Consider the following 55,395-nt stretch of genomic DNA (forward strand, 5'->3'; position numbering starts at 1 on the left):
TGACTGCCTGACGGGTCGTCGGGAGCGGACGCCGGATCGCCCTGGCGGCGATCCGTCTTTCCCTGCCCTGCCCCGCAGGAGTCCGATTCCTCCCCTGCCCGAAGGCAGGGGTTTCCTCGGAGGTTCCCGATGAACGAGGCTGAACACCGGCGAGAAGCCCCCGCCACGCCGCAGGATGAGCACACCGCGCCGGACCGGGACAGCTGGGGGGCGTCCGGATTGCCCGGACAGGTCCTCACTACGCTGCTGTTCCACTGCGAGCAACACGGTGAGGAGCAGGTCATCGACTACTACGACCCCGAGTCACCACCACGCTGCAGCTACGGCGACCTGATGGCTCGGAAGGCTCAGTGAACACCCTTCTCGAAGTCGGCCTCGGTAGCGCCGAACGGATCCTGGGCTCCCGCTTTCTGCTCGCCGTCCTGATGCCCGTGCTCCTCGCGGCCGGAGCCTCGGGCGGCGTCGCGCTTGCTGCCACCGGCAGCACACCGGGAGACGCACTGCGGGCCTGGCAGCAATACAGCGCATCAGGACAGCTCCTTGCCGCTCTGTGGATCGTGCTCGGTCTGGTGGGCGCGGCTTATCTCCTGGCCCTCTTCCACCTGCCGTTCCTACGGCTCCTGGAGGGTTACTGGCCGGAGACCGCACTGCTGCGCGGCCTGCGCGAGCGCCGCACCGAGCGACATCGCCGCACCGCCGAGGCGCACTGGCAGCAGATCGCGGAGCTGCACACGGCAGAGCGCCACATCCGAGCCTCCGCCCTGGCCACGCAACTGTCCACGCGTTACCCGCCCCGGCCACGCCTCGCCGACGGCTGTCTGCCCACGGCCCTCGGCAACCGCCTGCGCGCCGCGGAGTTCTATCCGCTGGAACGGTACGGAATCGATGCGGTGGTCATCTGGCCCCGGCTGCTGCCGCTCCTCTCACCCGAGGCGACCGCCCGGGTCACCGCAGCCCGCACCGCCCTCGACGTCACGGTCACCCTGCTCGGCCTGGCCATGGCCTTCGGCACGGTCTGGCCCCTCGCGCTCCTCCTCGCGGGGGGCTCCGGCACCCTGGCTGCCCTCACCCTGCTCGCCTGGCCCCTGGCCTGGGGCGCCTACCGTGCATCCCTCGAGGCGGCGACGGCCTACGGCCAGGAAATCGCTGTGGTCTTCGATCTTCACCGCTACGAACTGCCCCGCCACCTCGAGCTCGCGGCGGTGACGGAGCCCGCCGAGGAACGCCGGATGTGGGACGACCTGGCCCAGTTTTATCTGCGCAATCTACCGCTCCCGAGCGAACTGGTACGCGGCGGAAGTTCCTCCAGAGGCTGAAAGTCGGCCCCGTGTGGACGTTCGCGAATTGGGTGGCAGCATCGCCTCGCTGTCACTGGCGGTGTGGAAGCCCGCGGTGTCGATGAGGTTGCCGCCGGCGTCGCACTGACGCCTTTTCGACGGGCCCGCCGGTCAGGGCGCTGACAGCGAGCGCTTCGGCTGGCCGGGCGGGTCGGCGCCGACTACGGCACTTTCGCGCAGAGCGCCGTCGGCTCCCGGTCTGCATCTACGACGCAGCCCAGACCCACCTGCACACGGTGACCGATCTTCCGCCCGCCGCGTGCCGGATGACTGCCGATGCTGTCTACGGCAGTGACGACACGGCACCGGAGCTGATCGGCGGACAGACCCCGGCCGGGGGTTGCTTTCTGGCTGCGTGGGGTCCGCGCTCAGCCCTCGTCCCGCGCCGTGTGGATGCCGAACGCGGCCCCCTGCGGATCCCGCAGTACTGCGATGCGTAGGTCGTCCTGGATGGAGGTGGGCTCCATGACGGCGGAACCGTCCGCCCGTGCCGCCACCCCGGTCGTCGCGTCTACGTCCTCCACGGCGAAGTACGGCAGCCAGTGTGGCGGCACCTCGGGAGGATACTTGTCGACCATCGCGAGCATGCCGCCGAAGTCCGCGCCGTCGATGCCCCACTGCGTGTACCAGGCCGAGGCGCGCACGGTCCAGCCGAAGACCGTGGTGTAGAAGTCCCGGGCCCGGAAAGGCCCGCGCTTGCCACATCTGGAACGCCGCTCCCGTCGGGTCGAGCGCCACAGCGAACCGACCGACGTCGAACACGTCCATCGGGCCGACGATCACTGTGCCGCCGGCGTCCTCCACCTTCCGTGCCGCCGCGTCCGCGTCCGCGACGGCGAACGATACGTTCCACGCGACCGGTTGGGACTCCTGGTAGAGCGGGGTCAGCGCAGCGACCGCCGCGTCCCCGAGGTGCGCGACCGTGTAGCCGCCGGCCTCCTGACGCGGATCTGTCTGCGGACGCCAGCCGAACAGCTCCGTGTAGAACCGCTTGGCGCCCTCCAGATCGCTGGTTCCCAGCTCGGCCCAGCAGGGGCCTCCGATCACCGGCTTGTCGATCTTCATGGTGCTCCCCAGGGCCGGATCGGTCCCCCTCACCACGCTAATCCCCACCCCGGACCGCGGCCATCCGGAAACCGTCAGGTCGTCATCGGCGTCGGCCTGGGCAGCAGTGCGGTGAAGACCCGCTCCCAGCTGCCGTCGACGGCCCACATCCGCAACCGGTTATGGACGCCTTGCCAGTTGCCGTACTTCTCCGGCAGGTGGACCCACTGCGTTCCGGTCTGGAACTTGAAATCGATCGCGTCGATCACCTCCCGGTGATCGCGCCATCGGCCGCCCCACTTCGGCGTCCGGTCCGGGAGTAACGGCTCGATTCGTGCCCAGTGCCTGTCTGTTATCGGCACACCCGGACCAACGACCGACTGATCCAAACGAAACTGCCTGTGTGCTCGCGCGGATAGGCCCGAAGGAGCACTCTGGGAGTAGAAGAGGCATGGGCCTGACGAGCTCGTTAGTGATCATGGAATTGGGGCGTTCTGTGACCACTGGGAGACCTGCGCCTGCACTGGCCTCATGGCTGACGCTTTAGCTGATGCGAGTTCCTGCGCCGCTTACACGGACGCGCTTGTCACCCGCGCGCAGCGTCACCGTGAGCTCGCCAGGGCGGCCCAGGTCCTCGCCCTGGTGCAGGGTGAGGACAGCGTCCTCGGGGACCAGGCCGAGCTCACGGGCGTACGCACCGAACGCGGCGGCCGCGGCGCCGGTCGCCGGGTCCTCGACGACGCCGCCGACGGGGAACGGGTCACGGACGTGGAAGACGGCGGCCGACTCCCGCCACACCAACTGGACCGTGGTCAGGTCCAAGCGGTGCATCAGGACTTCGAGGCGCGCGAAGTCGTACGCGAGATCTGCGAGGCGAGCGCGCGTCGCCGCCGCGAGAACGAGATGGCGGGCGCCGGCGAACGCGATACGCGGCGGGAAGGCCGGGTCGAGATCGGCGTCCGGCCAGCCGAGCGCGGCGAGCGCCTCATCGAGGTCGGCGTCGGCGATCTCCTCGATGTGCGGCTCGACGCTGGTGAGCGTGGCCCGGACCGTCCCGCTCTCGTCGGCCACCTCCACAGGCACGGTGCCAGCACGCGTCGCGAACACCAACTCCCCGGGGCCTATCCGCTCGGCGAGCGCGACGGCGGCCGCGACGGTGGCGTGCCCGCAGAACGGCACCTCGGCCTTGGGGCTGAAGTAACGGATGGTGTACGCCCGCCCCTCCTGGCCCCCAAGACCCTTCGGGGGCGTGGTCAGGAACGCGGACTCCGAGTATCCGAGGTCGGCGGCGATGGCCAGCATGTCACTGTCGTCCAGGGCGGTGGCGTCCAGAATGACGCCGGCGGGGTTTCCGCCGTCGGGGGCGCTGGAGAAGGCGGTGTATCGCAGCACCTCGGGCCGCGGCGCATTCGTCGTCATGCTCGCGGCAACGCGGGGCGGGCCCGCGGCTATTCCTGGACGCGGGTGGAGGCGGGGATGGGCGTCTGCGGCGGGCCCACGCGGCGGAATCTCACATCGACAAGACCACCTTGCCCCTTCCCGAACTGGGCCTGTGCGCCGACAGACGGGTTCACGGGCGTCGCCTCGGGCGGTTGTCCCAGCGGTGGGTGGTCCAGGACTGTCGGATGAGGCTACGGACGGTGATGATCGTGTCCGCGGGGTCGAAGAAGGCATCGAGCACGGTGGCGCGGCGTGTTGGGGGAGGACCTGCGGCAGGCCATCGGTCAACTGGTGCGCGCCGCGCGGGCGTGGGACACCATGGCTCATGCTCAATGGATCTCCCCAGCCGTAGGCGGCCTGATCTGCGACCGGATGCCACCGGGGGAGAGGCCGCCCATCAGACCAGCTTTACCGTTCACACTCTCAGTCAGCGCAGCAGGGATCGAGGCCGCGAGGCCAGGATGGCCTCGGCCTCGTCACTGATCGTCCGGACCACGTCCGCAGCGGGGCGGACGGCGTCGATGAAGAACGCCGACTGGCCGTAGAGGATCTCGCTCGTGTCGAGGTCGGGTGGGGCCTCGAAGGGGTTGATGTCTTCCGCAGGCGCGAACTCCTCTTGGCGGTCCCGCAGCGTCGCCTCACGCCCTGACCACTCATCGGTGAACCGATTGCGGCGGACGCGTGCGCCGATGGTCGCCGGCCAGGGCAGCCCCGACACGATGTCGTAGGTCTGCGTCCATACGGTGTCGCTGCCGTCACTCTCGACGATCAGGCGCTTGTGGACATCGTGTACCTCGACCGCCTCGGGCGTGGCGAGAAACGCCGTGCCCAGCCAGGCGCCGTCCGCACCGGCGGTGAGGACCGCTGCGAGTGTTCGACCGTCGGCAATGCCCCCTGCGGCCAATACCGGTACGGCGGGATAACGCCTCACGATCCCGGCCAGGAACGGCAGCAGACCCATCGTCCCGGTGTGGCCACCGGCCTCGGTACCCTGCGCCACGAGGACATCGGCACCCGCGGCGACGGCCGACTCCGCGTCACCATAGTTCTGAACCTGGCACATCACCCGGGCTCCCGCGTCCTTGGCGCGAGCAAGCCACGGCTGGGGGTTGGCGAACGACAGCGCGATGATCTCTGGTCGCTCCTCCAGCGCGGCGTCGAAGTGCGGCTCGGTGAAGGGGAGGAACGGCGTGATGAAGCCGACTCCGAACGGTCGGTCCGTCGTGGCGCGAATGGTCGCGATCTCCGCGCGGATCCAGTCAGGCCCTTTCGAGGGATGCGTACCCCCGAAGGAGCCGAGCCCGCCGGCAGCGGAAACCGCGGCGGCGAGTGTCCCGCCGCTGTGCAAGCTCATGGGGGCCGCCATCACCGGGTAAGTGATACCGAACATTTCGGTAAATCTCGTAAGCAACATGGGTCAACGCTAGCCAAAATGGCGAAGCCGACCTACTAGCAACGCAGCGGGACAAGCATCCACCGGACCCAGGCAACGGTCCGTCAAGGACGGCGGCGAGGCCCCCGGTCGCCCAGGTCGATGCGATCGGCGATCAGGGCCGCGAGGTCGTCGTCGCGGGTGCCCGAGACGTAGGCAAGCACGTCACGATGGAGGTGGTCGAGGAGTTGGCGGGGTTCGGCCGAGGCCCATCGGCGCACGCGCTGGGTGAGCGGATAGAAAGTGCCCGTGAAGTCGCGACTTTCGCTGATGCCGTCGGTATACAGCAGCAGGCGGTCCCCTACGGTGAAGGGGACGGTGTCGACCTGATAGCGGTCACCGAGCAGGGCGGCCATGTTGATGGGCGGTGACGGCGCGCTGGATTCCACCTCCCGTACCCCGCCTTCGTGCAGCAACAGCGGCGCGGGGTGCCCGCAGTTGACCAGGCGCGCGATGGGCTCCCCTATGGGGATCTCAACAAGCACAACGGTGATGAAAAGCTCCAGCACATCATCGCCAGGGACCTCCTTGCAGTGCTCCCCCATACTCGTCTCCAACCGCGCTGCGAGGTACGGCAGATCGGGCACATCGCGAACGTGCTCCCGGAACGAGCTGAGCATCACCGAGGCGGCCTCGACGGCCGAAAGCCCCTTGCCGCGTACGTCACCGATGATCATCCGCACCCCGTGCGGGGTACTGCGCACTTCGTAGAAGTCGCCGCCGATCCGGGCGTGCGCGGCGGCCGCCTGGTACAGGACCTCGACGTCGACGGCCCCGAGGTGCTTCGGGAGCGGGGGGCGCAGCGCCTGTTGCGCGGTATCCGCCACCGTGCGGACTTCGGCCAGCACGCGCTCCCGGTACTGCCGTACCCAACTGGCGTAGGCGGCGGCCAGCGTGACTGCCGCGATGGCCAGAAAGGTGAACACGCCGGGTGTCTGTCCCAGCGCATGCTCGGCGTAGGCCAGCGCGATGGCGTCCAGCAGAGCCAGCAGTCCGATGGCCAGCGTGCCGGCCACCGGCCACATGGCGGCGGCCAGCGCCGGTGCTACCCCGAGCAATCGATTGAACATCAGGTGGGGCGTGAGGAGGTCCGCCGTTGTGGCCAGTGCGATCACCAGCAGAGGGCTTGCGAACATCGGCTCGAACCGGTGGCCGTCTCCCCGTATCCAGTGAGGCAGCCGCCTCCTAGTGGTCAGCCATCTGAGCCGCCGAAGGGTGATGGTGCCCGCTGCGGTGGACTCGTTGACTTGCACGCCCATGTCTTCAGCTCCTTGGGGACAGCGGTCAACTGCACCACCTCCCATCACGGGGGACCGCGATGCCCGCGGCCACCAGGGGATCAGCGAAGGGGGGGTTGCGACTGCCGTGATGCGGGCTCATGCCGGGTGGGTCTGTTCCGTCCAGACGGTCTTGCCGCGAGCGGTGTAGCGCATGCCGTGGTGCTGCGTGAGTTCGCTGACGATGGACAGGCCGCGGCCGCCTTCGTCGCTCGGGTTCGCCTTCCGCAGATGGGGAGCCGTACTGTTGGAGTCGGAGACTTCGCAGATGAGTGTGTGGTCGTCGTTGATCAGGCGGAGTTCCACCGGCCCGCTGGAGTAGCGGATGGCGTTGGTGACGAGTTCGCTGACGACCAAGGCGGTCGTGAAAGCGAGTTCGTCGAGCGTCCATGCCGTCAACTGACGGCTGGTCCAGGCGCGGGCGGTTGCGACTGCGGGGGCGTCGGACGGCACGGCCAGGCTGGCAACGCTCTTGGGGTCCAACACCCGTGTGCGGGCTACCAACAGGGCCGACTCATGGCCCGGGAACACGTCACGATCGGCACTCTCAACGATCTTCCGCACATCCGGTCCGTTCCGGCCCACCACTTCGCTCAGCCGTTCCACGGCCGTGTCCGGACCGGGGTGCGATTCGTCAGCACTGCCGCTCCACAAGAGCAGGACACTGCCTGAGGGCACGTCAACCTCGGCGGCGGGCTGGAAAGGATGGCCGGTGGCGCCCAGCGGCGGATGCGAGGTCAGAACCGGTGCGGTCACGCCGCCGTCCGGGAGGACGACCACAAGCTGCGATGAGCCTGCACCGGAGGCGGTGCAGTGCCCGGTAACGGGGTCATACACCACATACAGGCAACTGGACCCGGCGCAGCGCATGTCGAAGGAGCGCGGGCCTGCCGCCGTCTGTTCACGCCCCAGGCGCGTCAGCACGTCGTCCAGGCGGGCGAGTATCTCGTCGGGCTCGAGATCCTGTATGGCGAGCGCGATGATCATGGCTCTGAGCTGACTCATGCCGACCGCACCGTCAGCGCCCTGTCCTTCTGCTACGCCAACCGCCAGGGCCGCCCGTGCGCCCGGCAGCGGGATGACGTCGAACCACTCTCCGCCGGCCCCCTCCACCGGCACATGGCCCTGGGCGGCCTCCAGTGCGCCGAGGGACGGAAGCACCTCGGGGAGCAGGAGTCGTTGCAGGAGCCGGGCGGGGGTGCGCTCCTGGATGCGGCCACGGACGATGCCGAGACATCGCGCTGCGCGGGCCGGGAATCTGGCGGCGGCCCGCCGATCGCCCAAACCGCACGGAGCCGAATCGGCCCGCCGATACCGGTCAACGAGGCCGACAATGACGCCTCGGACGGCCAGGGTGACCACGGTGAGGTAGCGGGCCTTGGTCTCCCGGACGACTCGTGCGCGCGCCAAGTCAGCAGGGGCGCAACGAAGGCGACGTGCTCGTGGGAGGCGCAGGACTCGTCGCAGCGGTCGACACCGGTGCCGGGCGGGGATCACTGGTGATCCCGCCCGTCGGGCTGTTCGGCGGCGCCGGCGCAGCCCGGGCATGTTCCCCAGAAGGTCACCGCCGCCTCGTCCACCTGGTAGGACTCGGGCAGGCGGGGCTGAAGGCACGGAGCCGCACCAATCGCGCAGTCGGTGTCGGTGATGTCGCCGCAGATCCGGCACGCGAAGTGGTGGTGGTTGTCGGCCCGTTCCGTCTCGTAGCGGGCTGGATGGCCGGAGAGTTGCGTGCAGCGAACCAGGCCGACGTCCGTGAGCACGCGCAGCACGTTGTATGTGGCCTGTAGGGACAACCCTCCAAGTACCGTCTGCGCTTCGGCCCGGATGGCCTCGACATCGGGATGCCCGGACAACTCCTCGATGGCGGTGAGCACGGCCATGCGCTGCGCCGTCACCCGTAGCTGCGCCTCGCGCAACCGGGTCGCCGCTCGCACCATGGACTCTTGCGCCTCCTGCGTCTTTGGAGGATCGGTATCCGCAGGGGCAGAACCGACCGAGGGCTTGTTGGATTCAGTCATGGGCCTGAATGCACCATCCATCTGAACTCGCCTGCCGCAGATCGCTGAGGGTTCCGTTCCGCTTGCCTGTCTTAAAGGTACGTTCTGGAGTAAATCAAGGCAATAGAGTCATGTCAGGAAAGTTAGCTTCTAGCCTTTTTCTCACGGAGTGCCGACCGGGGCAGGCCTGCCGAGACGGCGTGCGTCCCGGTGGCAAGGGCGGTCACGTCCTGCGGGACTGGCCACCAGAGGCGTGGCCGACAGTGATGCGGCCGGCCGGGCCGAGTAGCGGTCGCGCTCTATGCGCCGATCGGAGTCATGCTGTGGGGCAGCCGGGTGATCTTCTTCCGCGCGCTCTTCCGCCACCCGGAACTCCTCGACGCCAGAGTGGAGGAGCGCTTCTTCCTCGGTGAGCGCCTTCGAGCCCTGGTCGGGGCCCTGCTGTATGTCTCCGCCGGCGTGGTGACCACGCCAGTCCTGGCACTCGTGATCTTCATACTGCTGCCGATTTTCTACGGCATCACAAGTCATGGCTACGTACAGTTGCGCGTCTTCGGGCGCCGTGCGCCGCCCGGGCGGTGAGACGCCCTGCGGTGTGGTGCGCTTGCTATTCGGGAAGGGCACTGCCTTCCTCGCCCCGTACTCACCAGAGCGATGGGTACGGGCATCGGACCGTCCAGGCCGGACCGGGCACCCGCAGGCGTGAGGAAACCCGCCGCCCCGTCACGGACCGTGCACACGATGCACCACCCCGGACAGGGACACATGAAAGAACGCGGGCGACCAGCGCGTCCACAACCGTTCGGGATGCGCGCAGTACCAGGATGTGGGTCCAGGACTCACTCCTGCGCACTGATTAGGAACGGTTCTCCATGTCTCACGCTTCCACCGTGGCTGTTCTCGGAGCCGGCGCACTCGGCGCCGCGATGGCTACGCGGCTCGGAAATACCGGCCATGAGGTCCGGCTGTGGAACCGCACGGAGGACAAGGCCCGTGCAGTGGCGGAGCACGCTGTCGGGGTCACGGCTGTGCGGGCGGTGGGCGATGCGGTCTCCGGCGCGCCCGTCGTCATCACTGTGCTCCGTGACGGCGATGCGGTGGCGGAGGTCATGTCGGACGCCATCGGTCGGCTCGACAGTGAAGCCGTATGGGTGCAGGCGAGCACGGTAGGGCCACGGGACGCCGCCGCACTGGCCGGTTTGGCTCGTGATCGTGGTGTTGCGTACCTCGACGCACCGGTCTCGGGAAGCACGGCTCCCGCTCTGCAGGGCAAGCTGGTCTGGCTGGTTGCCGGCCCCGCAGACGTCCTCACGCGGGTGCGTCCCCTGCTCGAGGATCTCGGTTCTTCCGTGCTCCACGTGGGGACGGGGGGCGAAGGCAGCGCCGTCAAGCTCGCGATCAACGCTTGGATGGCTGCCTCAACGGTCGTCATGAGCGACGTCCTCGCGCTGTGCGACGCTCTCGGGGTCGACCACGCGACGTTCGTCCGGGTGCTTGAGGCGGGCCCGCTCGCGATGCCGTACGAGTTGCAGAAAGTAGGCGCCATGGACGACGCCTCGTACGCGCCCGGATTCGCGGTGCAGCTCGCCCTGAAGGACATCGAACTGGCCGCGGCAGCCGCCACCCCCAGCCCTCTGCTCCAGGTCGTCCGAGACCGCCTGGCAGCAACAGCCGCAGCCGGCCACGACAACGACGACCTCGCCGCCGTCGACTACCTCAGGAAGCCGCCGTCATAGGCTGCCTGCGGTTCGTCATCCCGCCCAGGCGGTACCAGGGTCACCACAGCAGGAGCAGGGCGGTAGCGAGTGCGACGGTCAGTACGACGCCTGCTGCCAGTGGTCCTCCGGTCCGGCCGGCGATGCTCAGCCGTTCCTGTCGGATATCGGCTGCGGCGTTCCGGTAGCGCACCGCGGCGTAAGCCAGCCCGGCCGCTCCTACAGCCATCAGCAGAGTCCCCGCGGCCAGTGACCGGGTGTGGCCGTATTCGATGAACTTGGCCACGGCCAGTCCGAGCGCCATCACGTTCGCGGATGTACGCAGCCACGCAAGGTACGTGCGCTCGTTCGCCAGATGGTCCCGGGCGTGGGACGGGTCTGTGTCGTCCCCACCGTGCACCTTGCCCATGGACTCGCTCTCCTTTCCGGGCGCCGCAGCAATGCGCACTGTGCCGCTGCCACCGAATCCGAGGGGGCAGGAGGTGTCGCTTGGGCGGAAGTAGAGCATAGATCCAATATGGGCATATATGGCAAACGGGAAGATATGATCGTTCACGAGACAGAGCCGTACAACGCCGAGCCGCCTCCTGGCGCCCTCGTGGGCCAGGTCACCCCCCTGGACACCTTCTACGGCCGCAATCACGGACCGTTCCCCCTCATAGACAGGGCAAGCTGGAGGCTACGAGTAGACGGCCTGGTCGAGAACCCGCTGGAGCTGTCCCTGGACGAACTGCAGCGCCTCTTCCCCGAGCGGAACCTGGTGGCGACACTGCAGTGCGCGGGCAACCGCCGCGCCGACCTGATGGAGTTCCACGACATACCTGGTCAAGTCCCGTGGGGCCCCGCAGCCGTCTCCACCGCATGCTGGGGCGGAGCGGGCCTGGCAGACGTGCTGGCCGCGGCCGGGCTGCAGGCGCAAGCGACCCACATCGCCTTCACCGGCGCCGACGTGTCACAGGACACCGACCCACCACAGCCCTTCGGCGCCTCCATCCCGGCGGCGAAAGCCACCGCCGGCGAAGTGCTCCTGGCCTGGACGATGAACGACCAGGCACTGCCCACCGCGCACGGGGCTCCACTACGCGTGGTCGTCCCGGGCTGGATCGGCGCCCGCAGCGTCAAATGGCTCCAGCGCATCACCGCACAAGCCGAACCGACCGACAACTACTTCCAAGCTGAATACAGCATCCTGCCCCCCGAAGCCGACCCTCGCACGGCCGGACCGGGGGACGGCATCACCCTTGGCCCCGTCGCCATCCACTGCGCCATCCTGCAGCCCGGAAAAGACGCCCAGCTGCCGTCCGGGCCGACCAAGGTCACGGGCTTTGCCTTCGCCGGGGATGACCGAACGGTAGCGCGGGTGGACGTATCCCCTGACGGCGGCAACATGTGGATCCACGCCGATCTGGACACAGCGGAAAACCCCTGGACGTGGCAGCACTGGCACGCCACACTCACTCTGCCCCCAGGCACGATGGAACTCGTCGCCCGCGCCTGGGACGACACCGCGGCCGTACAGCCCGAATCGCCAGCAACCGTCTGGAACCCCAGGGGGTACGCCAACAACTCATGGGCCCGCCTGCACGTCACATGCTCTCGCTGAACCGGACGAGCCAGATGAGGTTCGGAGATAGCCCCCGGGGCGAGCGCACGCCAAGCTATTGCTGCTGGAAACAGGCATTACAGCAAAGATGCGCAGTTCCGCCATCACCTGTCGCCGCCCCGCTTCGCTCCAGAGGACCCCTGTGGATGCAGTCGGTTATCCGGTGCGGAACGGCGACCACGAAGGCCCAAACGAGTGACACGGGCACTCAGAGTATCTGGAGCAAGTGGCGACCTACTCCTCCGCCGGCCTCCTCCCGGAGGACCTGTGCGACCGGATCGATGCTTGGGAAGAGGCCCTGGAGGAGGCCGAGCAGTCGAGGGACGACGATGCTGCAGCGCCGCTGGGTTATTAGTACGACCTGTCCATCCCACCGGGCTCGCGAGTGGGCGGTTTAGCCACCTGGCACGCCACGGACCCGTCGCCCATGAACTGCCTGCCCTCCGCGACACCGATGGACCTGCCATGGACCATCGCCAGCACGGAATGGGACGGCGGCAGCGGCAGCTGGAAACCGCTGGAAGAACAGGACTTGCCCACGCACCAGTCCGCCGGGCCGGCCCCAGGTCACTGTGGGCCGCTGGGGTGAACTCAACATCTTCACCTGCCCCGAAGATCCCGGTCACCCGCACCGCTGGGGCATCCAGTAAGCCACTCGGCCATGATCACTGCACGTGCTTCAGCGAGACTCTTGCGAGGAACCCCAGGCGTTTACGCCTCCGTTGGCAAAAGGACAGGGCGGGCATCCCGGCTCGCACTCTGGCTGGGAGTGGATCACTTGACCTGCGGGTCCGTGAGCCAAAGTGACCACCACGGCCGGCGGTACGTCCCTTTCCCAACGGAGTCGTTTACGCCTGGGAGGAATCGCATCGTGTGGTGGCGACGCGGAGCGTCGCAGTATCCCGGGATTCGGGCGCGGAGCGCCCGTAAGGCTGTCCGGCGGATCCGGAGAGTGCTCTCGCCTCAGTCGGGGCGTTTCTGGTTCTCGATGTACTCCTTGACCACGGAGAGAGGGGCTCCGCCGACGGAGGCGGCGAAGTAGGAAGGGGACCAGAAGTGGTCGCCCCACAGGAAACGGTGGATGTGATCGGGGAACTCCTGGCGCAGGCGGCGGGCGGAGACGCCCTTGAGCGAGCCGACCAGCCGGGAGAGGGCGATCTTGGGCGGGTAGTGCACCAGCAGGTGCACATGATCCCGCTCACCGTTGAACTCGGTCAGTTCGGCGCCGAAGTCGGCGCAGACGTCCCGCATGATCTCCTCGCAGCGTGCGAGGAGATCATCGGTGAAGACTCCGCGACGGTACTTCGTGGTGAAGACCAAATGCGCGTGCAGAGTGTAAACGACGCTACGTCCCCTGTGTATACCGGGATTTGGTTCTCATCTCGGTGACACAGGCCAATGCTAGACGCTAGCCTGGCCGGGTGAAAATGGTGGTGCAAGTCAAGCTCCTGCCGACGCCCGTACAGGCGGCGGCACTTGAGGCGACCCTGCACTCCTGCAACGAGGCGGGGTCCTGGGTATCCGAGGTGGCCTTCGCCAAGGATGTGAAGCGGAACTTCGCGTTGCGCGAGCACACCTACACCGAGATCAAGCAACGGTGGGGGCTGGGCGCGCAGGCCGCCCAGCACGTCATCAAGAAGACCTGCGACGCCTACCGCACACTGGCGGCGAATGCGAAGGCCGGGAACCTCGGCAAGCCGTGGTCCAAGCGCTACCGGCGGGCCACGCAGAAGCCGATCGCCTTCCGGCTCGAGGGCGCGCAGCCCTATGACGACCGGATGCTGTCCTGGCAGATCCCGGACCGCACCATCTCCATCTGGACGTTGTCGGGGCGGACGAAGGGCGTGGCGTTCACCGCCTCCCCGGAGCAGCTGGCCCGTCCGGCCCTGTACCGCAAGGGCGAGTCCGACCTGCTCTATCGAGACGGCATGTGGTTTCTGCAGGCCACCTGCGAGATCCCCGAAGCCGAGCAGAATGCCGATCCGGACGGGTTCCTGGGCATTGACCTGGGGATCGTGAACATCGCCACCACCTCGGACGGTCAGATCATGGCCGGGCGCGCACTCAACCGGGGACGGCTGCGCGAACGCACGCTCCGGACCAAGCTGCAAAAGAAGAACACCCCGTCCGCCAAGCGCCGGCTGAAGAAGCGGCGACGCAAGGAGTCACGGCGGGCACGGGACACCAACCACAAGATCGCGAAGCATGTGGTGGCCGAGGCTGGGGGCACCTCCCACGCCCTTAAGGCAGTGGGGGAGCACCGGACGCGGAATCGCCCTGGAGGACCTGGGCGGTATTCGTGAGCGGGTACGGCTTCGCAAGCCCCAACGGGCCACCCTGCACTCCTGGGCCTTTCACCAGCTCGGACAGTTCATCACGTACAAGGCCCGCAAGGCGGGAGTGCCGGTGGTGTACGTCGATCCGGCGTACACCTCGCGCACCTGCGCCGAATGCGGCCACATCGACAAGGCGAACCGGGTCTCCCAGGCGTGGTTCGCGTGCCGTTCCTGCGGATTCGTTGATCACGCGGATCGGAACGGCTCCCGCAACATCCGTGCTCGCGCGGAAGAGTTGTGGCGACGCGGGGCGCAGTCAACCGCCCCAGACCCACCTCCGAAACCGGGGCGCGGGACAGGACGCAAGCGCAGCACCACAACCAGTGGCGCCCGCTCTGCAAGCCCGTCGCTTTAGCAACGGGTCGTTGGCGGAATCCGTTCCCCCTGGGTTGCGCCGATCGAGCGGCGCAACTGCGGCTGTGTCGCGATGTGGATCCGGTTGCCACAGGTGTCAGCGGCGCTGACAGCGCCCTGACCGAGAGCGTCGAGCTCATCATGCTCGATAGTTGGCCGGGCCGGCCTTCCAGCGGTGGAGCGCGGACAGCACAGGCCTCCTGCTCATGCCCGGGAGCCGCTGCGTCGGTGTCGGCCGCCTTCGGGGCAGGGGGCGCGCGGTCACCGCGCACCGCTCCGAGGCGCTACCAGATCAGGCACCAGTAGTTGCCGGCCCGCCCGGTGCCCACTGACGTGAGGCCCCTTGGGAGCAGCGCGGGATCCGGCTGGCCGACGGCCGCCATCGAGCAGGTGGGGTCGCCGACCACTCCAGCGGCGGCCATGCGCTGAGCAGCAGCTGTTGCCGCCGTGCTCATGTACCACCGCGTCGGCTGCGGTGACGGAGGCGACGCGTTTGGCTTGGGTGACGTGGGTGATGCCGATGTGGGCTTGGGGCCCGTCGTCGCTGTCGGCTTCGGTGTTGAAGGCCGCGTTGATGTCGGCCTCGGTGCGGGTGACGTGGGTGGCGCAGGTGCCTTGGGCGATGGGGGTGTTGCCGATGATGTGGGCTTGGGTGTCGCCGTCGCCGTCGGCTCAGGTGTTGAAGGGCGTGTCGCTATCGGCTTCGGCGGTGGCGACGGGGCAGGCGTCGTCCTCCGGGGCGTCTCCTGGGACGGCCTGCTGGACGGTGACGGGGACGGTTGCCGGGAGCGGGGCGTCGCCGTCGGCGTAGGTTCCGGCGTGTGCGTCGACGTGGGCTGTGCCTGGCCCGACGGCGTCGGACGGGGTGTGCCGTGCGGCGCCACCAACGCCCAGATGCCGATGCCGCCGAGGACGAGCACGGCGACACCGCCTGCGATCCACGGGGCCAGCTGGCGTGGGCGTCGGTGACGGTTCATGGTTCCCACTCTCCGAAAGTGACCGCGGCGCCGCCACTCGGGTCACTGACTTCGGCTTTTCCGGGAGACGCCGGAAAATCGACCCGAGCCGGTTCCGGCGATGAAGTCGTTGAGGATGTCAGGGCGCTCCTGGCGGCACTGCGCCAGTTGCGCCCGCGGATCGCGAGACGAACGAGAGCAGCACAGGGCGCCCGTTCCGGGCGCATCCCGGTGCGGCTGCCGTGGCCCTGTTGCACATTCCGGTCCCCGACTATCCACGTTGGACATACAGAACGCTGCTGCTGGTCCTTGCTCTCCTTGCCGACCGCCTCGTCCCGATGGCGGCGCTGTTCTTGATCTCCAGTGGCCTGGTGTTGGAGAGCCTGCCGTTCCTGAGACGCAGGGGGCGCAGGGGCATGCCTCGGCGGACTCGTCCGGACCGGGCAGGAGCAGCGCGATAGCCATAGTGTCCGTGGGGCCTCGCCATAAGCGGACTCAGCTAGATGTGCTCAGATCGCGCCAGTCAGTTCCTGTTCGGCCCAGACGATCTTGCCGCTGGCCGTGTAGCGGGTGCCCCGGCGGTGGGACAGTTGGGCGACGAGGAACAGGCCTCGACCGCCCTCGTCGGTGGCGCGGGCATGACGCAGGCGTGGGACGGTGTCGCTGGCGTCGGAGACCTCACAGACCAGCACGTGGTGTCGGATCAGGCGCAGGGTGATCGGGCCCACGCCGTGCCGGATGGCGTTGGTGACCAATTCGCTGACGATCAGTTCGGTGTTGGGCGCAAGATGCTCCAGTCCCCATTCGGTCAATTGGTTGGCGGCCAACGTGCGGGCGTGACTGACGACGGCCGGATCGCACGGCAACTCCCACGAGGCGACCTGGGTCGGACTGAGAGCGCGTGTCCGGGCCAGGAGCAGAGTCGCGTCATCGGACGGTGCTCGGGTCGGCAGGGTGGCGACCACGGTCGAGCAGAGCTCCTCCAGGTGGCGGCCCGGCTGTGCCAGGGCGGTGCCCAGGCGGTGCATCCCGGCGTCGATGTCCGCGTCACGCGTCTCGATCATTCCGTCTGTGTAGAAGGCGAGCACGCAGCCCTCGGGCAATTCCAGCTCCACGGCCTCGAAGGAGGCCGTGCCGACGCCGAGCGGCAGGCCGGAAGGGAGGTCGGGGAAGGTGACCTCGCCCTGCGGCGAGATGATGGCGGGCGGAGGATGCCCGGCTCGTGCCATCGTGCAGCGTCGGGTGACCGGGTCGTAGACGGCGTACAGGCACGTGGCGCCCACGAATGCGACGGTCCGGTCCGGGGCGTCGAGGTCTTCCTCGGCGAGATACGAGATGGTGTCGTCGAGGTGGGCCAGCAACTCGTCGGGGGGCAGGTCCATGTTCGCGAGCGTATGCACCGCCGTGCGGATCCTACCCATGGTCGTTGCGGCGTTGATGCCGTGCCCGACCACGTCGCCCACGACCAGTGCCACCCGGGCGCCGGACAGAGGGATGACGTCGAACCAGTCACCTCCGACGCCGTCCTCCGTGTCCGCGGGAAGGTAGCGGGAGGCCACCTCGACGGCTGCCCCGCCCGTGAGTCGGCGTGGCAGCAGATTGCGCTGCAGCGCGAAGGACGCGGCGCGTTCGCGAACGTACTGGCGAGCGTTGTCCAATGACAGCGCAGCGCGGTTGACCAGTTCCTCGGCGAAGAGCAGATCGTCCGTGTCGAACGGCGCGGGATCGGCGGTACGGACGAAGACCGCCACACCCAGCACCACCCCGCGGGCGTGGATCGGCACGATCATCAAGGAATGCATCCCGTGCTGGCGGATCCTGTCCGCCCGCCCCGGGTCCTGATCCAGCCACGTGCCGGGAGAGGTGTCCAGCACCGGTTCCAGGTGCGGTCTGCCAGAGGTCAGGACATCGGTGAAGGGCGAGGACGCGGGAACGAGGACTGGCTCCCCAAGCGGCCAGATCGACTCCGGGATGCCTTCGTGGATCGACGCCATGCCCGCTCGGCGGAAGGCCGGTATTCGGCCGCCCATCGCACCTAGCCGGGCCAGCGATTCCTCGCCCAGCGGTACCGACTCCGCCAGGTCGACGGTGACGAAGTCCGCGAAGCGCGGCACGGCGAAGTCGGCGAGTTCCTGCCCGGTCCGCATCACGTCCAGCGTGCTGCCTATCCTTGTACCGGCCTCGCTGAGGATGGCCAGCCGCTCTCGCGCCCGCTGACGGTCCGTCACATCAACGACCATGGCGCACACGCCCAACGTGCGTCCTTCCGCGTCGTCAAGACGGAAGAAGGAGGTCGAGAACGCGTGTTCCCGGCGTCGGTCCGTCGGCAGGCTGAGCCGGTATTCGTGGTCGACCGTCGGGGTGCCGGTCTCCAAGACCCCCCGCATCACCGCTTCGACAGCTTCGGCCTCGCATCCCGGCAGCACCTCTCCAAGGCGTCGGCCCAGCCGCTTTTCACGGGGGATGCCGTCCTGGATCGCCAAGGCGTCGTTCACCCAGGTGCAGCGCAACTCCGGGTCGCGGACGGCGATGCCGATCGGGGCACTGGAGAGGAGTGACTCCAGCCCCAGTCCGTTCACCGGTGATGAGGAGCCGGTGGTCATGCCGGTTGCGGAGACGAGCCAGTGGGTCCGCCCATCTTGCCCCGACAGCGGGGCGACCCGCAGGTTCACATCCCCTCGGCCGCCGTCGCGGTGACGGAGACCGACGAGGCCGGACCAGCCGCCCTCGATACGGCACCGCTCCGCGAACGCCGATGCCTTCGAGCTGTCCTCGGTTGCCGCCAGCACCTCCACGGCGGAGTGGCCGACCACATCCTCGGCGGAGTAGCCGATGAGTCGCTCAGCAGCCTGCGTCCAGCCGACCACCATCCCCTCCCCGTCGACCACCGCTATGGCCGCGCCGATCATCTGCCCGGCTGACTGCCCCGCTCCCTGCGCGGTGATCGGCTCCACGTCGTCATCTGTGAGCATCGCGGTCCTCCGTTGTGCCGGGTGTTGCTGAGACGACAGGGCCCGGCTGGCCCGTATCGGCGATGCGATCGAGCCATTCGGCCAGCAGCGCGCTCTCGGATCGCGTGACGGCGATGGTGCCGTTGTTGCGCAAGCTCTCGCGCAGGGCCGCGGCTCGGCTTGCGACGTCCTTCGGCGCCTGGGGTTCGTCGTCACCTACGGTAGTGATCGTTCGCAGTACGTGTTCGCGCGCGACCGTCGACAGTTCCAGATCCTGCTCGGACGGCGCCGTCGAGATCAGAGACAGCACGACTCCGAGCCCGTTGGCGTGCATGAGCTGAGTCGCGCGCTCCACGCTCATACGGAGCCGTCCGGCAGCCGCCACCCGGGCAAGGTTCCGGCGCAGGATCGCAATGGTCTCCAGCCCCGCTGGAAAATCCCCCCGGTATCGTCCTTCGCCGTACATCAATACGTAGAAGCCCGGCCGGGAAAGGCCGAACCCCACGTGCAGGTCCCAGGACCGGCGGAGATCCGCGACGGGGTCGTCGGTTTCCCCGAGGGCCTGCTTTTCGGTGAGGTATTGCTGGAACCCGTAGGCCGCGAGCGCGTCGAGCAATCCGTCTTTGTCACCGAACAGGCGATACAGCGTCGGCGGCTGAACCCCGGCCGCAGCGCACACCGCCCGCGTCGAGACAGCCGCACGACCTTCGCGGGCCAACAGATCCGCTGCGGCGTGAAGGATCCGTTCCCGCGTCCGCGCAGCCGACGTCCTCATGTGGGTATATTACTGCTGTTACTATTAAATTGATCCTCTCGATATGATTACTCAGCTTGGCTGGGTGATATTGGGTCCTCCTGTACGCGTCGCCGCGACTGTCGGGCCAAAGGCTGTGCCGTGTTCCGCGCCGGGCGATCGCCGGCACGATGCCGCGATCACAGACCTGGTCTCGGTAGATGTCGCGGTCGTAACCGGGGTCGGCGAACAGCGAGTCCGGCTTCCGGCGGGGACGGCCAACCCGGCCGCGGACCGGCGGGATCGCGTCGAGCAAGGGCAGCAGTTGGGTGACGTCGTTGCGGTTGCCGCCGGTCAGCAGCGCCGCGAGCGGAGTATCGCGCCCATCGGCAATCACGTGGTGCTTCGAGCCGGCCGGGCCTTGATCGACCGGCGACGGGCCCGTTTGGCTCCCCCTTCTAGCGCCCTGACATGGCAGGAGTCGACCACGCGGCGAGACCGGTCGAGCTTCGCCGCCGCGTTCAGCTCGGCGAGCAGGACTTCGTGCAGCCGCTGCCAGACACCGGCTTCGTTCCAGTCCCGCAGCGGTCTCTGGCACGTCATGCCAGAGCCGAAGCCATGTCCTGCGGCCGATGGTCGGCATGGCGCGGTGCGTGCGTAAGATCCGGTCATGGCAGATATCCCGGATGAATTGATCATTCTGGAACGATCCGCTGAGGAGGAGCGCGCCAAGCTGGCCGGTCTGAAGGGCGAGGACTACGAGGCGCAGAGCGGCCGGTGGTGCGCTGCGTCCGAGAAGGTGCAGCTCGCGATCGCCAAGCACGCGGCAGCGGCCGGTGTGAACAGGTACGAGCTGGAGCGGGCGGTCAAGGCGGCGGTGCGGCATGCGCAGGAAGACCCTGCCGCGGAGTAGCCGGGCGTACCCCCGCCACAGTCCTGGGTGAGGCTGGTGTCGTGCCCGCACTCGTGATCGTCCACCCACGGTCGCCGACAGGCGGTTGACGGGTGTGGGCTGTGGGGGAGTTCCCGAGCGTCGAGCGTCGTGTGTGACCGCAGTCCCTCCATCCGACCCACGGGTCCGCCTGCCAGTCGCCGAGACAGATCTGCGGTCACGCATCCCTGAAGACCGAGGCGCAACGACCTGTCGGGGCTTCCTATCGGCCCGCTGCCCATCACTCCACCAGCTCAACTCCATTGGTCCGAGACATCCCGCTGCAAACAGGCTGGGCCCCGGGTTCGCACGTCAGCTAGGGTGCGTATCGAAAGTGGATCTTGAACGTGGGATGATCTTGGTTCATGGCACGTGGAGATCTGACGGACGCGCAATGGGCAGTGCTGGAACCGCTGTTGCCGAAGGGCATGAAGTCCGGACGGCCGCCGACGTGGGCCAGGCGGCAGCTGATCGACGGCATACGGTTCCGGGTCCGCACCGGCATCCCGTAGCGGGACCTGCCCGCCGAGTACGGGCCGTGGGGCCGGGTGTACGACCTGTTCCGCCGGTGGCAGCGGGACGGCACCTGGCATCGAATCTTCCCCGCGCTCCAGGCCCGGGCCGACGCGAAAGAGCTGATCACCTGGGACATCAACGTCGACTCCACAGTGTGCCGAGCCCACCGGCACGCCGCCGGTGCGAGGAAAAAAGGGGAGCTGCAGAAGGAGCCACCTGGCGGCGTCAGCATCGAACCGGACGACCATGGCCTCGGGCGCTCGCGCGGCGGCCTGACCACCAAACTGCACCTGGCTGTCGAACAGGGTCAGAAGCCCATGTCCATCGTGATCACGGCCGGGCAGCGGGGCGACTCCCCGCAGTTCGAGCCCGTCCTGAACAAGGTCCGTGTCCCGCGTCTCGGGCCGGGCAGGCCGCGCACCCGACCCGATCGGGTGCGCGCCGACAAAGCGTACGCATCCCGGATGAACCGCGCTTACGTGCGGCGGCGCGGCATCCGCTGCACCATCCCCGACAAGGCCGACCAGGTCCGCACCCGCAAGAAACTCGGCTTCCGCGGCGGCCGGCCGCCGAAGGTCGACCCACAGGACTGCAAGGCTCGGCACGCGGTCGAGTGCGGCATCAATCGCCTCAAGAGGCACCGCGCCGTGGCCACCCGGTACGACAAGCTCGCGGTCCGCTACGAGGCGACCGTCCTCGTCGCGGCCATCAACGAGTGGCTATGACTGGCCACGTCACGTTGGCGCTGCATAACAGCGGACGGCCACCGTCTGGTGAGGGCTCCACTGCTGCTCGACTATGGCCATCAGCTTCCAGCCCAGCCGCTCATACAGGGCTGCCGCGGCAGTATCGGATGCGACGACGTCGAGCACCGGATGCAGGCCACGACGCCGCGCTTCCTCCACTGCTTGGCCGATCAGCAGTGCACCGATCCGATGTCCCCTCGCCTGCGGGGCAACGAACAGTCTGGCGACCACGGCGGTCATACCCCGCGTCGCCCCGTTCCGCTCGCTCCACAACATCGGGGCCAGATCGCCTTCGCCGCCTTGCGACAAACTGACATGCCCAACCAGGCGGCCTTCGAGTTCGGCAACCCAGGAGCCCAACAGGGGACCGCGTGACAGCCACTCGCCGGGCTGATCAGGCCAGTTCACCGGATAGCCGTCAAGCTGATGGACCTCCGCGAGGACCCGCACGCACTCCTCAACATCGCCACCAGCCCTCTGCCGGACGCAGAGGCTCGGCCACCCATCAGGCACCCCGGAGCTCTCGATGTTCACTCCGGAATAGAAACACAGGCCACAGAGTCACAACCAGCCACTTTCGACACAGGCCTAGTGCGCTCTGGCTGCCACCGGGCTTGCGTGCGCCGCCTCCGTCGCGGCGCTCGCGCGCAGCGGTCGACTGACGGAGCGCATGGAACCGCAGCTCGCCCCGGTCCCGCGCCGGATCAGAGAACCCTAGCCCTGTAGCGATGTGACGCGCCGTTCGGATGCTGGTCCGAACGGCGCGGCGCCCCCAGCCGTGGTGACCTGGTGGCGGGCCCAGATGGTGTTGCCGTCAGGTCAGGGCGTGCTCGTGGCGAAAACCGTGGATGGGACGTTCGCCAGCATGAAGTCCAGAGACGACCGGCCGGGACGCACCCTCACGGAACGCCGTGTGTGCGTAGTTTGCCGGCCCAACGCGTTCACCGGTTCGCGATGCGCACACTCGTCGGGGACGGACCGGTCATCGGTTGCTCAGGCTGGATAGGGGTCGTAACAGTCCAGGGCCGGGTCATAAAGCACCTGCCAGGTGCGGCCCTCGATGACGCCGCTCACCGGCAATCCGTGGCAGCCTTGAATCCACTCGATCTTCTTCAGCATGACCGAGTCAAAGGCCCCGTCCAGTGAGAGCTTGGGTGGCTGGCCTCCCCACACGTTGCTCAGGCATTGCGCCTGCTTGACCGCCTCACTGGTGTCACCATACGTAAGCGTGGGCCGGGACGTCGACGAGATGTAGGAACACTGATCGGGGACGGCTACGGCGATATGTGGCACTGCGAGGCCCAGTGCAGCGGCTGTGCACAGCGCCGCGCCCAAGGTGACAGGTCTGCGCTGCCTCATGCCGCTCCTCTCGGTCCGGCCACTGGATTGAGCGGCTCGGTATCTGGGGCAATGGATATGAACCATTGTCCCCACAGTGAACAACGCTTGCCAGTTGCAACCGTTACGACCGTGCCGATGGCATTATGAGGCGGTCGGGTCGACCGTTGTCTGTCCACTGTTGGCAGCCAGCCCGAACACAGAGAAGGTCTGTCGCCATCTGGCGGCAGGCCTTCGAGCAAAGATCGAAGCAAGAGGCAAATTCGCAGCCGTCGTCGCCACCGGCTTCATCACCGCTGTGCTCCTGGTCCCGCTCGACGACCTCGCCAGCACCAGCTACGAGCAGGTCCTGCCCGCCAAGATCGTCTTGGTAGGGGTGGCCGCTGGGCTCGCCTACGCGGCGCGTCGCCGTGTGCGTCGCACGACCGACGGTCCTCCGTTCCGCCTGGTCCGCCTCGAAGCCCGATGAGCACGTCCCGGCCGAGAGTGACCCGGCCGGTGTGGATACGACCGGAGTGCGCCCGGCAGCCGAGGAAGAACGAGTCCTTCCGGATCACGGTGCCCGCGCCGATCGTGATCAGGTCGGTGCAGACGGGGACGGAGGGCGACAGAATCGTCACGCCCTTGCCGATGCGTACGCCGAGGGCTCGCAGTTGCAGCGCATATAGCGAATTGCCGACGAAGAGGATCATCGGGTTGGCGTGGAGCAGCACCTTGACGAGCCAGAAACGCAGATAGGTCAGGCCCCACAAGGGGAATTCACGGGGTTTCCACCGGCTGACAAGAATCCATTTGGCGGCGATCGGGAACAGACAGACAGCGACGAAAGCGCCGCTTCCGAACAGGACCGACCGCAGATAGGTGTGCAGCAGGCCGTTGCCGGTGGCGACCCATTCGTAGCCCCGGGCGCCGACGACACCGGCGACGAAGGAATAACCGAGGAAGAACAGCAACTGGGCTACGCCGTACAGGAGGGGTCAAGCCCCGTCTCACATCCCTGCCGTACCGCCACCGGTGAGGCCCGGAGCCAGCGCCGGGACCCAGAAGACGGCGACGGCCAGGGCGATCGAGGCGATCCCCACGCCACAGGCGACCAGGCGGCCGGCCGGAGCGAGCTTCTCGGCGGTGATCACGGCGGCCAGGACCACCATGGCCCACAGGTTCATCACACCGAACGCTGCCAGCAGCACCATGAGCGACCAGCAGCAGCCCAGGCAGAAGGCCCCGTGGTGGGCTCCGGCACGCAGATCGCGCGAGGGCCCTGGGTACGAGGCGTAGCGCAGCATCAGCCCGATCGGCGAGCGGCACCTCGCCAGGCAGCGGTCTTTGAGGGGTGTGAGCTGGTAGACGCCGCTGACCGCGAACACGGCCGCGGCCACTGCGGTCCCGGCCGCGGCGGGGAGGCTCGCCACCCGGCCCAGGCCGGCGGCCAGTGCGTACGCCGGCAGGCCTGCCGCGGCCCAGACGACCAGGTAGGCGACCGTGAAAACGACCATGCGCGGCGCGCGGTGCACGCTGATGGTGCGTGCGTACAGTGCGGCGACGGGCGCCGTGGCAGGCAGCATCATCGCTGCCATCATCAGCGCCCACACGGCCAGGAAAGCGGGCAGGCTCAGGCCCATGGTGCCGGGCATCGCCTCCATGCCGCCAGAGCGCGTCACCACCCAGACCCAGGCGGCGGCCGCTGCGACCAGCAGCAGCCCGGCGGGGTCCGCCCTGCGGACGGTGACCGGCCGACCGGTCATGGGGACCACGTGAACGGTGCCGAGTGTCCGTTGCCGCCGGTGAAGTCCCAGGACCGGCCGTACACGCCGTCGCCCGTCGCCCGCGTGGACCGGGCGATCGTCAGCGTGCTGTTCGCCGGGTGGAACATGCCGGTCAAGGCCATGACCGGACCGTCATCGCCGAACTGCGGGGCGACCTGGTCCTCGATCTCGATGTCGATGGCGTTGCCCACCCGTGCGGAGTGGCGGCGGCCGTCGTCGCGGTAGTCGATGGGGACGCGTTCCACGCCGAGGACCTCGCCGATGAGCGGAGTGAGCGCTGCCATCGGCCCGCCGGCCTGGCCGGAGAAGACTTTGCCCAGCGCTTCCGCCTGGCCGTCGTCGGCCGACGCGTCGACGTACAGCGCCACCTGCCAGCCGCCCTCGGCCATCACTCGGGGCCCGTCGATGAAGACGGCGACGCTGCGGTCGGAGACGTCCACGCCGTCCACATTCCCGCTGTCCACGTGGAACGCGAAGGTTACCTGGCAGCGCTCGTGGTCGGCCGGTGCGGTGAGGCCCGAGGTGGTGCAGGGGCACACCACGTCGCAGTTGCAGCTCTCCAGGTACGTGCCGTTCAGATTCCAGGGCATGGCTTTGCCTCCCTGTTTTGCGCCCCCCCTCGCCGGAGGAAATGCATCGGGAGATCCGTCCGTCCCGGTGCCACTCTTTTCCACGCTATTCCCGACGATCCCCTCGCGCAGTTCCGCACTGATCAGGCCGCTGCCCGATCCAGGTAACGCTGATCGCTGACTCCGATCGAAGCGGTGAGGGCGGGTGCCTCCGGGATGGATCTTGATGCCGAGGCATTTGGCCCGCTGGACCACGATGCGTTGGGGCAGGCCGAGGCTCTCGGCGAGATCCCGCAGAGACCTCCTGTGTTCCTCGTGCTCTCGGTGTAGGAAAGGGTGGAACTACCGGTGCTGGAGGCGTGAATCCCGCTGCTGTGTCGTATCCGACATGGGGAACCTGCAACTCACAGCCCATTCCGGAGCGACGGTAGCGCGGCCGGTATGCTGAGCGGCATACTCGAGGCATGGCAGACACGAGCGTCAAGATCGACGAAGAGACACGCGACCGGCTCAGGGCGCTGGCTGACGGCAGGCACATGTCCATGAAGGAGTACCTGGCCGAATTGGCCCTGCGAGAGGAGAACGCTCGCCGTCTCGAGACAGCGACCGCTGTCTTCCGCCGCGCCATCAACGAGCCAGGCATCGTGGAGGCCTTCGACGCCGAGTTCGGCGGTCTTCCGCCGGCCGAGCCGGGTACCCCGCGGGCGGCCTGAACCTGTGGATCTGTACGTCGACTACCGGTGGTTCCTGGAGCGCCAGGAAGAAATCCTCCCGGACGACCTGACCGTCAATGACTTCTCCGTGCTGGTCGGGATGGCGGCCCGCCACAGGGTTGATCCGCCCCGGCACGACCAGCACCACCCTGACGCCTTCTGGAGGGCCGCCACCTTCCTGGAGGAGTGCGTACTGTTGCGCCCCCTTCCGGCCCGCAACGAGATGTTCGGGTACGGTCTCGCGATCGCCTACCTGGAGGCCTCAGGGGAACACGTGGACACGAAGTTCGAACTCTGGCGCGACGTGATCCACGACATCCGCGCCTTGCGACTGGACTCATACAGCATCGCCGAAAGGCTGCGGTCCTGGCGCAGGAACGGGTGAGTGAGCCGTGAATACGGAGATGAGCGTGGGGCGTGGTCGGCGTCGTCGCGACAGGCGGTGACGACGGCCTTGAAGAAGCCGACGCGCTCAGGCACGTGCTCCTCTCCCGGGACCCTGCCCGGACCGTGAACAGCCGGGCAGGGCAAGGCGGTTGGAGCGTCTCAGAGCAGGGCGATCGCTTGCGCGGGGGGGGGGGGGGGGGGGGCAGCGGCGGCCTCGGTAGTGTGCGTCGCCGCCTCGGCGTGGTCCAGGGCCTCCTCCTTCTGCGCGCCGACGACCTGACCGTGTTCCCAGTCACCGACCCGGTCGCCACCATCGTCAGCGCCGGCCATCCCGGCCTGGTGGACACCGTCCTCGTCGCCGGCCGCGTGGTCAAACGCGACGGCGTGCTGATGGGCGTGGACCTGGCGGCGCTGAGGACCCGACTGGTCGAATCACGCAACCGGATCGCGGCGGCCGCCGGCATTCCGCTCGACGGCACATGGCGCCCACGGCCAGAATCGGAGTAGGAGCACTTGGTCGTGCACGTCAGAACGGTGCTGGTACAGATCTTGGGGAGCAGTCACGGGGCGTCACCGCAGTGTTCGATTGTGAGGGCCGGCGGACATCCGCCGGGCTTGTGCTGTCACGGCAACGTAATGGCCGGCGCCCCGCGGGTTCGGGGCGCCGGCCATCGACGGGACTTACTTGGTGGCAGCCGCGTGCAGGGACTTCCACAGCGCGCCGACGCCCGGCATCACGATGAAGACCAGGGGCACCAGCACTCCCAACGTGAAGGAAACGGGACGCAGCCATTCGTTCCAGTGCGCGAACCGGCCGGCGACGGTCAGGGAGTACAGCCGGTCCGCAGGGCAGATGGTGGCCAGCAGGACGAGGAACTCGGCCCAGTGGGGCATGGCGGCACGGCCGAAGAGGCGCTTCACCGTCGTCTCCTGTCTCAGCCGAAGTGCTGGATGCGGGCGGCCGTGGTGGGCGTGTAGGGCAGCCAGTCGTTCACCGATCCGGTCGTGACGAACTCGGCGACCCCGGTTGCGAAGGTGTGGCCCAGGGCCCGCTCGGCGTCGGTGGGCCTGCCCAGCATCGGGCTGTCCGGGTAGGCGTCGAACGTGTTGAAGAGGAAGGGCAGTTCGACGCAGTGGGTAGCTCCCAGAACGTGCTCGTCCTCAGCCGACTGGTAGCCGAACTGGTAGACGTAGGTCGCGTTGCCGCCGGCCGCGTGGCGGTCGCCGATCCGCAGTGAGCCGTTGCGGAACAGCTCGTCGGTCCGCAACGCGGTGAAGACCTGCGCCGGTGCGGCCTGCGGAAGCCGGGCGGCATGACGCTGGTAGACCTCGTGGGCCTGTTCGCCGAGTTGGCCGGTCAGGAGGTCCAGCGCGCCGGCGGAGGTGAGGTTCTGGATGCGCGGGGCGAAGGCAGTGAAGGCCGTCGCCTCGTCCCGGGTGGTACCGATCAGCAGCGACTTGCCCTCCAGGGCGCCGTGCGCGAGCGCCCGTTGCAGGTCGCGGGGAACACCAGGGCCGCCGAGCACCGAGTACATGGCCCCGGTCTCCTACCTCTGACCCACGGTGCAAAGTAGCCGCGCGGGGCGGCCGGTCACGTGGCTTTCCGTGTGCCGTCGAGGTAGGCGTCGATCGCGGCGACAGCCCACTGGGGGGGGTGCGGCTCACGTGTCGATCGGCGCGCGGCGCCTGACCGCGTGCGGTGTAGGAGCTCGATGCAGGTGGCGAGTTGATGGGCCCAGGGCCAGGTTTCCGGGATGCGGATCTTGCGTTTGCGTTGGCCGCGGAGGGCGAGTCCTGTGGCTGCTCGGGCTCGGTATGGCCGCATGCCACCTCACGGGTGCCCGACTTGGCGTCCACTTCGCGCTCAACCGCGGAAGTCGATTCATTCGGGTCGTCTTGCTGTGCGTCGTCATCGCGCTGGTCGTCAAGCTCGCCTACGACCAGTTCGCGTAGTGGCCACGAGCGAACCTCATCAGGGCAGCGCCTTCCGAGATCCGGTCCGCCTCGGGGGGGGGGCAGCCAGGAGCAGACCGTCGACCGTGACCGTGACCGTGACCAGCCAGGCCGCCACGCCGGATTCGCCCTGCAACCGCACGGGCCCGTTTGAGTCGTGATCACGTGGCTGGGAAAGGATTGGACGGGGTGATGCTCGGGCTTGTAGCTTGCAGTGGACCGTGACACCGCCCGAGGAGGTGAGACCCATGAACGCTGTATCGATGTGGGTGCTCCCCCTTCCCGTCACGGTCGGGCGATTGACGTAGGTGTCGCCGGGAGTGCCTCGCCAACAAGGCACTCCCGAAAGGCAACACCTATGCACTCTCCGCAGTTCACCGCCGAGCCGTCGTCGAGCGATACGGTCGAGCGCGACTTCACCGTGGGCGACGTCCCCGGACTCCGGTCGTCGGCCTCCAGTGCCGATCGCGAGCCCCTCATGTTCGACGTGATCATTGCCGGGTGCGGGCCGACTGGCGCGATGCTGGCCGCCGAACTGCGGCTGCACGATGTGCGGGTACTCGTTCTGGAGAAGGAAACCGAGCCCGTGTCGTTCGTCCGCATCGTCGGTCTGCATATTCGCAGTCTCGAGCTGATGGCGATGCGCGGACTGCTGGATCGCATTCTCCAGCATGGAAGACAGCGTCCGGCCGGCGGTTTCTTCGCCGCCATCCCCAAACCCGCGCCCAAGGGCCTAAATTCCGCGTACGCCTATCTGCTGGGTATCCCGCAGCCGGTCATCGTTCGCCTGCTCGAGGAGCATGCGATCGCACGGGGTGCGCAGGTCCGGCGCGGTTGCGCGGTCGCCGGTTTCGAGCAGGACGACGAGGGTGTGACGGTCGAACTGGCCGACGGGGAACAGTTGCGTTCGCGCTACCTCGTCGGCTGTGACGGCGGGCGCAGCACGGTGCGTAAACTGCTCGGTGTCGGCTTCCCCGGCGAGCCCTCGCGGAACGAGACGTTGATGGGCGAGATGGAAGTGGGTGTGCCGCAGGAGGAGATCGCCGCCAAGGTGACCGAAATCCGCGAGACCCATCAGCGATTCTGGCTCCGGCCCTTCGGCGAAGGGGTCTATAGCGTCGTAGTCCCCGCCGCGGGAGTCAGCGATCGCGCGGAACCGCCCACCCTCGAGGATTTCAGACAACAGCTGCGCGCGATCGCCGGAACCGATTTCGGCGTGCACTCCCCGCGCTGGTTGTCCCGCTTCGGGGATGCCACCCGGCTGGCCGAGCGTTATCGGGTCGGTCGGGTGTTGCTGGCCGGTGATGCGGCACACATCCATCCACCCACCGGCGGACAGGGCCTCAACCTGGGCGTTCAGGACGCATTCAACCTCGGCTGGAAACTGGCCGCACAGATCCGCGGCTGGGCGCCGGAAACACTGCTGGACACCTACCAGGCCGAACGTCATCCGGTCGCCGAGGACGTGCTGGACAACACCCGCGCCCAGATGGAACTGCACTCCACCGAACCGGGCCCGCAGGCCGTGCGCAGGCTGCTCACCGAACTGATGGACTTCGACGAGGTGAACCGCTATCTGATCGAGAAGATCACCGCGATCGGCATCCGCTACGACTTCGGCGAAGGCCCCGACCTGCTCGGCCGCCGCCTGCGCGACATCGACGTGAAACAGGGCCACCTCTATGGTCTGCTGCATCGCGGCCGCGGCCTGCTGCTGGACCGCACCGAATGCCTGACCGTCGGCGACTGGTCAGACCGGGTCGATCACCTTGCGGATCCCACTGCGGTACTGGATGTTCCGTGCGTCCTGCTGCGCCCCGACGGCCACGTCGCCTGGATCGGCGACGATCAGCAGGACCTGGACGACCACCTCTCCCGCTGGTTCGGCAAGCCCGCCAACTGATTTCGCCTGAGCAACCGAAAGGCCCGTGAGGAGGATCGAACGGCCAGTAGCGACTGACCATCGGAAGGCTGGAGGCAGCATCAGCCGTGGTGCTCTGGCGCCAGGGTCGGCCTGCGAGGAGGGTTAGCCTCCGAGTCACCCCGCCCGCCGAGCCGTCCGCGAGCGCCGCAGACAGCCGGTCCAGGCCCTGCGTCATCCGCCGCTTCAGGCCGGCGACGAAATCCCCCAGGTCCTCGGGCTGGCGAATCGCGGCGTAGTGCACGGTGCGGGCCGACTCGAAGTCGCCGGGCGGGTCGTCCTCCGGGTTGCGCCACCGCATCCCGCCCTCGACATAGATCTCGCGGCGGCGGATCGCATCCCGCAGGGCCACCAGCACGCACAGCTCATGGGGGATGCGCTCGATCCTGCCCTTGTCGTCGACGACCGCCTCACGCCAGTCCTTGCGCACCACGCCGTCCATCGGCACCACGTCGCCGACGTCGTAGAAGCGGGTCTTGCCGTCGACGTCGGCGTACTTCTCCAGCAGCACGAGCGCGTCCATCACCGGCCGGTAGGCGGTGTTGTTGCACCTGAAGCCGAGCGTACGCAGCAGTGGCGGCAGCATCTGAGCGGGGTCAAAAGGACCGGTCTTGTCCGCCCAGGCAGCCTCTGAAATGACCCCACATGGTCGACAACGTCACCACAGCGACGGCAGCAGTTCTGAACCCCTTCAGTTGGATCTCGCGGGTGAGGGTGCAAAACGGGCGAGGTCGTCAGGTATGCCCGTCTGGGCGTCGGTCGATCGGCCTGGGAGTGGAGGGTGTCACGGTGGCGGGGTTGCTGTTACGAGCAGGCTGAGGGGGGAGGTGGGCGCGCAACTGTGTACAGCTCTCGGCAGATGTGGACGACGGTCGACCGGCCTGCGTGCGCGGGGTCGGGCAAACGACCGGTCCTGGGCACCTCTGGGGGATTCTCCGTACGCCCGGCGGTGCCGGAGTGCTGCCGTTGCACCCAGGCCGAGGCCGCTTCTCTCCGCAGCGAGCCGGTGTCATGCAGGACGAGTACCGCACTCCCGGCCGCCAGGGCTGTCCACCACGTATTGGCGCACGTCTTCCGGTGCCTCATTGGTTTCCCGCTGGGTCCGGTTCAGCATTCGGTGGATACGGTCAGGGTCCGTATGCCCGGCTTCCTCGATAAGGGTTCAGCCGTCCTTGCGCTGTCATGGTGTCAGCCCTCGTACAAGGTCCGACGGCGTCTCAGCGGCTTCGACCTGCTGAATCGGTGCACGAACCGATCGTGCACCGATTCACCTCACCAGCTCACGACCTCATATCAGCGAGGTCCCCACCCACGAAACAGCGCAGCTCGCATGCGATCAGGCGCAGATACGGCAGGTGTGCCCGGGCCCGTCAGGTGGTCCGGGCGTCGTACAGCACGGGGTTCAGCGGCGTCCTGGGGACGTGGCCGATCTCCGTATCGGGCATGAAGCCGCGGTCGGCTGCCTGCTGCCTGTTGGTGGGTTCGGCGACCCGGATGTCGGCGTCCATGTAGATCACGGTCATGACGCGGCGCGGCATCGTGCCGTGGTTCGGGCCCGCGTGGTGGAAGGTCCAGCCGCGGTGGAAGCCGGCGTCGCCCAGGGCGAAGGGCTCGACGACGTCCTCGAAGTCCTGCTCGGCCAGCGCCTCCTTGAGCCGTGCCTCGGACTCGTCGGAGATGGGCAGGTCGCGGCCGTGGGAGAAGTTGTGGCTGCCGCGTGCGTAGGCCAGAGGACCCATGTCGAGGGGGGTCTTCTGGAGCGGCAGCCAGATCGTCAGGCACCGGTCGGAGGACAGCGGCCAGTAGTACTGGTCGGCGTGCCAGGGCGTGATGCCGCCGCCGGGCTCCTTGTACAGGGCCTGGTCGTGGTAAAGACGCACGGCGTGCACGCCGAGGAGCGTGGCCGCTATACCGGCCAACCGACGTGAGAACACCAGCCGCTTGACCTTCTTGCTCTCGCGCCACAGGTTCGTCACCTGCAGGAACGCCTTGCCGTAGGTGTCACGCTCCGCCAGCGGCAGATGCTGGGTGTTCAGCCTGATCACCTCGGAGGTGATCGTCGGCTCGTACTCCGCGATCGTTTCCGCGGACAGCACACCGGAGAGGTGGACGAAGCCGTCGCGGTGGAAGTCGGCGGTCGCGGTCGGGGCCAGGCCCTCGTAGGCGATGTCCAACTCGCAGACAGGTGCTTGGGGCAGCGCGGTCATGTCGCCTTGCTCCTCATACGTCAGGGGGCGGGCGGGTGCCGGTCTCCACCGTCGCAGCGCGAAAACGGCGCCGCCACACGGCTGTTGCCCACTTCTGGTACTGAGTTGTCCCTCACTCACACGGCGGAGGCCCGGGCTACGATGCTCGCGTGAAGCCGCGCTACGAGCAGCCGGACGTCTCCGACGGGACCACTTTCGGCTGCTTCGTCCGCCGTGAGAGCGCCTTCGACTTCGCCTGGCATCACCACCGGGAGTACGAGCTCACGCTCATCACGGAGGGCACGGGCACCCGCTATGTGGGTACCACCGTGGAGCGCTACCACCCCGGCGACCTCGTCCTGCTCGGCCCCGATCTGCCGCACACCTTCGCCTCCGAGGAGGGGGAGGGCACGGCCGAGGCGGTGGTGGCGCAGTTCCGGCACGACTTCCTCGGCCCCGACTTCTTCGCCCTGCCCCAATTCCGCACGCTCGACGGCCTGTTGACCCGGTCTGCACGCGGCGTGCGCTTCGGCTGTGCCACCGGCGAACTGCGGGCGCTCCTGGCCCGGCTGCCCCTCGTCGAGGGCGCGGTCCAGACCGTGGTGCTCCTCGACGTGTTGCGCCGCCTCGCGGCGGACACCACGGCCACGCCGATCACCGGCCCCGGATACGCCCCCGCACCGGGTACCGCGGTGCGCGACCGCATCGACGCCGTCTGCGGCCACCTCCAGCAGACCCATACCGGGCCGGTGCACCTGGCGGAGGTGGCGGCCCTGGTCCACATGGCGCCGACGTCCTTCAGCCGCTTCTTCCGCCGTGCCATGGGCCGTACGCTCACCGACTACGTCAATCAGCTCCGGGTGGAGACGGCGTGCTCCCTGCTGACCGATACCTTCCTGCCGGTCACGGAGGTCGCCGCCCGCAGCGGCTATCGGAACCTGTCCAACTTCAACCGTCGCTTCCGCGAGCTGAAGGGGTTGCGGCCGACCGAGTACCGGGCCGCCCACACGGAGCTTTCCTGAGCCCAGTCGCGTGTCACGTCCGCCGTGTGGGGTCGCCGAGGTCGTTGGCGGTGCGCAGGACCAGCGGGCCGGTCAGCTCCGCAGGGTCCAGGCGTGCCGCAGTGCGGACGAAGAACGAGTGGGTCTCGCCGGCGAGGAGAGTGACGAGCATGTCGTCGACCTCGGCGTCCGGGGCGAGCCGGTCGGCGAGCAGGGCCACGTCTCGGGCGAGGGAGGTGGTGCTCACGTCCACGCGGTAGCCGCCTGGCGCGGCGGTGGCCTGCGCGGTCAAGGGCCTTGGGTCGTAGGCGAGTTCAAGGTCCTCCAGGAAGAGGTGTACGGCGCGGACCTCACGGCTCGTCGCCACGAAGACCTCACGTTTCGGGTCGCTGGTACTCAACAGTGTCTCGGGAATGGCGAGTTGGGCCACCGAGCGCGGAGCCGCGTCCAGCTCGACGGCGATCGTTTCCTTCACGTCGCCGTGGAAGGACTGCCGTTCGACCCGTACCGTGCCGGTCCACGCGGTGTCGGTGTCGTTCACGGCGATCAGCGTGGCGCGCTCGTCGCGCGGCTGGATCGTGAGCAGCCGCGGTGCGTAGGCGTGGCGCAGGGTGTACCACAGCGGTTTGGGTCGACCGTCGCCGTCGACGGCAGCCCAGGAGGTCACCGGCCAGCAGTCGTTGAGCTGCCATACGACGGCGCCCGCGGTCCGCGGCCACCAGGAGCGGAAGTGCTCGATGCCGAAGGTCACCGCTCGGGCTTGGTTGAGCTGGGTGGTCCAGTGCCAGTCGGTGAAGCCGGCGGGCCGGGGCAGGTGGGGGGCGAATCCGCGGTCGAGCTTGCCGTTGCCGTCCTCGGCCTTCTGGTGGAGGAGGAAGGCGGGGGAGGTGGGGGTGAGCGGTTCGTCGTGGATCCAGCGCGTCAGAGTGGCCCAGGTGGGCGGGGCCTGGAAGCCGAACTCGGAGCAGAACCGGGGGATGTGCTCGCGGTAGGCGGTGTAGTCGGTCGTGTTCCACACCTGCCATTCGTGCCGGGTGCCGTGGTTCTCGTCGTTGGGGTGCACCTGGTCGAGCGAAAGGCCGGGGCTGTACGGGCTGTTGGCTGCGTAGAACCGGGTGGGGTCGAGTTCGGCGACGATCCTCGGGAGCAGGTCGGTGTAGTAGCCGTACCCCCAGGTGCGATCCTCCAGTTCCGCGCGCCAGCCCCAGTCGCGGTAACCCCACATGTTCTCGTTGGCACCGTTCCAGAGGGCGAGGGACGGATGGGAGGCGAGGCGGGTGACGTGTTCGCGGGCCTCGGCCTCGACCTCGGAGCGCAGCGGTTCCTCCTCAGGGTAGGCGGCGCACGCGAAGGGGAAGTCCTGCCAGACGAGCAGGCCGCGCTCGTCGCAGATGTCGTAGAAGTCCTCTGTCTCGTAGATGCCGCCGCCCCAGACCCGCAGCAGGTTGATGTGGGCGCCCAGAGCTTGGTCGACTCGGTGGGCCAGGCGCTCCCGTGTGATCCGGGTGAGAAAGTGGTCGTCGGGGATCCAGTTGGCGCCCTTGACGAAGACGGGCTTGTCGTTGACGACGAAGGTGAACGGCGTTCCGATCTCGTCCGGAGTGACGTCGACGGTGACGGTGCGGAAGCCGATACGGCGGGTCGCGGCGTCGAGTTGGGCACCCGCACCGTCCCGCAGCTCCACGGCGAGGTCGTACAGCGGCTGGTCCCCGTACCCGTCGGGCCACCACAACGCCACGTCCGGGATCTCGAGCGTCACCAGCGCGGAGGCGACGTCCACGGGCACCGCGACACGCGCCTCGCGTCCCTTTGCCCGTACGGCCAGGGCGAGTTCGCCGTCCTCGCCGATCCCAGCGCGCTCGATCTCCGCATGCACCTCGACCCGTCCGGTGGCGTCGTCCGCGACCGTCACCAGCGGCCGTACCCGTGCGAGGCGAGCGGTGGCCCACCGCTCCAGCCGAACCGGCTTCCAGATGCCGGCGGTCTGCAGGTCCGGCCCCCAGTCCCAGCCGAAGCTGCAGGCCATCTTCCGGACCATGTTGAACGGATGCGGGTAGGTGCCGCTGCGTCGCCCCAGCCGGCGTTCCATCTCCTCGGCGTACTCCAGCGCCGAACGGAAGGACACCACCAGCTCGTTGGTCCCGGCCCGCAGCGCCTTGCGGGCGTCGAACCGGTACGGGCGGTGCATATTGGCGGTGGTGCCCAGCAGTTGGCCGTTGAGTTCGATGGTCGCAACGGTGTCCAGGCCGTCGAAGGCGAGGTCGGCGCGTTGGTCGGGGGCTGGGGCCGCGGCGTCGAAGGTGAGCGCGTAGCGCCAGCCGGTGCGGTGTGCCCAGGCCAGTTCCTCCTCGGCCCGGTCGAGGTAGGGGTCGGGGATCAGGCCGGCGGCGAGCAGGTCGAGGTGGGCGCTGCCGGGCACCCGCGCCGGCACGGTCCTGCCCGCGAGGTGCGCGGGGACCGGTCCGGTGGTCGCCGACAGTTGCCAGCCGTCGTGCAGGGTCTGACGCAACATGCTCGATCACTCCCGTGGTTCGCGGTGGACGGTCGGGCGGCTTTGGCGTTACGCATGCACCTCCTTCAGCCATCTCAGCTGCGTGACGCGATGCTCGCCGGCGCCTCCCTCGTGGCTGTTCCACGGGTAGACCTCGATGGACTTGTCCGGGTGAGCCCAGTGGTTGTACGAGGCGAAGACCGTCGAGGGCGGGCAGGTCTGATCCATCAGGGCCACCGAGTAGAGCGCCGGGCACGAGGCTCGGGCCGCGAAGTTATGGCCGTCGACGTACGACAGCGTGTGGAAGACCTGCTCCTCCGCGCCCCGCTGCGTGGCGAGGAAACGGACGATCTCCTGGTACGGGTCGTTGTTGGTGATCTCCACCGCGCGGCGGAAGTGCGTCAGGAACGGCACATCCACCAGGGCCGCCGCCACGTCGTCGCGCAGCCCCGCCACCGCCGTGGCGATCCCGCCGCCCTGGCTGCCGCCGGCGAGGTACACCCGATCGGGGTCCACGTCGGGATGGCTCCTCGCCGCGTCCACCGCCCGGACGGCGTCGGTGAAGACCCGGCGGTAGTAGTACTCCTGCGGGTCGAGGATGCCTCGGGTCATGAAGCCTGGGCTCTGCGGGTTCACGCCGCCGTACGGGTCCGCGGTGGCGCCTGCGTGGTCGCCGCCCGACGCGCCCTGCCCGCGCGTGTCCAGGACGAGGACCGCGCGGCCCGAGGCGGGCCAGACCAGATGGTCGTGCGGGGTGCCACGGCCGCGGTGGTAACCGACGTAGAGCACGACACAGGGCACCGGACCCGACGTGTGCTTCGGTACGACGAACCAGCCGGACACGCGGTGCCCGCCCCACCCGGCGAACGAGGCGTCGTACACGTCGACTTCGGTCAGCGCCGCGTCGTACGGGCAAAACTCCGCCGTCAGTTCGTGGGCCGCGGCCTCGTCCAGCGTGCTCTTCCAGAAGGCGTCGAAGTCCTCGGGCTCGGCGCGCTCGGGGCGGTAGGTGCGCAGTTCGGCGACGGGCATGTCGAACAGGGCCATACGGGGCTCCTGAGGTGGTGTGCGGTGATCGGACGATGAATGCGCAACCAGAATGGTGCATCCGTCTCCGTCACTCGGCCGACTTCATCCAGTAAAGCGCTCAACTGGCCCTAGGAACAGTCCTTGACGGCTCTGCAAGCGCGTGCAAGCGTTGCAGGACGAGGAGGTGAGCGATGACCGCCACCGCACGTGCCGCCATCGTCGGCACCGGAAGTCGCGCACAGCTGTTCACCGAAGGTCTCGCCCGTCGCGCGCATATCGAGGTCGCTGCACTCTGTGATCCCAACCCGGTGCGCATGGCCCATCACAACCGGCTCCTGGCTACCGCCGGGCGACCGGAGGCACGTACGTACACTCCGGACCGATTCGCGGAGTTGCTCCGCGCCGAACGAGTGGACACCGTCGTGGTCACCACCGTCGACGCGCTGCACGACGCGTACATCGTCCCGGCCCTGCGGGCGGGCTGCCGGGTCGTCACCGAGAAGCCCATGACCACGGACGCGGAGCGCTGCCGCCGCATACTGGACACCGTCGCCGAGACTGGCGGCGACCTGTCGGTGGCGTTCAACTACCGCTTCAACCCGGTGCACGAGCGGGTCCACAGGGAGTTGCACGGCGGCGCGATCGGCGACATCCTCTCCGTGCACTTCGAGTGGCTGCTGGACGTGCGCCACGGCGCCGACTACTTCCGCCGCTGGCACCGGGAGCGGGCGAGCAGCGGTGGCCTGATGGTGCACAAGGCGGGCCACCACTTCGACCTCGTCAACTGGTGGCTGGGCGCCCGCCCCGAGAGGGTCTTCGGCCTGGGCCGGCTCGGCTTCTACGGCCGAGAGAACGGCGAGCGCACCGGCTACCGTCGCGACTACGACCGCGCCCACGGCTCGTCCGTGGCGGCGGACGACCCCTTCGCCCTGCACCTGGAAGACAACGAGGGCCTGCGTGAGCTGTACCTGGAGGCCGAGCAGGCGGACGGCTACCACCGTGACCGGAACGTCTTCGGCGACGGCATCACGATCGAGGACGACATGGCGGTCCTGGTACGTTACGACACCGGTGCGAGCATGTCGTACCACCTCACCGCCTATTCCCCCTGGGAGGGCTACCGGGTGATGTTCAACGGCACCGGCGGCCGACTGGAGTTGGAGGTAGAGGAGAGCGCGTGGCAGCGACCGCGGGCCGGACTCACCTCCGCCAAGGGGGCCGTGCACGGCGACACCACGCTGGAGAATGCCGGCGGCGCGCGCATCCTCGTACGGCCGCTGTGGCAGCCGCCGCGCGAGGTGGACATCCCTGAGTTCGACCACGCCGGGCACGGCGGCGGGGACGCCCGCATGATGCGCGCACTCTTCGACGGCGAGACGGGCGAGGACGGCACCGCGCCGACCGCCACGGAGGTGGACGGCGCGCTCGCGCTGGCCACGGGGCTCGCCGCCAACACCGCCTTCGCGCACGGTGAACCGGTGGACATCGGCGACGTGGTGCGCGTCAAGTGACCGCCACCATGGCCGACGTGGCACGCGAGGCGGGGGTGTCCGCATCCACCGTCTCGCGCGTCTTCAGCCTGCCGGAGACGGTACGGGACGACACCCGGCAGCGGGTGCTCGCGGTCGCCCGGCGCCTGGACTTCACGCCCAACCGGGCGGCCAGTTCCCTTGCGCGCGGCCGCACACGGACGCTGGGCCTGCTGGTGCCGGACGTGGTCAACCCGTACTACGCGGAGATCGTCAAGACCGTGCAGCACCGGGCACGCGCAAAGGACCACGCGCTCTTCCTGGCGGACACCGGCGACGACCCCGCCGACGGCTTCGAGTTGGCGCGCGCCATGGCCCGGCAGACCGACGGCCTGCTGCTGGCCGGCCCGCGCATGACCGACGACATGGTGCGCGAGCTGGCGCGGTCGGGCCCGGTCGCGCTGATCGGCGCCCAGCTGGCCGAGACCGACAGCGCGTACGCGGAGCTGTCGACTGGTATGCGGCACGTGGTCCGGCACCTGGCGGCGCTCGGCCACTCCCGGATCGTGTACGTCAACGGCACCCGCACCGCCCGCACGGTCGGGCACCGGCGGCCGGTGCAGGAGGTGTGCGACGAGTACGGGGTCGAACTGGTCGAGCAACTGGGCCCGTTCGACCTCACCTTCGACAACGGAGTGGCGGCGGCGGATCTCGTCCCGACCAGCCGCGCGACCGCGGTCATCGCGCACAACGAGATGGTGGCGCACGGCGTCGCCTACGGCCTGGCCCGGCAAGGGCGGTCGGTACCGGGGGACTTCAGCCTGGTGACGGTCGACGACACGTTCATGGCCCGCACGATCCACCCGGCGCTCACCGCGCTGCACATCCCGATCGACGTGATGGGCGCCCGCGGGGTCGACCTGCTGCTCCAGCGGATCGCCGACCCGGACGCCGAACCGCGGCATGCGGCGCTGCCGACGAGCCTTGTGGTACGCGCGTCGACGGGGCGACCGGGCGGCGGCGCGGCTTCGTAGCCCTCGTAAACCCTTTCTGCGCGCCCGAGAGATGTCGGACACGCTCGGCATGTCCGGCATCCCCCAATACACCTGTCCTCGCCGCCTCGAGGAGGTCATGCGATGACCACGCCCGCAATCGACGAGACCCTGTTGCCCGGCCCCGAAGACACCGTCTTCTACCGTCAGCACGGCTGGTGGATCTCTCCGGTGGTCCTGCCCGGAGAGGTCCTGGACGCCGCCGAGCGCGGCATGGCCCGCTACTACGCGGGCGACCTCGACACCCCGGACGAAGGGTGGACAGCGCCCCCGCACGAGGGCCTGCGCAAGCACGACTACGCCTCCCTGCACGTGCGCGAGCTGGCGCACCTCGTGGCCCAGCCGCTCATCGCGGCCACCGCCGCCAGGCTGGCGGGCACGGACAGCATCCGCCTGTGGCACGACCAGCTGCTGTACAAGCCGGTCGACCGCCCGGGCACCGCCGCGAACGTGGGCTGGCACACCGACCGTCAGTACTGGCAGTCGTGCACCAGCGAGGAGATGCTGACGGCCTGGGTCGGCTTCCACGACGTGGACGAGACCGGAGGCTCGGTCTCCTTCCTGGACGGCAGCCACCGCTGGGACGTCTCCGGCCTGGACTTCTTCTCCCAGGACCTGGGCCGGCTGGAGACCGAGATCACCCGCCAGGGGCACGCCCTCGACATCCGCCACACCCGCATGCGGCGCGGGCAGATCAGCTTCCACCACTGCCGCACCGTGCACGGCTCGGGCCCCAACCACGGGACGGAACCCCGGCGTTCCCTGGCCATCCACCTGCAGCCCGGCGACAACACCCACCGCCCTGGCACGGCCGGCCACGGCAACGACCGCCTCGTACGCCTCCGGGCCGGCGTCCCTGACTACGCCGACCCGGAGGTCTGTCCTCAGCTGTGGCCGTAGCCCGGGCCCGTCTCCCCGAACGTCAACGATCCTGAAAGGAAGCCCCTGCCATGCCCGTTGACCCCGCTACAACCGCAACCACACTCACCCGCACGCCCACAGCCCTGGACGACTACCTCTTCGACCTGCGCGGCTACCTGACCCTGGAACAGGCCCTGGAACCGGACTTGGTCGACGCCTTGTGCGCCACACTGGACGCCATCCCGCCTCTGCAGCCTCTGGGTTGGTGGGGAAACGTCCACAGAGCAGACGCACACCCGGACCAGCAGGGTGTCGAGTTGCAAAACGTGGTCGAGGCCGGAGAGCCGTTCGAGCGCCTCATCGACCACCCGTCGTGGCTGTCGTACGTGCACCGGTACTGCGGAGAACAAGACACGTACGTGGATGGGCTGTTCATCGACGAGTGCTTCGCCTCGATCCGCCACTCGGGCGGCTTCTTCCCCGTCCACTCCGGCGCCTACCGCAAGGTCCGTCTTCTCTGGGGGGCCGAGCTGCCGCGGTAGTACGGAGTTCGCATTGGTGCAGCTCAGCGCCATTGAGGGGCAGTCAAGTCATTGCGACAGGTGTGGTGCTGTCGCCTGAAGGGGCGATAGGTCAGCCTCCCCATGGACGGCTATTCGCAGTTGGCCGTGGTGGCCTGCTGATTCAAGCGTGTGCGCCGTGGGTGCTCGGGTCGCCAGGGTGGAGTGGTGGCGCGGCTACCGTGGGTGCACGGCGTAGGTCAGGTGCGTCACCCGCGACGACGGCTCCGAACGGACCGGCTCCAGCGCGACCCTGGACGCGTCCACGCCGTCGAACAGGCGGGTGCCGGCGCCGAAAAGCACCGGTGACAGCGTGATCGAGAACTCGTCGACCAGGCCGGCGTTCAGGTGCTCCAGGATCGTCGCGCCGCCGCCGGCGATGCGGACGTCGCGGTCGCCGGCGGCCTCGCGGGCCTGGTCGAGGGCGTGCTCGATGCCGTCGTTGACGAAGTGGAACGTGGTGCCGCCGGGCCGCTCCCACGGGTCACGCTTAGTGTGCGTCACGACGAAGACCGGGGTGTGGAAGGGCGCCTCCTTTGGCCATGCCTGCTCGCCGAGGTCGAACATGCGCTTGCCCATGACGCTCGCGCCGGTGCGCTCGAACGTCTCCCGCGCGACGTCGTTGTCGCGGCCCTCCTCGCCGCCCTCGCCCAGCTTCAGGTTCTCCCGCACGAACCGCAGCGGGAACAGCCACTGCTGCAGCTCCGTCCACTGCGCCATCCAGCGCTGAACGTCCGGGTCGTCCTGCTTATCGGGCGCGAAGAAGTCGTCAACGGGCACAGACTCGGGCGCGATGAAGCCGTCCAGCGACATCGTCACGCTGAAGAACACCTTCCCGGCCATCAGCCCTCCGCCCCCTTCCGCGCGAGGTCGGTGACGTAGGCCGCCAGGCTGCTCAGGGTCTGCTGGCCGCCCTCGATCGCGTGGTACTTCTCGACCGCCTCGTCGCGCAGTTCCTTGGTGGGGAACACCGTGCGCATCACGATCCGGGTCGCCGCGCCGTCCGGCGCGAAGGTCAGCACCGACTCGAAGGCGTTCGGGTCGTCGCGGGACTCACCGTGCAGCAGCGCGATCCGCTCCGGCGGGGCGATCCGCAGCCAGCGGATCCACTCGGAGTAGTCGGTCCCGTCCGGCCCGTGCAGCACGAAGTCCCACTCCCCGCCCTCGCGGAACTCGAAGGACCGCGTGGTGGTGGTGAACCCCTCCGGACCCCACCACCGCGACAGGTGCCGGACCTCGGTGAACGCCTCGAACACCAGCTCCCGCGGGGCGTCGATGACCCGGGAGATCACGATCTCCCGGTCGGCCGTCGCCGGCTCCGCCCGCGTTTCTTGCCTTGCCCCTGCCATCGGTCATTCCTCCTGCCGTGTCTGCTTGAGGTCCTGCACGTAGGTGTCCAGCCGGTCGAAACTCTCGTTCCAGAACCGCTCGAATCCGCCGACCCATTCGTGGACCGGCCGCAGCCCGCGGGCGTCCAGGCCGTAGAGGCGCTGCTTGCCCGCCCCGCGGACCCGCACCAGCCCCACCTCCCGGAGCACCCGCAGGTGCTTGGACGCCCGCGGCTGGCTCATCCCCAGCTCCTGGGCCAGGTCGGTCACCGGCCGCTCACCCGCCCGCAGCAGCGCCAGGATGTCCCGGCGCTGCGGCTCGGCGATCGCGTTGAACGCGTCCGACGTCGTCGCTGCTCGTGCCATGACAGCCATCATATTCCCATATCGGAATACGTCAAGCCGGTTGGAAATCGGGCGAGTCTTGTCGGATGACGATTGACGATGGTCCTCTCGGAGCCGCAGCGGCACTGCGTAACCCCGCGCCGACTGTGGGCGCTCACGTAATTCCCCCGGGGTCGGCTCATGTATTGGGACCAGCCGAGGGCTGTGCGGGCTGGGCCTGCCGGGCGGTCGATCGGTATATGGGTCGCGTGTTGTTGCGCGTGTCGGGATACTGCGTCGGTGACCGGTTCTGCACTGCCTCAACTGCTTCGACCTCGTGCCCTGAGGCCCGGAGATCTCGTCGTTGTCGCATCGCTGTCCGGGCCGCTCCACGCCGCTTACGAGCCCGACCTCGAGCAGGCGGTGGTCGTGCTCGAGCGGATGGGATTCCGCGTGCGTCGGGCACCGCTCCTCGAGGCAGGGCGGCACCGCTGGTGGAGCACGGCTCGGCCGGCGGAAATCGCCGAGGAGTTCAATGGACTACTGCGTGATCCGGAAGTGCGCGCGATCATCGCGCATGACGGCGGCCAGACGGCGCTCGGATACCTCGACCTGATCGACGTCGAGGCGATCACAGCCGACCCCAAGCCGATCCTCGGCTACAGCGACATCTCGCTGCTGCATCTGGTGCTCTATGCGCGCACGGGCCTGGTCGGCTTCCATGCCGACATGGCCACCCCTGGACTCGGCGGACACTGGCAGGCTGCGCCCGCAGCGCGCCAAGCGGTGCTCGAGATGCTCTACTCGAGGCTGCTGACCAGCGACGAGGCGATCGGTGCGCTGCCAGCCACCCCGTCGTGGGAGTGCTGGCGTGCCGGTCGCACCGAAGGCCGGCTGATCGGCGGGGTGATCAACCGCATCGTGCTGGCGCAGGCGACGCCTTTCGCGCTGCCGCTCGAATGGTTCGACGGCGCGGTGCTGTTCTGGGAGGAGATGGGCGGCCAGGCATCGTATGTGTGGAGCTATCTACAGGTGCTGCGGCACTGCGGCATCCTCGATCGGATCTCCGGCATGGTCGTAGGCGTCCCGCACGCGATCGACGGGCTCGGGGCGCCTGACGCGTCCCCGACCCTCCCCGAGATAGTCCTCGACGTCCTCGGCGACCGTGACATCCCGGTCCTGGGAAACGTCGAGTTCGGACATGCCGGCCCGAATCTGCCGATGCCGGTCGGCATCCGCGTCGCCCTCGACGCGCAGCAGCGGACACTGTCGCTGCTCGAACCGGCGGTACGGCCGCACGTGATGACGGGACCGGTCGGCTGAGCAACGCGGATCAGTGAGCCGACGGCCTCGGTAGCAGCGTCACTTCCACCGCCGAGTGCACCGCGCAGGATGAGCGTGAATGCCATGGTCTTCCTGATCCTGGTCGCGGTGTGGTGCTTCGCGGGCCGGTTCTTCGCCACCCGTCCGGTCATCCCCGAGGCGTTCAGCCGCTGGGGCCACATCCTGCTGCCGCTCGTGCTGATCGCCATCGGCCTGTTCATCCTCATCGAGGGCGGAGCCTTCGAGCTGTAGGAGCATCGGCTTCTGCCGGGTTCTGGTTCAGGGCCCGGGTCAGTTCGCGGTTGGCGGCGCGGGCTGCCTCCAGCTCCTCACTCCGTTCTTCCAATTCCCCGCACATGTCAGCAAGTCGCTGCTCCAGCAGCGTGATTCGGCGCTGAAGCCGGTCGATGTCCGCCGGGGCACCCAGTCCGGATTCGGCCCAGACCGTCGTGCCCAGTTCTTCGGACAGCCGTTTCTCCAACTACCGCCAGGTTTGCGACTTTTGATCTCTGAGAACCTCGTTTACGCAGGTCAGCGACTTGATCGTGTGCCCTGTTAAGAGTGCGGGTCGAAGCGGGGTCGAATCGGATTGACGAATATCTGAGTAATCGATGTTTTCGCCGCACAATGGACTGAGTGGGCCTCGCCTTGCTGCGCTGCACCGGCAAACCGCTGTTCCACCGCACCGCCCGCGCGCCCGTACCGCTTCAAAACCCCTTCACCGAGCCTGACCTCGGCTTATGTCCGCGCGGTCTGACACGATCAGTGCTCGTGCCCGTACGGATGATCTATCTCTTCACCACGCGGCTCTTCGCCTGGCTCGCACTGTTGTGCCGATCCTCGGCCACCAAGGACGCCGAGCTACTCATCCTGCGGCACGAGGTCGCCGTCCTGCGCCGCCAATTCGCCACACCCAAGCCAACCTGGCCGGACCGCGCACTGCTCGCCGCCCTCGCCAGACTGCTGCCCCGAGCACTGCGCGGCCGGCGCATCGTCTCACCACGCACCCTCCTCGCCTGGCACCAGCGGCTGGTACAGCAGAAGTGGACCCAGCCGCCCTCGCCAGGACGGCCACCGATACCCGACGAACTTCGCGTCCTCATCATCCGACTCGGCGCCGAGAACGGCCGATGGGGCTTCCGGCGCGTGCACGGCGAACTCCGCCGACTCGGACACAAGGTCAGCCCGGCCACCGTCCGCCGCGTGCTCCGGCAAGCCGGCCACGGCCCCGCGCCCCGCCGACAACCGGCGCGCGGTTAATGGACAGCGTTCCTCAAAGCCCAGGCCAGCGGCCTGCTCGCCACCGACCTCTTCCATGTGGACACCGTCGGCCTCCAGCGGCTGTACGCCCTGTTCGTCATGGAGGTCCGCACCCGCACAGTCCACATCCTCGGCGTCACCGCCCACCCCACCGCCGCCTGGGCCACCCAGCAGGCGCGGCAGTTGCTCTGGCAACTCGGCAACCGCGCAGCCGACTTCACCTACCTCATCCGCGACCGGGATGCGAAGTTCACGGCCGCATTCGACGCCGTCTTCGCAAGCGAGGGCATCGCCGTGGTCAAGATCCCCCCGCGCAGTCCCAACTGCAACCCGCACGCCGAACGCTTCGTGCGATCAGTGCGCGAGGAGTGCACCGACCGACTGTTGATCTACGACCGCGGCCACGCCGAGAAGATTCTCCATGCGTACGCCCGCCACTTCAACGGGCATCGGCCCCACCAAGGCCGAGATCAGTTGGCGCCACTCGACGACCCGAACGTCATCCCCTTCCCCCACCAGCCGGATCGAACGCCGACAAGCCGTCACCGGCCTCATCAACGAGTACCGCCAAGCAGGGTGATCAACCGGCATCGTTGCAGGTCAAAAGCTTGCAGCCATTTTGAAGCGGTATGGGCCTCGAAGGCCACCGGGGCTCCGATCGGAAGATCCTCGATCACCGAGAGCACCTTCTCGACCCCGTTGGGCACGTTCCGATTCACCTGCACCGCACCATCGTGATCAACGACCGCGATCTGCGAGCGCTTGCGGTGCACGTCGATGCCGACGTAGACCGACATTGAGGGCCTCCTTTCCGAGCACGTATGGGACCCGGAACCAGAATCCACCGGGCTGTGCAGGGAAGGGGGCTCGGCCCTCATAGAGTCAGCTCAGCGGGCACCTCTCTGCGTAAGCCTCTGCCACAGCCCATCACCGATCGATGGATCCAGGATGAATGCTTACACAAGATCACGACTTACGGCTGCCGTGACTGATCTTGGAACGGCCGTGGGCTGATCCCCCATCAAGTTCGATAACCCTGGAAACCAGTGCGTGCTGGGAGTGCAGGCGACACTCCCAGCACGCACTGGCTGTCTCGATTCACGTACGCTGTTCGGGCCTGCTGACAAAGTAGGCCACAATACTGCTGGCGTCTTTCCTGGTCCACGCCATATACGTATGCGAGGTTCTCTCAGACGTATACAGCAAGCCAAGAAAATCTTGCTCTGGGCTGTTCTCAATTGACGCAACTGCCCGTTCCAGTCCGGCGGCTAGCCCCAGGTTTGCCCTCTTGGCGTGCTCTACACGCGGCCTCAGGATTCGCAACATATGCGATGATGGTACCGGGCGCAGCGCTAGTGATTCGATCTCGTTCGTCTTGAGGAGCCCAATCCAGTCACGAAGATCATCGTCACTCGTGGCGATATTCTCGAACAGCATAAGAAGCTGTTCTCGCCCTATTCTGTCACTCGGTTGTTTCATCAGGGAATCTCCGGCGGAATGGCGTTGGGCGGGAAGACGTCAGCCCCCTGCGACTTGCCCCTCAATGCCGACTTCGCTCTCCCCGAAGTAATCGGGAGATCCTACACGAGTGTAACCTTCACCGTCTTCGTTCGCTATGCGCAGGACAACTCCATCCAGTGCGCGAGCACTTGCGAGATTAGCGTCCGTGGTCCAGGACGTGAACCTTGTAGGTTCAGCCGGGTATCCAGCGTTGTGTTCCTCGATGGTGAGCTCGCTCTCCGGATCCCTCGGGTTCGCAGCTCCCTTCAGGGCATCTGCGTACCCGTCGTGTGCTGGCCACACACCCCTGTAGAGATACGGCGACTCACTCGATGAAGGGATGTAATATACGGCACTAAGGTGCACACCCGAGCCGCAGGACCCGAGAAGCCAGCACCGCCATCCTCCATCGCTCTTCTCGATCGCCTTTTGCATCCCGCTAAACGCCTGGTTTACCGCAGTGCCGAATCCATTTGCGCAGAGTTCCTTGTGCTGGCCGCAAATGAATTTCCAGGTCTCCAAGTCCTGGTAGGAGTCTTCGAGAGCCTTCGGGTACTGTGAACCGTCCAGGACGGATAGGGGCCGCATGTCTCCGTGGTACTTGTGGTACAGCGACTGAAGCTTCGATGTGTTTGGGTCGGATTCGTTGAAGGAGAAGTTTTTTCCGATTGATACATACGAAACGGTGGTCGGGGTCGTGGTGCCTGCGCTGCCGCTGGTGAATTGGCCGTAGCCGTCGCAGATATCCTTCGGGCAGTGAGGTTTTCTCAGCGATGATCACTTTCAGATTCCGTTGAGAACATGCAGTGCGGGCGATGCCGCCGATGCGGCTGGAGCCGAGCGTGACGTGCGGGGGTGGGTCTTTGTCAGTGGCACACCGACAGGTCATCGCTGCTGGAGCTCGGCGGCAGTCGCTCGCCGAGAGCCCACACGTGCCGCGCAGCGGGCGCGGAGGATCAACCGTGCGTTGGCGGAGCTGTCCCCGCACGTGCATCCGGAGTCGGATTTCGAGAGCCGTTCGAGCTGCTTGTGGCCACCGAATTGGGTGGCAAGTCCGGCAGCGTAGTGCGCCAGTCCACCTCCGTGTATCGTCCGGATTCATGGCTGACCTGGCAGGGCGCTGGCGGGAGTTGAACAAGGCGTACTGGGACGAGCGGGTGCCCATTCATCTGCGCGCGGCTCTCTACGACATGGAGGGGTTCCGCGCCCGGCCCGATTCGCTGAAGGACTTCGAGACAGCCGAGGTGGGGGATGTCAGGGGCAAGCGCCTGATCCATCTGCAATGCCACTTCGGCCGGGACACGCTGTCGTGGGCGGCACGAGGAGCACAAGTCACCGGGCTGGACTTCTCTCCACCCGCGATCAAAGCGGCTTCACGACTCGCGACCGAACTCGGCATCGACGCACGCTTCCTGACCGCGGACGTCTACGACGCGGTCGCGGCGGTCGAGGGGGAGACCTTCGACATTGTCTACGCCAGCTTCGGGGCGCTGAACTGGCTTCCCGACATCAGCCGCTGGGCGTCGGCGGTCGCTGAACTACTCGCTCCCGCCGGGTACCTGTACCTTGCGGAGTTCCATCCCTTCAGCTTCGTCCTCGACGACGAGACCGCAAGCACGGTCACGCACGACTACTTCGATGAAGGTCCGGAAGCCTCGGGAGGCCCTGGCACCTACGCCGACGAGGCGGCAATGACCGAGCACGACGAGACCGTCGAGTGGCGGCACAGTCTGTCGACCGTTGTCTCGGCGATCGCCGGAGCTGGGCTACGGATCCGGTTCCTCCACGAGCACGACCACACCTTCTACCTCCAACGCCAGTCGCTTGAGCGCCACGACGGCGACATCTACCGGCATCCTGAGGGCGCTCCGCGCATCCCCCTCACCTACTCGATCCGCGCCGAGAAGACTTGAACCACTCGATCCAGCGCGGATCGGGTATGCGGGCCCGTGCTCGGACACACGTGAAGCCCTGGTAGGACAGGCCTCTCTCACAAGATCGTCTGCTGAGCCAGAGGCCCCACCTTGGTCACCTATGCTGCCACGCTCGACGTCCCGCGCCACGTCGTGGAGTACCTGTCCCGGCTGCTGGCCGCACACCGACGGGGCATCGGCACCCCGCGCGGCAGCCGCGCGCTCGGCCCGTTCCGCCAGGCCGTGCTGGTCCTGCGCTGGTTCCGCGAGCGGGGCTGCGTACACTGCCTGGCCCGAGACGCCGGCGTCTCCCAGGCCACCGGCTACCGCTACCTCCACGAAAGCATCGACGTCCTCGCCGACCAGGCTCCGGACCTGCACCAGATCCTGGACCGCTGCCGACGCGAGGGCATGACCCACGTGATACTCGACGGCACACTGATCGAGTCCGACCGCCTCGCCGGGGTCCGCGACAACGGCAACGACCTGTGGTTCAGCCAGAAACACAAGGCCTTCGGCGGCAACGTGCAGTTCCTGTCCGCCCCGGACGGCACCCCGCTGTGGGTCTCCGACGTCGAGCCCGGCTCCACCCCCGACATCACCGCCGCACGCATCCACGCACTGCCCGCGCTGTACAGGGCAGCCGCCGACGGCCTGCCCACCCTCGCCGACAAGGGCTACATCGGCGCGGGGATCGGCATCCTCGTCCCGGTCCGGCGCCCGAAAGGCCGGTCCGAGCAGACCCTGCACGCGGACACGCGCACCACCAACAACCTGATCAGAGGCATCCGCGCCCTCGGCGAACGCGCCGCAGCCGAACTCAAACAACGGTGGCGAACCCTGCAACACGTCACCCTCAGCCCCAGCCGGATCGGCGACATCGCCCGAGCCGCCCTCGTCCTCAACGGCGTCTGGAAATGATCAACGCTGAGAAAACGTCAGTGGCTCAGTCTGTCACGGGCGGAACCGATGACGTGTTCGCGCCTGGTCATATCGGTGAGTTAACGCAGGTCATCCCGCCCGAGTTGGTGGATGCGGTACTGGACGAGAGCGGGGCTTGCGAGCGACGACTTCGGAGCCTCCCTTCTCGCGTCGGGGTGTACTTCGTGCTCGCGCTCGGGCTGTTCGAGCATCTGGGCGCCGGACTGGTGTGAACTCGCATCTCCAACCGGATACACGGCCTGCTCACCCAGTTCCACCTCGGCCTGGAACGCGTCCTCCGCCGAGATCGTCGGCCGTACCCCGGCGGCATGCCGCCAGCCGGCCTCGTCGGCCCGCCGCCGCAATCGCGCGGCGCAGGCTCCCGCGACCCCGACAGCCCAGCAGGCCGGCATCGTCAGGGACTTCAAGGCGGCGTGGGAAGCCAAGGACATCGATGCCCTCATCGGCCTGCTCGACCCCGGCGCCACGGCGATCGCCGACAGCGGCGGCCTTGCCGGCGCCCGCCTCCGACCGATCCGGGGCGGCGAACAGGTCGCGCGCCTGCGTCGATATCGCCCGCGTGGCATCTGGCCTGACAATCCTGGAAAGCACGGTCAACGGCCGGCCCGGCCTGGTCGCCCAGGAAGACGGCGTCACGGTGACGGTGTGCGCATTCCACATCGCAGGCGACCGGATCAAGCACATCTGGGCGGTACACAACCCGAGAAACTCCGTCCCAGGACGACGGGCCGACGCGCCTCTCCGTACCATCGGGTCCGCTGCCGGCTGCCGATGCCGTCCCGTTGCCGAGCCGGCCGGTCATCACGTTCTTGAGCAGGTCGGCTCGTACCACGGTCGTTGCCACCGGTCAATCGAGGTGACTCTCGTCGATCGATGTCAACCGATCGGCCGCATCACGGTCCGCCTGGCCGATCCGGTCCAACAGGCGGTGCAGGAGGGCGTGGAGAGTCTCGAACTCCTCGGGACTGGTCAGTTCGGCCCACCGCTCTTCGATGCGGTCCCCGGCGCCGGCCGCCACCGGCTGCACCGCCCTTCCCCGTTCGGTTAGCACCACCAGCCGGGACCGGCCGTCCCGAGGATTCGGGCGGCGTTCCAGATAACCGGCCTTCTCCAGCTGGTCGACCGACTGCGCCATGGTCTGTTTGCGCACGCCCGCGCGGATCGCGAGGTCACGGACCTGGATTCCCTCCGGTGGGACGAACGGGAACACCTTCGCGTCCCCCGACCGGATGTCGCCGAAGCCTGCCTCGTCAAGGGCCGCCTCGATACCGACGGCGTATTCGCGGTGGAGCAGGCGCAGCAAGAGGGCGAACCGCAGTCGATCGCCGGACGACTCCCGAGTCATATTGACAGCCACCTGTCTAGTTCCCATGATGGTCAGGTACCTGTCTAGTATGTCATCCGCAGAGAGGTTCACCATGCCCACCGCAGATGTCCTGCACTCCACGATCTTCTACCGGGAGGCCGGCACCGGGACGGTGCCGATGATTTTCCTGCACGGCAATCCCACATCGTCGTATCTGTGGCGGCACATTGTGCCGACCGTCGCCGAGTCCGGCCGGTGCCTGGCGCCCGACCTGATCGGCATGGGCGACTCGGGCAAGCCCGACATCGCCTACACCTTCGACGATCACGCCCGCTACCTCGACGCCTGGTTCGACGCCCTCGACCTCGACCAGGTCGTGCTGATCGGCCACGACTGGGGAGGAGCCCTCGCCTTCGACTGGGCAGCCCGGCATCCCGGACGGGTACGGGGCATCGCGTTCACGGAGACGATCGTGAAACCGATGTCCTGGGAGGAGTTTCCCGCCGGCGCCCGCCCGCTGTTCCAGTCGATGCGGACGTCCGGCACGGGTGAGGCCATGGTGCTGGATCAGAACACCTTCGTCGAGAAGGCGTTGCCGAACACCGTGGCCCGCGGGCTGAGTGCGGAGGACCTCGACGTCTATCGCCGGCCGTACCCGACCAGGCAGAGCCGTGTGCCGTTGCTCCAATGGCCGCGGGCGATGCCGTTGGACGGGGAACCCGCCGATGTCGTCGCCAGAATCAGCGCCTACGACGAGTGGTTGGCGGCCAGCACCGACGTGCCCAAACTCCTCCTCACCTTCGAATCCGGCCCGGGCACGATGATGGGCCCGGAGATCATCGACTGGTGCGCTGCCCACGTGTCGAGTCTGGAGACGGTGTCACACGGGCTCGCCGGCCATCACACCCCCGAGGACCAGCCCGAGGCCATCACCGCGTCTCTCGTCACATGGCTGGCCAAGCACCGCCTGCTGTCCGACGGCGAGGGATGAGATGCGAGCGATCCGGCAATTCGCGTTCGGCGGCCCGGAGGTACTCCGTCTGGAAGAGGTGCCCGACCCCCACCCTGGCTGTGGAGAGGTACGTATCCGGGTCGAGTCGGCAGGCGTACACCTGCTGGACACCGTGATCCGTCAAGGGGGAGGCGGGCCGCGGGCGGCCTCCCGCCTGCCGATGACCCCGGGCCGTGAGGTCGCCGGAGTCATCGACGAGGTCGGCTCCGACGTCGAAACGAACCTCATCGGTCAACGTGTAGTCGCCGATCTCGGTCCGACCGGCGGCGGGTACGCGGAACTCGCGCCGGCACAGGTGGCGTCCATCCATGTCATCCCCGACGATGTCGACGCCGACTCCGCTGTGGCGATGGTCGGCACCGGCCGGACGGCGATGGCGATTCTCGAACTCGCCGCGCCGACCGCCGACGACGTGGTCCTGATCACCGCCGCCGCTGGGGGCATTGGGACCCTCCTGGTCCAGGCGGCGCATGCCGTCGGCGCCACAGTCGTCGGTGTTGCGGGTGGGCCCAACAAGGTCGCGCTCGTCGACAGGACCGGCGCCGACCACGCCGTTGACTACAGCCGATCGGACTGGCCCGACGCGGTGCGCGAGGCGTTGGCGGACAGGCCGGTGACGTTGGCCCTCGACGGGGTCGGCGGCGCGATCGGCCGGGGCGCGCTGGAGCTGCTCGGTGTGGCCGGACGCCTGGTGATGTTCGGTTCGTCATCGGGGTCCCTGACCGAACTGTCGGCCGGTGACCTGTTCGGCCGAGGCATCAGTGCCGGCTCCGCCGTCGGCGCTCGGATCCTCCAACGCCCAGGTGGCATACGGACGTTGGAACTCAGCGCCTTGGAAGCGGTGAGCAGTAGGCGGCTCATCCCGTTGATAGGCCGGCGGTTCGCCCTGGCGGACGCCGCCGCCGCCCATGTCGCCCTGCAATCCCGCGCAACCACGGGAAAGACGGTCCTACGACCGTGACCTCACCACACCCTCGTCAGAGAGGAACGACGTGCTCCACCGCATTGCGCGCGCGACCACCGCAGCCGGCCTGATGGTCAGTCTGCTGACCAGCTTCTCGGCCAGGGCCATCGCGTCGGAACCCCCCGCGCACTGCCGGGACATCGCGATACCCGTGTCGATCGCCCAGGGTCAGCCGGCCCGGTACCGGGTCTGGGGGCAGCTCTGCACTCCCGAGCACCGGCCGGCCGCCACGGTACAGGTGCTGGTATCAGGTCTGAACTACAGCCACCTGTACTGGGACTTCCCGTTCCGGTCCAGTCAGTACTCCTACGTCCGCCAGGCGAACCGGGCGGGCTACGGGACGTTCAACCTCGACCGCATCGGCATCGGGCGTAGCTCCCACCCGGCGAGCGCCGAAGTGACCCTGGAGTCCAACGCGTACACGATCCACCAGGTGGTCGCCGCACTTCGCGGCGGCGCGATCGCCGGGCGCGCCTTTGGCACGGTGATGCTTGTCGGCCACTCGTACGGCTCGGAGATCGCCAAGCTGGAGGCCTCGGCCTACCGGGATGTGGACGCCCTGGTTCTGACCGGCAATGCGCACACCGTCTCGGTCAGCGCCCAGCAGAACCTGGCACAACTCGGCCAGCCGGTCGGCCAGGTGCCGCGACTGGCCGCAGAGGTACCACCCGGTGACAACGGTTACGCAACGGTCCAGGATGCGCAACGTCCCGAGTTCATGTACAACGTGGCCGACGCAGACCCGCGGGTCATCGCGCTCGACATCGCGACGAAAGAGACCAACACCCTCGGTGAGCTCTCCACCATCGGCGACGCCGACGCGCCGGGCGTGACCGCGCTGCTCAGACTGCCGATCCTGATCGCAGACGGAGCCGACGACAAGCTCGCCTGCGCACCCGACGCCACCGACTGCTCCTCGGCGGCAACCCTCGCCGCGGCCGAGCAACCCTTCTACCCCCATTCCCCCGTGGACGCGGTCGTCATCCCCCGTGCCGGCCACGCGATCAACCTGCACCGCAACGCCGAAATGGCCTACTGCACCATCATCAACTGGGCCAACCGCGCCCTCGGTACTCCACCCCCATCCAAGTAGGAACAAGCAGTTACCGCAAAGTCCACGCCGACCGAACACGGCGCCTCGGCACTGGAGCTCACCCCAGGCAGGCGGCTGGAGAGTCGGACTCTCGCACACCGGAGTTCCTCACCGGTGGAGATGGCACCGCTCTCTTCCCCCGAAGAGCGGGTCAAAAAGTCCTGCCGGCGTGCACCGAACAGCTGGAGTGCGGGCGGCTCGATGAGCGTACGGCCAGGCCCGTCCGGCCAGGCGGACCTCGGTTCCGTCGTGGGCCTGCCCCCTCTACCGGGTCCTCCACGCCCTCCGGAACCTGCTGCGGCGCTGGACCGGCACCCACACCACCTGCGGCAGACCCGTCACCACAAGCAGAGCCGGAACCTGACGAAGCGCCACTGCCAGAGCCTGGCCGCCGGATCATGCCGGCGCTCGGGGCCGAGCTGAGTCCGGTGAGGGTGCCTCCACGAACTCGACGGTGATCACAAGGTCGCCGCGATGCGCTCGATGCCTTTGGGGCGGCCGTCGAGGCCACCTGTGCCGTCCCGGAGTGACCATGACATCGTCATCCGGCCCCATCATGGCGGCGGCCCGAACTGGACCCGATTTGCGAAGATCAGTGATGGTCTGAAACGGCCCCACCACGCGTCCCCACGATGTCGGCGGACCCTGCTGAAGCCGTCCCTTCACAACCGGACCGCCTCAAGCCGTCCGGGTGGGGTCGCTCATGGCCACCGCGGCCAGCAGGCCCGGTAGCGGCGGTCGTGTTTGCCCCTCGTTGGGCTGGAGGCAGGTTCCGGGGGTGGTGAGGTGGTGCGTAAAGGTGCGGCGGTAGGCGCGGGGGGCGACGCCGCGGTGCAGGGTGAACTGTTCGCGGAAGACGGTCGCGGTGCTGTATCCGATCCGGTGGGCGATCTCCTCGATCGGTAGGTCGGTCGTTTCGAGGAGTTGTTCGGCGAGGTCGAGGCGCTGGGCCAGCAGCCAGGCGTGCGGGCTTGCGCCGGTGGCGGCCTTGAAGTGGCGGGCGAAGCTGCGGCGGCTCATCAGGGCCTGGGCGGCCAGTTCCTCGACGGGAATTCGGCGGTGCAGATTTTCCCGGGCCCAGGCGATGGCATCGGCGAGTCGCTGGTCGTCGCCGTTGTCGGGTATGGGCGCACTGATGTACTGGGCCTGGCCTCCGCTGCGATGGGGTGGGGTGATGAGGTCTCTGGCGATCCGGTTCGCGAGTGCGGCGCCGTGCTCCCGCCGGAGCAGGTGCAGGCACAGGTCGAGACCGGCCGTGGCGCCCGCTCCGGTGGCCACGCCTCCATGGTCGATGTAGAGCGCGTCCGCTCGTACCGTCACTGACGGGTGCCGGGCCGCGAGTTCGTCGGCGTACTGCCAGTGTGTCGTCGCCTCGAGACCGTCCAGCAGCCCGGCCGCGGCCAGCAGGAACACTCCGGTGCAGTGGCCGGCGACGACACTGCCCTCAGCCCTCGCGCTGCGCAGAGCATCCAGGACCTCCTCGGCAGGTTGGGCGCGGAATCCGTCGCCGGGCAGCACCAGTACCAGGTCGGCGCCCGCGAGCGCCTCTGGGCCGTGGTCCACTCGCAGGGTGAGGCCGAGGTCGGTACGGAGGTCGCCAGGCCGCTCGGCGCAGATCACCGTCTGGAACGCCGGCCTGTCCGGATACCGGCTGAACACCCCGTTCACGATGCCCAGCCCGAGCGCGGTGACCCCGCTTGGCGCGTACGCCGCGATCCGACGAAAACCCATGGCGCACATCGTGGCACGAAACCCGTGATTGC

At 68.0% G+C, this 55,395-nt stretch carries 54 protein-coding genes and 6 pseudogenes; 31 read left to right on the forward strand and 29 right to left on the reverse strand.

Annotated elements, in window-relative coordinates:
* Positions 1-129 precede the first annotated feature (129 nt).
* On the forward strand, positions 130-354 hold the full coding sequence (locus tag ACFYXB_RS35980; protein ID WP_389589242.1) for a hypothetical protein: 225 nt from the start codon (positions 130-132) through the stop codon (positions 352-354).
* Positions 351-1,316: a hypothetical protein gene (locus ACFYXB_RS35985; RefSeq protein ID WP_389589243.1), complete on the forward strand. Its 966-nt coding sequence runs from the start codon at positions 351-353 to the stop codon at positions 1,314-1,316. The genes ACFYXB_RS35980 and ACFYXB_RS35985 overlap by 4 nt, the downstream gene beginning before the upstream one ends.
* Positions 1,317-1,705: 389 nt before the next feature.
* Here the strand turns inward: ACFYXB_RS35985 and ACFYXB_RS35990 are convergent.
* The 8 genes and pseudogenes from ACFYXB_RS35990 to ACFYXB_RS36025 all read right to left on the reverse strand — a co-directional run bounded on the left by ACFYXB_RS35990 (position 1,706) and on the right by ACFYXB_RS36025 (position 8,551).
* A pseudogene (locus tag ACFYXB_RS35990) lies at positions 1,706-2,402 on the reverse strand (VOC family protein).
* A 74-nt stretch (positions 2,403-2,476) separates the two neighbouring features.
* Entirely contained in the window at positions 2,477-2,743 is a 267-nt protein-coding gene (locus ACFYXB_RS35995; RefSeq protein ID WP_389589294.1) for a transposase, read from the reverse strand.
* 181 nt (positions 2,744-2,924) lie between these two features.
* Positions 2,925-3,800 carry a PhzF family phenazine biosynthesis protein gene (locus ACFYXB_RS36000; RefSeq protein ID WP_389589244.1) on the reverse strand — a complete coding sequence of 292 codons (876 nt, stop codon included), beginning with the start codon at positions 3,798-3,800 and terminating at the stop codon, positions 2,925-2,927.
* A 151-nt stretch (positions 3,801-3,951) separates the two neighbouring features.
* Positions 3,952-4,074, reverse strand: a pseudogene (locus ACFYXB_RS36005) (IS5/IS1182 family transposase); the annotation flags it as partial.
* 174 nt (positions 4,075-4,248) lie between these two features.
* Positions 4,249-5,235 carry an NAD(P)H-dependent flavin oxidoreductase gene (locus ACFYXB_RS36010; RefSeq protein WP_389589245.1) on the reverse strand — a complete coding sequence of 329 codons (987 nt, stop codon included), beginning with the start codon at positions 5,233-5,235 and terminating at the stop codon, positions 4,249-4,251.
* Positions 5,236-5,318: 83 nt separating this feature from the next.
* Entirely contained in the window at positions 5,319-6,512 is a 1,194-nt protein-coding gene (locus ACFYXB_RS36015) for a PP2C family protein-serine/threonine phosphatase (protein WP_389589246.1), read from the reverse strand.
* A 117-nt stretch (positions 6,513-6,629) separates the two neighbouring features.
* On the reverse strand, positions 6,630-7,892 hold the full coding sequence (locus tag ACFYXB_RS36020; protein WP_389589247.1) for a SpoIIE family protein phosphatase: 1,263 nt from the start codon (positions 7,890-7,892) through the stop codon (positions 6,630-6,632).
* Positions 7,893-8,023: 131 nt separating this feature from the next.
* Positions 8,024-8,551 (reverse strand): Fur family transcriptional regulator, encoded by a 528-nt coding sequence (locus ACFYXB_RS36025; protein ID WP_389589248.1) that lies wholly within the window; start codon positions 8,549-8,551, stop codon positions 8,024-8,026.
* A gap of 297 nt (positions 8,552-8,848) precedes the next feature.
* Between ACFYXB_RS36025 and ACFYXB_RS36030 the strand changes: the two genes are divergently transcribed.
* Both ACFYXB_RS36030 and ACFYXB_RS36035 read left to right on the forward strand, forming a co-directional pair.
* The gene (locus ACFYXB_RS36030; RefSeq protein ID WP_389589249.1) at positions 8,849-9,112 is read left to right on the forward strand and encodes a hypothetical protein; all 264 of its coding nucleotides are present in this window, start codon (positions 8,849-8,851) and stop codon (positions 9,110-9,112) included.
* A 290-nt stretch (positions 9,113-9,402) separates the two neighbouring features.
* A complete protein-coding gene (locus ACFYXB_RS36035; protein WP_389589250.1) occupies positions 9,403-10,266 on the forward strand; it encodes an NAD(P)-dependent oxidoreductase in 864 nt (287 codons plus the stop codon).
* Positions 10,267-10,306: 40 nt separating this feature from the next.
* Here ACFYXB_RS36035 and ACFYXB_RS36040 read toward each other — a convergent pair whose 3' ends face one another.
* Positions 10,307-10,654 carry a DUF202 domain-containing protein gene (locus tag ACFYXB_RS36040; RefSeq protein ID WP_351362858.1) on the reverse strand — a complete coding sequence of 116 codons (348 nt, stop codon included), beginning with the start codon at positions 10,652-10,654 and terminating at the stop codon, positions 10,307-10,309.
* 135 nt (positions 10,655-10,789) lie between these two features.
* On the opposite strand from ACFYXB_RS36040, the gene ACFYXB_RS36045 reads away from it, so the two are divergent.
* Positions 10,790-11,848, forward strand: coding sequence for a sulfite oxidase (locus tag ACFYXB_RS36045; protein WP_389589251.1), 1,059 nt, complete (start codon positions 10,790-10,792; stop codon positions 11,846-11,848).
* Positions 11,849-12,074: 226 nt separating this feature from the next.
* On the forward strand, positions 12,075-12,203 hold the full coding sequence (locus tag ACFYXB_RS36050) for a hypothetical protein (RefSeq protein WP_389589252.1): 129 nt from the start codon (positions 12,075-12,077) through the stop codon (positions 12,201-12,203).
* 608 nt (positions 12,204-12,811) lie between these two features.
* Here ACFYXB_RS36050 and tnpA read toward each other — a convergent pair.
* Complete coding sequence (tnpA, locus tag ACFYXB_RS36055; protein WP_389589295.1) at positions 12,812-13,210, reverse strand: IS200/IS605 family transposase; 399 nt, start codon at positions 13,208-13,210, stop codon at positions 12,812-12,814.
* 65 nt (positions 13,211-13,275) lie between these two features.
* On the opposite strand from tnpA, the pseudogene ACFYXB_RS36060 reads away from it, so the two are divergent.
* Positions 13,276-14,539 (forward strand): annotated as a pseudogene (locus ACFYXB_RS36060) (RNA-guided endonuclease InsQ/TnpB family protein).
* 283 nt (positions 14,540-14,822) lie between these two features.
* On the opposite strand, the gene ACFYXB_RS36065 reads toward ACFYXB_RS36060, so the two are convergent.
* The 4 genes and pseudogenes from ACFYXB_RS36065 to ACFYXB_RS36080 all read right to left on the reverse strand — a co-directional run.
* Positions 14,823-14,993 (reverse strand): hypothetical protein, encoded by a 171-nt coding sequence (locus ACFYXB_RS36065; RefSeq protein WP_389589253.1) that lies wholly within the window; start codon positions 14,991-14,993, stop codon positions 14,823-14,825.
* Between the two features lie 1,010 nt (positions 14,994-16,003).
* Positions 16,004-18,466: a SpoIIE family protein phosphatase gene (locus ACFYXB_RS36070; protein WP_389589254.1), complete on the reverse strand. Its 2,463-nt coding sequence runs from the start codon at positions 18,464-18,466 to the stop codon at positions 16,004-16,006.
* Entirely contained in the window at positions 18,453-19,220 is a 768-nt protein-coding gene (locus ACFYXB_RS36075; protein WP_389589255.1) for a TetR/AcrR family transcriptional regulator, read from the reverse strand. The genes ACFYXB_RS36070 and ACFYXB_RS36075 overlap by 14 nt, the downstream gene beginning before the upstream one ends.
* A gap of 115 nt (positions 19,221-19,335) precedes the next feature.
* A pseudogene (locus ACFYXB_RS36080) lies at positions 19,336-19,787 on the reverse strand (transposase); the annotation flags it as partial.
* Positions 19,788-19,848: 61 nt separating this feature from the next.
* Here ACFYXB_RS36080 and ACFYXB_RS36085 point away from each other — a divergent pair.
* Positions 19,849-20,091, forward strand: coding sequence for a hypothetical protein (locus ACFYXB_RS36085; protein ID WP_389589256.1), 243 nt, complete (start codon positions 19,849-19,851; stop codon positions 20,089-20,091).
* Between the two features lie 383 nt (positions 20,092-20,474).
* A pseudogene (locus tag ACFYXB_RS36090) lies at positions 20,475-21,350 on the forward strand (IS5 family transposase).
* Between the two features lie 9 nt (positions 21,351-21,359).
* Here ACFYXB_RS36090 and ACFYXB_RS36095 read toward each other — a convergent pair.
* Entirely contained in the window at positions 21,360-21,821 is a 462-nt protein-coding gene (locus ACFYXB_RS36095) for a GNAT family N-acetyltransferase (RefSeq protein WP_389589257.1), read from the reverse strand.
* Between the two features lie 543 nt (positions 21,822-22,364).
* Positions 22,365-22,730 carry a peptidoglycan-binding protein gene (locus ACFYXB_RS36100; protein WP_389589258.1) on the reverse strand — a complete coding sequence of 122 codons (366 nt, stop codon included), beginning with the start codon at positions 22,728-22,730 and terminating at the stop codon, positions 22,365-22,367.
* A gap of 277 nt (positions 22,731-23,007) precedes the next feature.
* On the opposite strand from ACFYXB_RS36100, the gene ACFYXB_RS36105 reads away from it, so the two are divergent.
* Complete coding sequence (locus ACFYXB_RS36105) at positions 23,008-23,178, forward strand: hypothetical protein (protein WP_389589259.1); 171 nt, start codon at positions 23,008-23,010, stop codon at positions 23,176-23,178.
* Here the strand turns inward: ACFYXB_RS36105 and ACFYXB_RS36110 are convergent.
* From ACFYXB_RS36110 to ACFYXB_RS36120, 3 genes and pseudogenes are all read right to left on the reverse strand, one after another.
* Positions 23,171-23,680 (reverse strand): annotated as a pseudogene (locus ACFYXB_RS36110) (peptide synthetase); the annotation flags it as partial. The gene ACFYXB_RS36105 and the pseudogene ACFYXB_RS36110 overlap by 8 nt on opposite strands.
* An 18-nt stretch (positions 23,681-23,698) precedes the next feature.
* Positions 23,699-24,454 (reverse strand): DUF2182 domain-containing protein, encoded by a 756-nt coding sequence (locus ACFYXB_RS36115; RefSeq protein ID WP_351363913.1) that lies wholly within the window; start codon positions 24,452-24,454, stop codon positions 23,699-23,701.
* On the reverse strand, positions 24,451-25,065 hold the full coding sequence (locus tag ACFYXB_RS36120; RefSeq protein WP_389589260.1) for a DUF1326 domain-containing protein: 615 nt from the start codon (positions 25,063-25,065) through the stop codon (positions 24,451-24,453). Before ACFYXB_RS36120 ends, ACFYXB_RS36115 begins: the two co-directional genes overlap by 4 nt.
* A gap of 443 nt (positions 25,066-25,508) precedes the next feature.
* On the opposite strand from ACFYXB_RS36120, the gene ACFYXB_RS36125 reads away from it, so the two are divergent.
* The 3 genes from ACFYXB_RS36125 to ACFYXB_RS36135 all read left to right on the forward strand — a co-directional run bounded on the left by ACFYXB_RS36125 (position 25,509) and on the right by ACFYXB_RS36135 (position 26,651).
* Positions 25,509-25,757: an antitoxin MazE7 gene (locus tag ACFYXB_RS36125; RefSeq protein WP_351363918.1), complete on the forward strand. Its 249-nt coding sequence runs from the start codon at positions 25,509-25,511 to the stop codon at positions 25,755-25,757.
* A 4-nt stretch (positions 25,758-25,761) separates the two neighbouring features.
* Positions 25,762-26,142, forward strand: a complete 381-nt coding sequence (locus ACFYXB_RS36130; protein ID WP_351363921.1) for a toxin Doc — start codon at positions 25,762-25,764, stop codon at positions 26,140-26,142.
* A 224-nt stretch (positions 26,143-26,366) separates the two neighbouring features.
* Entirely contained in the window at positions 26,367-26,651 is a 285-nt protein-coding gene (locus ACFYXB_RS36135; RefSeq protein ID WP_389589261.1) for a hypothetical protein, read from the forward strand.
* 174 nt (positions 26,652-26,825) lie between these two features.
* Here the strand turns inward: ACFYXB_RS36135 and ACFYXB_RS36140 are convergent, their stop codons facing one another.
* Positions 26,826-27,065, reverse strand: a complete 240-nt coding sequence (locus ACFYXB_RS36140) for a hypothetical protein (RefSeq protein WP_389589262.1) — start codon at positions 27,063-27,065, stop codon at positions 26,826-26,828.
* Between the two features lie 14 nt (positions 27,066-27,079).
* Positions 27,080-27,679 (reverse strand): carboxylesterase family protein, encoded by a 600-nt coding sequence (locus ACFYXB_RS36145; RefSeq protein WP_389589263.1) that lies wholly within the window; start codon positions 27,677-27,679, stop codon positions 27,080-27,082.
* A 280-nt stretch (positions 27,680-27,959) separates the two neighbouring features.
* On the opposite strand from ACFYXB_RS36145, the gene ACFYXB_RS36150 reads away from it, so the two are divergent.
* The 3 genes from ACFYXB_RS36150 to ACFYXB_RS36160 all read left to right on the forward strand — a co-directional run bounded on the left by ACFYXB_RS36150 (position 27,960) and on the right by ACFYXB_RS36160 (position 30,652).
* Positions 27,960-28,097: a hypothetical protein gene (locus ACFYXB_RS36150; RefSeq protein WP_389589264.1), complete on the forward strand. Its 138-nt coding sequence runs from the start codon at positions 27,960-27,962 to the stop codon at positions 28,095-28,097.
* A 358-nt stretch (positions 28,098-28,455) separates the two neighbouring features.
* Entirely contained in the window at positions 28,456-30,000 is a 1,545-nt protein-coding gene (gene rox, locus ACFYXB_RS36155; protein ID WP_389589265.1) for a rifampin monooxygenase, read from the forward strand.
* Between the two features lie 385 nt (positions 30,001-30,385).
* Positions 30,386-30,652, forward strand: coding sequence for a hypothetical protein (locus ACFYXB_RS36160; RefSeq protein ID WP_389589266.1), 267 nt, complete (start codon positions 30,386-30,388; stop codon positions 30,650-30,652).
* A 736-nt stretch (positions 30,653-31,388) separates the two neighbouring features.
* On the opposite strand, the gene ACFYXB_RS36165 is transcribed toward ACFYXB_RS36160, so the two are convergent.
* Positions 31,389-32,225: a phytanoyl-CoA dioxygenase family protein gene (locus tag ACFYXB_RS36165; RefSeq protein ID WP_388507685.1), complete on the reverse strand. Its 837-nt coding sequence runs from the start codon at positions 32,223-32,225 to the stop codon at positions 31,389-31,391.
* A 149-nt stretch (positions 32,226-32,374) separates the two neighbouring features.
* Here ACFYXB_RS36165 and ACFYXB_RS36170 point away from each other — a divergent pair, with 149 nt between their 5' ends.
* Complete coding sequence (locus tag ACFYXB_RS36170; protein WP_389589267.1) at positions 32,375-33,226, forward strand: AraC family transcriptional regulator; 852 nt, start codon at positions 32,375-32,377, stop codon at positions 33,224-33,226.
* Between the two features lie 13 nt (positions 33,227-33,239).
* On the opposite strand, the gene ACFYXB_RS36175 is transcribed toward ACFYXB_RS36170, so the two are convergent.
* Together ACFYXB_RS36175 and ACFYXB_RS36180 are read right to left on the reverse strand one after the other, a co-directional pair.
* On the reverse strand, positions 33,240-35,717 hold the full coding sequence (locus ACFYXB_RS36175; RefSeq protein WP_389589268.1) for a glycoside hydrolase family 2 TIM barrel-domain containing protein: 2,478 nt from the start codon (positions 35,715-35,717) through the stop codon (positions 33,240-33,242).
* Positions 35,718-35,765: 48 nt separating this feature from the next.
* Entirely contained in the window at positions 35,766-36,743 is a 978-nt protein-coding gene (locus tag ACFYXB_RS36180; protein ID WP_389589269.1) for an acetylxylan esterase, read from the reverse strand.
* A gap of 173 nt (positions 36,744-36,916) precedes the next feature.
* Between ACFYXB_RS36180 and ACFYXB_RS36185 the strand changes: the two genes are divergently transcribed.
* The 4 genes from ACFYXB_RS36185 to ACFYXB_RS36200 all read left to right on the forward strand — a co-directional run bounded on the left by ACFYXB_RS36185 (position 36,917) and on the right by ACFYXB_RS36200 (position 40,649).
* Positions 36,917-38,236, forward strand: coding sequence for a Gfo/Idh/MocA family protein (locus tag ACFYXB_RS36185; protein ID WP_389589270.1), 1,320 nt, complete (start codon positions 36,917-36,919; stop codon positions 38,234-38,236).
* The gene (locus tag ACFYXB_RS36190) at positions 38,233-39,228 is read left to right on the forward strand and encodes a LacI family DNA-binding transcriptional regulator (RefSeq protein ID WP_389589271.1); all 996 of its coding nucleotides are present in this window, start codon (positions 38,233-38,235) and stop codon (positions 39,226-39,228) included. Before ACFYXB_RS36185 ends, ACFYXB_RS36190 begins: the two co-directional genes overlap by 4 nt.
* Positions 39,229-39,330: 102 nt before the next feature.
* Positions 39,331-40,146, forward strand: coding sequence for a phytanoyl-CoA dioxygenase family protein (locus tag ACFYXB_RS36195; protein WP_389589272.1), 816 nt, complete (start codon positions 39,331-39,333; stop codon positions 40,144-40,146).
* Positions 40,147-40,196: 50 nt separating this feature from the next.
* On the forward strand, positions 40,197-40,649 hold the full coding sequence (locus ACFYXB_RS36200) for a hypothetical protein (RefSeq protein ID WP_389589273.1): 453 nt from the start codon (positions 40,197-40,199) through the stop codon (positions 40,647-40,649).
* 195 nt (positions 40,650-40,844) lie between these two features.
* On the opposite strand, the gene ACFYXB_RS36205 is transcribed toward ACFYXB_RS36200, so the two are convergent.
* From ACFYXB_RS36205 to ACFYXB_RS36215, 3 genes are read right to left on the reverse strand one after another with little or no spacing between them, the layout of a single operon-like run.
* On the reverse strand, positions 40,845-41,510 hold the full coding sequence (locus tag ACFYXB_RS36205; protein ID WP_389589274.1) for a dihydrofolate reductase family protein: 666 nt from the start codon (positions 41,508-41,510) through the stop codon (positions 40,845-40,847).
* Entirely contained in the window at positions 41,510-42,016 is a 507-nt protein-coding gene (locus tag ACFYXB_RS36210) for an SRPBCC family protein (RefSeq protein WP_351307769.1), read from the reverse strand. Before ACFYXB_RS36210 ends, ACFYXB_RS36205 begins: the two co-directional genes overlap by 1 nt.
* Before the next feature lie 3 nt (positions 42,017-42,019).
* The gene (locus ACFYXB_RS36215; RefSeq protein ID WP_351307766.1) at positions 42,020-42,361 is read right to left on the reverse strand and encodes a metalloregulator ArsR/SmtB family transcription factor; all 342 of its coding nucleotides are present in this window, start codon (positions 42,359-42,361) and stop codon (positions 42,020-42,022) included.
* 258 nt (positions 42,362-42,619) lie between these two features.
* Between ACFYXB_RS36215 and ACFYXB_RS36220 the strand changes: the two genes are divergently transcribed.
* The 7 genes from ACFYXB_RS36220 to ACFYXB_RS36250 all read left to right on the forward strand — a co-directional run bounded on the left by ACFYXB_RS36220 (position 42,620) and on the right by ACFYXB_RS36250 (position 49,469).
* Entirely contained in the window at positions 42,620-43,642 is a 1,023-nt protein-coding gene (locus ACFYXB_RS36220) for an LD-carboxypeptidase (RefSeq protein WP_389589275.1), read from the forward strand.
* Between the two features lie 69 nt (positions 43,643-43,711).
* Complete coding sequence (locus ACFYXB_RS36225; protein WP_389589276.1) at positions 43,712-43,894, forward strand: cadmium resistance transporter; 183 nt, start codon at positions 43,712-43,714, stop codon at positions 43,892-43,894.
* Positions 43,895-44,278: 384 nt separating this feature from the next.
* On the forward strand, positions 44,279-44,902 hold the full coding sequence (locus ACFYXB_RS36230; protein ID WP_389589277.1) for an IS3 family transposase: 624 nt from the start codon (positions 44,279-44,281) through the stop codon (positions 44,900-44,902).
* A gap of 99 nt (positions 44,903-45,001) precedes the next feature.
* Complete coding sequence (locus ACFYXB_RS36235) at positions 45,002-45,640, forward strand: integrase core domain-containing protein (RefSeq protein ID WP_389589278.1); 639 nt, start codon at positions 45,002-45,004, stop codon at positions 45,638-45,640.
* A 1,862-nt stretch (positions 45,641-47,502) separates the two neighbouring features.
* Positions 47,503-48,315, forward strand: a complete 813-nt coding sequence (locus tag ACFYXB_RS36240; protein ID WP_389589279.1) for a class I SAM-dependent methyltransferase — start codon at positions 47,503-47,505, stop codon at positions 48,313-48,315.
* A gap of 111 nt (positions 48,316-48,426) precedes the next feature.
* Positions 48,427-49,236, forward strand: a complete 810-nt coding sequence (locus tag ACFYXB_RS36245; RefSeq protein ID WP_389589280.1) for a transposase family protein — start codon at positions 48,427-48,429, stop codon at positions 49,234-49,236.
* Entirely contained in the window at positions 49,233-49,469 is a 237-nt protein-coding gene (locus ACFYXB_RS36250; RefSeq protein ID WP_389589281.1) for a transposase domain-containing protein, read from the forward strand. The genes ACFYXB_RS36245 and ACFYXB_RS36250 overlap by 4 nt, the downstream gene beginning before the upstream one ends.
* Before the next feature lie 635 nt (positions 49,470-50,104).
* Here ACFYXB_RS36250 and ACFYXB_RS36255 read toward each other — a convergent pair.
* Complete coding sequence (locus ACFYXB_RS36255) at positions 50,105-50,677, reverse strand: MarR family winged helix-turn-helix transcriptional regulator (protein ID WP_389589296.1); 573 nt, start codon at positions 50,675-50,677, stop codon at positions 50,105-50,107.
* On the opposite strand from ACFYXB_RS36255, the gene ACFYXB_RS36260 reads away from it, so the two are divergent.
* Genes ACFYXB_RS36260 through ACFYXB_RS36270 form a run of 3 tightly spaced genes read left to right on the forward strand, consistent with a single transcriptional unit; the run spans position 50,676 to position 53,632 of the window.
* Entirely contained in the window at positions 50,676-51,554 is an 879-nt protein-coding gene (locus ACFYXB_RS36260) for a haloalkane dehalogenase (protein ID WP_389589282.1), read from the forward strand. The genes ACFYXB_RS36255 and ACFYXB_RS36260 overlap by 2 nt on opposite strands.
* A 1-nt stretch (position 51,555) precedes the next feature.
* Complete coding sequence (locus ACFYXB_RS36265; protein WP_389589283.1) at positions 51,556-52,536, forward strand: zinc-binding dehydrogenase; 981 nt, start codon at positions 51,556-51,558, stop codon at positions 52,534-52,536.
* 31 nt (positions 52,537-52,567) lie between these two features.
* Positions 52,568-53,632 (forward strand): alpha/beta fold hydrolase, encoded by a 1,065-nt coding sequence (locus ACFYXB_RS36270; protein WP_389589284.1) that lies wholly within the window; start codon positions 52,568-52,570, stop codon positions 53,630-53,632.
* 678 nt (positions 53,633-54,310) lie between these two features.
* On the opposite strand, the gene ACFYXB_RS36275 is transcribed toward ACFYXB_RS36270, so the two are convergent.
* Positions 54,311-55,363 carry a GlxA family transcriptional regulator gene (locus tag ACFYXB_RS36275; protein WP_389589285.1) on the reverse strand — a complete coding sequence of 351 codons (1,053 nt, stop codon included), beginning with the start codon at positions 55,361-55,363 and terminating at the stop codon, positions 54,311-54,313.
* Between the last annotated feature and the right edge of the window lie 32 nt (positions 55,364-55,395).

This window comes from Streptomyces sp. NPDC002619 (genome assembly GCF_042889305.1).
Lineage (GTDB): Bacteria > Actinomycetota > Actinomycetes > Streptomycetales > Streptomycetaceae > Streptomyces.

Coding starts and splice junctions, on each gene's coding strand:
- ACFYXB_RS35980 (WP_389589242.1), top strand. CDS start 130: ATGAACGAGGCTGAACACCGGCGAGAAGCCCCCGCCACGCCGCAGGAT.
- ACFYXB_RS36000 (WP_389589244.1), bottom strand. CDS start 3,800: ATGACGACGAATGCGCCGCGGCCCGAGGTGCTGCGATACACCGCCTTC.
- ACFYXB_RS36010 (WP_389589245.1), bottom strand. CDS start 5,235: ATGTTGCTTACGAGATTTACCGAAATGTTCGGTATCACTTACCCGGTG.
- ACFYXB_RS36015 (WP_389589246.1), bottom strand. CDS start 6,512: ATGGGCGTGCAAGTCAACGAGTCCACCGCAGCGGGCACCATCACCCTT.
- ACFYXB_RS36025 (WP_389589248.1), bottom strand. CDS start 8,551: ATGACTGAATCCAACAAGCCCTCGGTCGGTTCTGCCCCTGCGGATACC.
- ACFYXB_RS36030 (WP_389589249.1), top strand. CDS start 8,849: ATGCTGTGGGGCAGCCGGGTGATCTTCTTCCGCGCGCTCTTCCGCCAC.
- ACFYXB_RS36035 (WP_389589250.1), top strand. CDS start 9,403: ATGTCTCACGCTTCCACCGTGGCTGTTCTCGGAGCCGGCGCACTCGGC.
- ACFYXB_RS36040 (WP_351362858.1), bottom strand. CDS start 10,654: ATGGGCAAGGTGCACGGTGGGGACGACACAGACCCGTCCCACGCCCGG.
- ACFYXB_RS36045 (WP_389589251.1), top strand. CDS start 10,790: ATGATCGTTCACGAGACAGAGCCGTACAACGCCGAGCCGCCTCCTGGC.
- ACFYXB_RS36065 (WP_389589253.1), bottom strand. CDS start 14,993: ATGAGCACGGCGGCAACAGCTGCTGCTCAGCGCATGGCCGCCGCTGGA.
- ACFYXB_RS36070 (WP_389589254.1), bottom strand. CDS start 18,466: ATGCTCACAGATGACGACGTGGAGCCGATCACCGCGCAGGGAGCGGGG.
- ACFYXB_RS36075 (WP_389589255.1), bottom strand. CDS start 19,220: ATGAGGACGTCGGCTGCGCGGACGCGGGAACGGATCCTTCACGCCGCA.
- ACFYXB_RS36085 (WP_389589256.1), top strand. CDS start 19,849: ATGGCAGATATCCCGGATGAATTGATCATTCTGGAACGATCCGCTGAG.
- ACFYXB_RS36100 (WP_389589258.1), bottom strand. CDS start 22,730: ATGAGGCAGCGCAGACCTGTCACCTTGGGCGCGGCGCTGTGCACAGCC.
- ACFYXB_RS36115 (WP_351363913.1), bottom strand. CDS start 24,454: ATGACCGGTCGGCCGGTCACCGTCCGCAGGGCGGACCCCGCCGGGCTG.
- ACFYXB_RS36120 (WP_389589260.1), bottom strand. CDS start 25,065: ATGCCCTGGAATCTGAACGGCACGTACCTGGAGAGCTGCAACTGCGAC.
- ACFYXB_RS36125 (WP_351363918.1), top strand. CDS start 25,509: ATGGCAGACACGAGCGTCAAGATCGACGAAGAGACACGCGACCGGCTC.
- ACFYXB_RS36145 (WP_389589263.1), bottom strand. CDS start 27,679: ATGTACTCGGTGCTCGGCGGCCCTGGTGTTCCCCGCGACCTGCAACGG.
- ACFYXB_RS36150 (WP_389589264.1), top strand. CDS start 27,960: ATGGCCGCATGCCACCTCACGGGTGCCCGACTTGGCGTCCACTTCGCG.
- rox (WP_389589265.1), top strand. CDS start 28,456: ATGCACTCTCCGCAGTTCACCGCCGAGCCGTCGTCGAGCGATACGGTC.
- ACFYXB_RS36160 (WP_389589266.1), top strand. CDS start 30,386: ATGGGGGATGCGCTCGATCCTGCCCTTGTCGTCGACGACCGCCTCACG.
- ACFYXB_RS36165 (WP_388507685.1), bottom strand. CDS start 32,225: ATGACCGCGCTGCCCCAAGCACCTGTCTGCGAGTTGGACATCGCCTAC.
- ACFYXB_RS36175 (WP_389589268.1), bottom strand. CDS start 35,717: ATGTTGCGTCAGACCCTGCACGACGGCTGGCAACTGTCGGCGACCACC.
- ACFYXB_RS36180 (WP_389589269.1), bottom strand. CDS start 36,743: ATGGCCCTGTTCGACATGCCCGTCGCCGAACTGCGCACCTACCGCCCC.
- ACFYXB_RS36185 (WP_389589270.1), top strand. CDS start 36,917: ATGACCGCCACCGCACGTGCCGCCATCGTCGGCACCGGAAGTCGCGCA.
- ACFYXB_RS36195 (WP_389589272.1), top strand. CDS start 39,331: ATGACCACGCCCGCAATCGACGAGACCCTGTTGCCCGGCCCCGAAGAC.
- ACFYXB_RS36200 (WP_389589273.1), top strand. CDS start 40,197: ATGCCCGTTGACCCCGCTACAACCGCAACCACACTCACCCGCACGCCC.
- ACFYXB_RS36205 (WP_389589274.1), bottom strand. CDS start 41,510: ATGGCCGGGAAGGTGTTCTTCAGCGTGACGATGTCGCTGGACGGCTTC.
- ACFYXB_RS36210 (WP_351307769.1), bottom strand. CDS start 42,016: ATGGCAGGGGCAAGGCAAGAAACGCGGGCGGAGCCGGCGACGGCCGAC.
- ACFYXB_RS36215 (WP_351307766.1), bottom strand. CDS start 42,361: ATGGCACGAGCAGCGACGACGTCGGACGCGTTCAACGCGATCGCCGAG.
- ACFYXB_RS36225 (WP_389589276.1), top strand. CDS start 43,712: ATGAGCGTGAATGCCATGGTCTTCCTGATCCTGGTCGCGGTGTGGTGC.
- ACFYXB_RS36235 (WP_389589278.1), top strand. CDS start 45,002: ATGGAGGTCCGCACCCGCACAGTCCACATCCTCGGCGTCACCGCCCAC.
- ACFYXB_RS36240 (WP_389589279.1), top strand. CDS start 47,503: ATGGCTGACCTGGCAGGGCGCTGGCGGGAGTTGAACAAGGCGTACTGG.
- ACFYXB_RS36250 (WP_389589281.1), top strand. CDS start 49,233: ATGATCAACGCTGAGAAAACGTCAGTGGCTCAGTCTGTCACGGGCGGA.
- ACFYXB_RS36260 (WP_389589282.1), top strand. CDS start 50,676: ATGCCCACCGCAGATGTCCTGCACTCCACGATCTTCTACCGGGAGGCC.
- ACFYXB_RS36255 (WP_389589296.1), bottom strand. CDS start 50,677: ATGGTGAACCTCTCTGCGGATGACATACTAGACAGGTACCTGACCATC.
- ACFYXB_RS36265 (WP_389589283.1), top strand. CDS start 51,556: ATGCGAGCGATCCGGCAATTCGCGTTCGGCGGCCCGGAGGTACTCCGT.
- ACFYXB_RS36275 (WP_389589285.1), bottom strand. CDS start 55,363: ATGGGTTTTCGTCGGATCGCGGCGTACGCGCCAAGCGGGGTCACCGCG.